The 57,671-nt window shown below is 71.4% G+C and carries 48 protein-coding genes (1 of these 48 running past the window's edge); 24 read left to right on the plus strand and 24 right to left on the minus strand.

All coding sequences use genetic code 11. The features are described 5' to 3' along the window. From ACFZBU_RS34445 to ACFZBU_RS34485, 9 genes are all read left to right on the plus strand, one after another. Nucleotides 1-1,646, plus strand: a 1,646-nt coding sequence (locus ACFZBU_RS34445; protein ID WP_391587648.1) for a peptidase C14, incomplete at its 5' end; no start/stop codon positions are given. Between the two features lie 83 nt (nt 1,647-1,729). Continuing rightward, nucleotides 1,730-3,022, plus strand: a complete 1,293-nt coding sequence (locus tag ACFZBU_RS34450; protein WP_391587649.1) for a Gfo/Idh/MocA family protein — start codon at nt 1,730-1,732, stop codon at nt 3,020-3,022. A gap of 136 nt (nt 3,023-3,158) precedes the next feature. After that, on the plus strand, nt 3,159-4,418 hold the full coding sequence (locus tag ACFZBU_RS34455) for an ABC transporter substrate-binding protein (protein WP_391587650.1): 1,260 nt from the start codon (nt 3,159-3,161) through the stop codon (nt 4,416-4,418). 104 nt (nt 4,419-4,522) lie between these two features. After that, nucleotides 4,523-5,428, plus strand: coding sequence for a carbohydrate ABC transporter permease (locus tag ACFZBU_RS34460; RefSeq protein WP_391587651.1), 906 nt, complete (start codon nt 4,523-4,525; stop codon nt 5,426-5,428). A 2-nt stretch (nt 5,429-5,430) separates the two neighbouring features. Continuing rightward, the gene (locus ACFZBU_RS34465) at nt 5,431-6,390 is read left to right on the plus strand and encodes a carbohydrate ABC transporter permease (protein ID WP_391587652.1); all 960 of its coding nucleotides are present in this window, start codon (nt 5,431-5,433) and stop codon (nt 6,388-6,390) included. Nucleotides 6,391-6,399: 9 nt separating this feature from the next. After that, a complete protein-coding gene (locus tag ACFZBU_RS34470; protein ID WP_391587653.1) occupies nt 6,400-7,461 on the plus strand; it encodes an NAD-dependent epimerase/dehydratase family protein in 1,062 nt (353 codons plus the stop codon). A 48-nt stretch (nt 7,462-7,509) separates the two neighbouring features. After that, nucleotides 7,510-8,604, plus strand: coding sequence for a dihydrodipicolinate synthase family protein (locus ACFZBU_RS34475; protein WP_391587654.1), 1,095 nt, complete (start codon nt 7,510-7,512; stop codon nt 8,602-8,604). Next, on the plus strand, nt 8,588-9,649 hold the full coding sequence (locus tag ACFZBU_RS34480) for a hydroxyacid dehydrogenase (RefSeq protein ID WP_391587655.1): 1,062 nt from the start codon (nt 8,588-8,590) through the stop codon (nt 9,647-9,649). Before ACFZBU_RS34475 ends, ACFZBU_RS34480 begins: the two co-directional genes overlap by 17 nt. A gap of 61 nt (nt 9,650-9,710) precedes the next feature. Then, nucleotides 9,711-10,562 (plus strand): fumarylacetoacetate hydrolase family protein, encoded by an 852-nt coding sequence (locus tag ACFZBU_RS34485; RefSeq protein WP_391587656.1) that lies wholly within the window; start codon nt 9,711-9,713, stop codon nt 10,560-10,562. A gap of 133 nt (nt 10,563-10,695) precedes the next feature. On the opposite strand, the gene ACFZBU_RS34490 is transcribed toward ACFZBU_RS34485, so the two are convergent. From ACFZBU_RS34490 to ACFZBU_RS34510, 5 genes are all read right to left on the minus strand, one after another. Beyond that, on the minus strand, nt 10,696-11,091 hold the full coding sequence (locus ACFZBU_RS34490; protein WP_391587657.1) for a RidA family protein: 396 nt from the start codon (nt 11,089-11,091) through the stop codon (nt 10,696-10,698). Nucleotides 11,092-11,273: 182 nt separating this feature from the next. Continuing rightward, nucleotides 11,274-11,813 carry a TetR/AcrR family transcriptional regulator gene (locus ACFZBU_RS34495; protein WP_391587860.1) on the minus strand — a complete coding sequence of 180 codons (540 nt, stop codon included), beginning with the start codon at nt 11,811-11,813 and terminating at the stop codon, nt 11,274-11,276. 281 nt (nt 11,814-12,094) lie between these two features. After that, on the minus strand, nt 12,095-13,810 hold the full coding sequence (locus tag ACFZBU_RS34500; RefSeq protein ID WP_391587658.1) for a Cys-Gln thioester bond-forming surface protein: 1,716 nt from the start codon (nt 13,808-13,810) through the stop codon (nt 12,095-12,097). A 341-nt stretch (nt 13,811-14,151) separates the two neighbouring features. Then, complete coding sequence (locus ACFZBU_RS34505; RefSeq protein ID WP_391587659.1) at nt 14,152-15,600, minus strand: APC family permease; 1,449 nt, start codon at nt 15,598-15,600, stop codon at nt 14,152-14,154. A gap of 57 nt (nt 15,601-15,657) precedes the next feature. After that, the gene (locus tag ACFZBU_RS34510) at nt 15,658-16,953 is read right to left on the minus strand and encodes a zinc-binding dehydrogenase (protein ID WP_391587660.1); all 1,296 of its coding nucleotides are present in this window, start codon (nt 16,951-16,953) and stop codon (nt 15,658-15,660) included. 187 nt (nt 16,954-17,140) lie between these two features. Here ACFZBU_RS34510 and ACFZBU_RS34515 point away from each other — a divergent pair, with 187 nt between their 5' ends. Both ACFZBU_RS34515 and ACFZBU_RS34520 read left to right on the plus strand, forming a co-directional pair. Continuing rightward, nucleotides 17,141-17,908: a helix-turn-helix domain-containing protein gene (locus ACFZBU_RS34515; RefSeq protein ID WP_391587661.1), complete on the plus strand. Its 768-nt coding sequence runs from the start codon at nt 17,141-17,143 to the stop codon at nt 17,906-17,908. Nucleotides 17,909-18,156: 248 nt separating this feature from the next. Beyond that, a complete protein-coding gene (locus ACFZBU_RS34520) occupies nt 18,157-18,765 on the plus strand; it encodes a hypothetical protein (protein WP_391587662.1) in 609 nt (202 codons plus the stop codon). 85 nt (nt 18,766-18,850) lie between these two features. Here the strand turns inward: ACFZBU_RS34520 and ACFZBU_RS34525 are convergent, their stop codons facing one another. The 6 genes from ACFZBU_RS34525 to ddaH form a co-directional block, all read right to left on the minus strand. Continuing rightward, nucleotides 18,851-19,681 carry an anti-sigma factor family protein gene (locus ACFZBU_RS34525; protein ID WP_391587663.1) on the minus strand — a complete coding sequence of 277 codons (831 nt, stop codon included), beginning with the start codon at nt 19,679-19,681 and terminating at the stop codon, nt 18,851-18,853. Beyond that, nucleotides 19,678-20,238, minus strand: a complete 561-nt coding sequence (locus tag ACFZBU_RS34530; protein WP_391587664.1) for a sigma-70 family RNA polymerase sigma factor — start codon at nt 20,236-20,238, stop codon at nt 19,678-19,680. Before ACFZBU_RS34530 ends, ACFZBU_RS34525 begins: the two co-directional genes overlap by 4 nt. Before the next feature lie 243 nt (nt 20,239-20,481). Further along, nucleotides 20,482-21,273 carry an ABC transporter permease gene (locus ACFZBU_RS34535; protein ID WP_391587665.1) on the minus strand — a complete coding sequence of 264 codons (792 nt, stop codon included), beginning with the start codon at nt 21,271-21,273 and terminating at the stop codon, nt 20,482-20,484. Beyond that, entirely contained in the window at nt 21,270-22,250 is a 981-nt protein-coding gene (locus ACFZBU_RS34540) for an ATP-binding cassette domain-containing protein (protein WP_391587666.1), read from the minus strand. The genes ACFZBU_RS34535 and ACFZBU_RS34540 overlap by 4 nt, the downstream gene beginning before the upstream one ends. A gap of 79 nt (nt 22,251-22,329) precedes the next feature. Beyond that, nucleotides 22,330-22,497 (minus strand): hypothetical protein, encoded by a 168-nt coding sequence (locus ACFZBU_RS34545; RefSeq protein ID WP_391587667.1) that lies wholly within the window; start codon nt 22,495-22,497, stop codon nt 22,330-22,332. Nucleotides 22,498-23,345: 848 nt separating this feature from the next. Then, nucleotides 23,346-24,191 carry a dimethylargininase gene (gene ddaH, locus ACFZBU_RS34550; protein ID WP_391587668.1) on the minus strand — a complete coding sequence of 282 codons (846 nt, stop codon included), beginning with the start codon at nt 24,189-24,191 and terminating at the stop codon, nt 23,346-23,348. 1,765 nt (nt 24,192-25,956) lie between these two features. Here ddaH and ACFZBU_RS34555 point away from each other — a divergent pair. Both ACFZBU_RS34555 and ACFZBU_RS34560 read left to right on the plus strand, forming a co-directional pair. After that, entirely contained in the window at nt 25,957-26,559 is a 603-nt protein-coding gene (locus ACFZBU_RS34555; protein WP_391587669.1) for an LmbU family transcriptional regulator, read from the plus strand. A 611-nt stretch (nt 26,560-27,170) separates the two neighbouring features. Next, entirely contained in the window at nt 27,171-28,523 is a 1,353-nt protein-coding gene (locus ACFZBU_RS34560; RefSeq protein WP_391587670.1) for a lysine N(6)-hydroxylase/L-ornithine N(5)-oxygenase family protein, read from the plus strand. A 64-nt stretch (nt 28,524-28,587) separates the two neighbouring features. Here ACFZBU_RS34560 and ACFZBU_RS34565 read toward each other — a convergent pair whose 3' ends face one another. Both ACFZBU_RS34565 and ACFZBU_RS34570 read right to left on the minus strand, forming a co-directional pair. Next, nucleotides 28,588-29,466, minus strand: a complete 879-nt coding sequence (locus tag ACFZBU_RS34565) for an SAM-dependent methyltransferase (RefSeq protein WP_391587671.1) — start codon at nt 29,464-29,466, stop codon at nt 28,588-28,590. A 205-nt stretch (nt 29,467-29,671) separates the two neighbouring features. Beyond that, nucleotides 29,672-31,450, minus strand: a complete 1,779-nt coding sequence (locus tag ACFZBU_RS34570) for a CDGSH iron-sulfur domain-containing protein (protein WP_391587672.1) — start codon at nt 31,448-31,450, stop codon at nt 29,672-29,674. Between the two features lie 131 nt (nt 31,451-31,581). Here ACFZBU_RS34570 and ACFZBU_RS34575 point away from each other — a divergent pair, with 131 nt between their 5' ends. After that, nucleotides 31,582-32,220: a TetR/AcrR family transcriptional regulator gene (locus ACFZBU_RS34575; RefSeq protein WP_391587673.1), complete on the plus strand. Its 639-nt coding sequence runs from the start codon at nt 31,582-31,584 to the stop codon at nt 32,218-32,220. 41 nt (nt 32,221-32,261) lie between these two features. On the opposite strand, the gene ACFZBU_RS34580 is transcribed toward ACFZBU_RS34575, so the two are convergent. Then, nucleotides 32,262-33,743 (minus strand): MFS transporter, encoded by a 1,482-nt coding sequence (locus ACFZBU_RS34580; protein WP_391587674.1) that lies wholly within the window; start codon nt 33,741-33,743, stop codon nt 32,262-32,264. 132 nt (nt 33,744-33,875) lie between these two features. On the opposite strand from ACFZBU_RS34580, the gene ACFZBU_RS34585 reads away from it, so the two are divergent. After that, on the plus strand, nt 33,876-34,646 hold the full coding sequence (locus ACFZBU_RS34585) for a TetR/AcrR family transcriptional regulator (RefSeq protein WP_391587675.1): 771 nt from the start codon (nt 33,876-33,878) through the stop codon (nt 34,644-34,646). A gap of 148 nt (nt 34,647-34,794) precedes the next feature. On the opposite strand, the gene ACFZBU_RS34590 is transcribed toward ACFZBU_RS34585, so the two are convergent. After that, the gene (locus tag ACFZBU_RS34590) at nt 34,795-35,283 is read right to left on the minus strand and encodes a MarR family winged helix-turn-helix transcriptional regulator (protein WP_391587676.1); all 489 of its coding nucleotides are present in this window, start codon (nt 35,281-35,283) and stop codon (nt 34,795-34,797) included. A gap of 249 nt (nt 35,284-35,532) precedes the next feature. Between ACFZBU_RS34590 and ACFZBU_RS34595 the strand changes: the two genes are divergently transcribed. Together ACFZBU_RS34595 and ACFZBU_RS34600 are read left to right on the plus strand one after the other, a co-directional pair. Beyond that, a complete protein-coding gene (locus ACFZBU_RS34595) occupies nt 35,533-37,077 on the plus strand; it encodes an MFS transporter (RefSeq protein WP_391587677.1) in 1,545 nt (514 codons plus the stop codon). A 153-nt stretch (nt 37,078-37,230) separates the two neighbouring features. Then, nucleotides 37,231-38,250 (plus strand): NADP-dependent oxidoreductase, encoded by a 1,020-nt coding sequence (locus ACFZBU_RS34600; protein ID WP_391587678.1) that lies wholly within the window; start codon nt 37,231-37,233, stop codon nt 38,248-38,250. A gap of 109 nt (nt 38,251-38,359) precedes the next feature. On the opposite strand, the gene ACFZBU_RS34605 is transcribed toward ACFZBU_RS34600, so the two are convergent. The 5 genes from ACFZBU_RS34605 to ACFZBU_RS34625 all read right to left on the minus strand — a co-directional run bounded on the left by ACFZBU_RS34605 (nt 38,360) and on the right by ACFZBU_RS34625 (nt 43,723). Next, nucleotides 38,360-39,823 carry a CHRD domain-containing protein gene (locus ACFZBU_RS34605; RefSeq protein ID WP_391587679.1) on the minus strand — a complete coding sequence of 488 codons (1,464 nt, stop codon included), beginning with the start codon at nt 39,821-39,823 and terminating at the stop codon, nt 38,360-38,362. Nucleotides 39,824-40,086: 263 nt separating this feature from the next. Next, entirely contained in the window at nt 40,087-40,698 is a 612-nt protein-coding gene (locus ACFZBU_RS34610) for a hypothetical protein (protein ID WP_391587680.1), read from the minus strand. 255 nt (nt 40,699-40,953) lie between these two features. Next, the gene (locus ACFZBU_RS34615) at nt 40,954-42,423 is read right to left on the minus strand and encodes an SDR family NAD(P)-dependent oxidoreductase (RefSeq protein WP_391587681.1); all 1,470 of its coding nucleotides are present in this window, start codon (nt 42,421-42,423) and stop codon (nt 40,954-40,956) included. A gap of 275 nt (nt 42,424-42,698) precedes the next feature. Then, entirely contained in the window at nt 42,699-43,112 is a 414-nt protein-coding gene (locus ACFZBU_RS34620) for a PPOX class F420-dependent oxidoreductase (RefSeq protein WP_391587682.1), read from the minus strand. After that, nucleotides 42,998-43,723, minus strand: a complete 726-nt coding sequence (locus ACFZBU_RS34625) for a YitT family protein (RefSeq protein WP_391587683.1) — start codon at nt 43,721-43,723, stop codon at nt 42,998-43,000. Before ACFZBU_RS34625 ends, ACFZBU_RS34620 begins: the two co-directional genes overlap by 115 nt. Before the next feature lie 142 nt (nt 43,724-43,865). On the opposite strand from ACFZBU_RS34625, the gene ACFZBU_RS34630 reads away from it, so the two are divergent. Next, a complete protein-coding gene (locus tag ACFZBU_RS34630; protein ID WP_391587684.1) occupies nt 43,866-44,336 on the plus strand; it encodes a MarR family winged helix-turn-helix transcriptional regulator in 471 nt (156 codons plus the stop codon). Between the two features lie 174 nt (nt 44,337-44,510). Here the strand turns inward: ACFZBU_RS34630 and ACFZBU_RS34635 are convergent, their stop codons facing one another. Together ACFZBU_RS34635 and ACFZBU_RS34640 are read right to left on the minus strand one after the other, a co-directional pair. Next, nucleotides 44,511-44,942 carry a nuclear transport factor 2 family protein gene (locus ACFZBU_RS34635; RefSeq protein WP_391587685.1) on the minus strand — a complete coding sequence of 144 codons (432 nt, stop codon included), beginning with the start codon at nt 44,940-44,942 and terminating at the stop codon, nt 44,511-44,513. A gap of 74 nt (nt 44,943-45,016) precedes the next feature. Beyond that, nucleotides 45,017-45,562 carry a GNAT family N-acetyltransferase gene (locus tag ACFZBU_RS34640; RefSeq protein ID WP_391587686.1) on the minus strand — a complete coding sequence of 182 codons (546 nt, stop codon included), beginning with the start codon at nt 45,560-45,562 and terminating at the stop codon, nt 45,017-45,019. Between the two features lie 149 nt (nt 45,563-45,711). Between ACFZBU_RS34640 and ACFZBU_RS34645 the strand changes: the two genes are divergently transcribed. From ACFZBU_RS34645 to ligD (ACFZBU_RS34660), 4 genes are all read left to right on the plus strand, one after another. Continuing rightward, on the plus strand, nt 45,712-47,211 hold the full coding sequence (locus tag ACFZBU_RS34645) for a pyridoxal phosphate-dependent decarboxylase family protein (RefSeq protein ID WP_391587687.1): 1,500 nt from the start codon (nt 45,712-45,714) through the stop codon (nt 47,209-47,211). Nucleotides 47,212-47,275: 64 nt separating this feature from the next. After that, nucleotides 47,276-47,446 (plus strand): DUF5670 family protein, encoded by a 171-nt coding sequence (locus ACFZBU_RS34650; protein WP_391587688.1) that lies wholly within the window; start codon nt 47,276-47,278, stop codon nt 47,444-47,446. A 258-nt stretch (nt 47,447-47,704) separates the two neighbouring features. Further along, on the plus strand, nt 47,705-47,983 hold the full coding sequence (locus tag ACFZBU_RS34655) for a hypothetical protein (RefSeq protein WP_391587689.1): 279 nt from the start codon (nt 47,705-47,707) through the stop codon (nt 47,981-47,983). A gap of 100 nt (nt 47,984-48,083) precedes the next feature. Then, nucleotides 48,084-48,965 carry a non-homologous end-joining DNA ligase gene (gene ligD, locus ACFZBU_RS34660; protein WP_391587690.1) on the plus strand — a complete coding sequence of 294 codons (882 nt, stop codon included), beginning with the start codon at nt 48,084-48,086 and terminating at the stop codon, nt 48,963-48,965. 137 nt (nt 48,966-49,102) lie between these two features. On the opposite strand, the gene ligD (ACFZBU_RS34665) is transcribed toward ligD (ACFZBU_RS34660), so the two are convergent. Both ligD (ACFZBU_RS34665) and ACFZBU_RS34670 read right to left on the minus strand, forming a co-directional pair. Continuing rightward, nucleotides 49,103-50,053, minus strand: a complete 951-nt coding sequence (gene ligD, locus ACFZBU_RS34665) for a non-homologous end-joining DNA ligase (protein ID WP_391587691.1) — start codon at nt 50,051-50,053, stop codon at nt 49,103-49,105. Between the two features lie 188 nt (nt 50,054-50,241). Beyond that, on the minus strand, nt 50,242-54,903 hold the full coding sequence (locus ACFZBU_RS34670; protein WP_391587692.1) for a hypothetical protein: 4,662 nt from the start codon (nt 54,901-54,903) through the stop codon (nt 50,242-50,244). Between the two features lie 357 nt (nt 54,904-55,260). Here ACFZBU_RS34670 and ACFZBU_RS34675 point away from each other — a divergent pair, with 357 nt between their 5' ends. Both ACFZBU_RS34675 and ACFZBU_RS34680 read left to right on the plus strand, forming a co-directional pair. Next, entirely contained in the window at nt 55,261-56,370 is a 1,110-nt protein-coding gene (locus ACFZBU_RS34675; RefSeq protein WP_391587693.1) for a glutamate--cysteine ligase, read from the plus strand. 89 nt (nt 56,371-56,459) lie between these two features. Then, nucleotides 56,460-57,671 carry the 5' portion of an NAD-binding protein gene (locus ACFZBU_RS34680; protein WP_391587694.1) on the plus strand. The gene runs 618 nt beyond the window's last position, so the window shows 1,212 of its 1,830 coding nt (coding positions 1-1,212); its start codon is at nt 56,460-56,462; the stop codon falls past the right edge of the window.

Here is a 57,671-nt window from a genome sequence, read left to right on the forward strand (position 1 = left end):
ACTTCGGCGGACACACCGTCCGCACCACCGGCATCGAGAAGAACACCCACGACAACCCGTTCGGCGCCGTCCTGTACTTCAAGGGCAAGGTCACCGACACGGTGGTCAAGGCCAGACTGTCCCAGCCGATGCCCGACCTGGCGGACGTCTTCGAGGTGCCGGACAGCGCCGCCTTCAAGGTCGGCGACTGGTGGGCGGTCACCATCGACCCGGAGCCGGGCAAGGGCAAGTACGAGCAGGAGGTGCAGCGCCTGGTCGAGGTCACCCAGCTCGTCGACGCGACGCACATCCGGGTCGGCTACAAGATCGGCTGGGATCTCGCCGCCGGCCGTACCTTCACCTGGACCCGGATCGAGCCGGTGGACCGCGCGCACGTGCGCAACATGGTCTTCCAGGGCATCCAGGACGGCGACCAGTACACCGGCTCGCACCCGATCGCCTACGAGTACACGATCCACTGCGACGTCGAACACGTGGACGCGATCGGCACGTTCTGGCCGGTGGTGATGCGCCGCTGGTGCACCCACTACCGCACCCGCGCGTGCACGCTGAAGAACCCGGCCAGCGTCACGTGGGGCGGCGCCGGCTACCTGACCCAGCAGATCTACTGCCTGTACGGGCACGTCGAGGACTGCCACGTCGCGAACAGCCGGCACCTCAACGACCTGACCGCCTCCGCCTACTGCTACGTGACCAACTGTCACGGCGACGGCGACGACCAGGGCCCGTTCGTGACGCATGGTCAGTTCGAGCACGACCTCGTCTACACCGGCAACTCGGGTCTGATGACCTTCGCCAACTCCGGTGCCGCGTGGGGTTCGGTGGCCAAGCGCATCACGGTGCGCAAGCACGTGTGCTCGTGGTTCGTGGCCCGGGTCAAGATCACCGATCTGACCCTGGAGGACGTGCAGGTGATCGGCAGGCCGGCGCTCGCCGGGTCCGGGATGTTGTGGGTCAACGCCGACGGCGTGCAGATCCGTGGCTGCACCGCGTCCGGACCGCTGGTCGTGTCACAGGCGTCCAACCGTTCGCAGCGCGCCAACGTGATCGCCGACTCGACGTTCACGCTCGGCAAGGACGCCGAGATCACCCAGGCCGGCGTGAGCGGCGAACTGCACCTGCACCGGGTCACCCTCAAGGGCCTGGACAACGCGAGCCTGAAGAACTCCGGTCGGCTCGTGCTCACCGACTGCACGCTCGTGGGCGCGCCGACCGCCGCACCGACCACGGTGACCGGCCCCGCGCTGACCGTCTCCGGCGGCGAACTTCGGGACACCGGGCTGCGGTTCGCGGGCGCCGGCGACCAGAGTGTGACGCTGTCGCGGACCCGGCTCGGCGGCACCAACGCGGCCCGCGCGCTGCTTTCGCGCACCGGCGGCGCCCGCACGGTCTCCTGGCAGCTGGACGGCTGTGTGTCCACCGCGGCCGACCCGGCCACGGCGCACGTCCTGGTCACCGACGGGCCCAACCGCTACCGCGCGGCGGGCGGCACGTTCACCGGCGGTCGGCTCGAACTGACCGGCGCGGCTTTCGGCGGTACCAGCGCGCTGCTGCACAGCGGCTGCGTCGAGGACGGCGTCACCCGTACCGCGCTGCCCGACGAGGGCCCACGGGTCGCGCACACCGCCGGCAACCAGCTGCTCTGACGCACCGTCACCCTCGGCCCGCAGCCCGCTCGGACGCGCGGCCACCGTCGTATCCGCAACACCCTCGCACCACGGGAAGCACCATGACCGCCCCCAGTTTGACCACGAACCCCGGCCGACCGGCCGGCACCGAGCGACCCGTACGGATCGCGCTCGTCGGTGCGGGCAACCGCGGCCTGACCTACACCGATTGGATCCACCGGCACCCCGACCGCGCCGAACTGGTCGCGGTGGCCGACCCGCGCGCCTCCGCCCGGGCCGCGTCCGGCGCGAGCGTGCAGTTCGAGGACTGGCACGCGCTGCTGGACGAACGGATCGCGGACGCGGTGATCGTGGCCACCCAGGACCGCGAGCACGTGGAACCGATCCTGGCGCTGGCCGGGGCCGGCTACGCGATCCTCACCGAGAAGCCGATGGCCGCCACCGAAGCGGACTGCCGGCGGATCATCGAGGGGGTCGCCGAGACCGGCGTCCCGTTCGCGGTGTGCCACGTACTGCGCTACACCCCCTACACCGACCTGGTGAAAGGTGTCCTGGACTCCGGCGTGCTCGGCTCGATCGTCAGTCTGGACCTGCTGGAGCCGGTCGGCTGGTGGCACTACGCACACTCGTACGTGCGCGGTCCGTGGAGCCGCGAGGCGGACTCCTCGCCGATGATCCTGGCCAAGTCCTCGCACGACCTGGACTGGATCGGCTACGTCACCGGCGCCCGGATCGAGACCGTGGCCAGCTTCGGCGGTCTCGCCCACTTCAAGCCGGAGAACGCGCCGGCGGGCTCGGCCCGCAACTGCCTGGACTGCGCGATCGAACCCGACTGCCCGTACTCGGGTCCCAAGCTCTATTTCCCGGCCCTGCGCAAGACCGGCGACGCGTGGCCGATCAACCACGTCACCGACGCCGCGCACGGGCCGCAGGACCGGGCCGAGTTGGTCCGGGCACTGCGCGAAGGCCCGTACGGGCGCTGTGTCTACCACTGCGACAACGACGTGGTGGACCACCAGGTGGTGGCGATGCAGTTGTCCGGCGGGATCACCGCGACCTTCACGATGACCGCGTTCACCGAGCAGACGCACCGTCAGGTGCGGATCTTCGGCAGTCACGGCTGGCTGCGCGGCGACGGCGAGAAGGTCACCGTGCACACCTTCGCCGACGACAAGGTGGTCACCCACGACGCGGGTGCCTCCGGGTCGAACGCGGCGGACGGGCACGGCGGCGGCGACACCGCGCTGATCGACGCGTTCGTCACCGCACTGGCCACCGGCGACCGGGCCCACATCCGTTCCAACGGTGCCGACTCGCTCGGCAGTCACCTCGCCGCGTTCGCCGTCGAACGCTCCCGACACGGCGGCAACACCGAGGTCGTACCCGCGAGTTGAGCATTCCCCGAGTCGGCCCGGCCGCTCGCGCCCTCCCACGATCGCCACTTGCCGGCGCTGGGCGAGCGGCCGGTCCACCGCCTCGGGCCTTGAACTGACACCCCGTCAAACCCCGCTGTCAGGAGACGCAACCCTCATGAGAAGAAGCATCCGTCCGCGTACCGTCCGCGCGATCGCCCTCCCGGTGCTCGCCACCGCCCTGACCGTGAGCCTGGCCGCGTGCGGCGGCTCCTCCGGGCCCGGCTCGGGCGGCAAGACGATCACCACGTGGATGTACCCGGTGATCGCCGACGAGGCGAAGAACAAGGAGTACTGGGCCGGCCTCACCGACGCCTTCGCCAAGGCCAACCCGGGCTACAAGGTCAAGGTCGAGACCTACCCGTGGGCCAACCGCGACACCGCGCTGGCCACCGCGATCGCGGCGAACAAGGGCCCGGACGTGGTCTACCTGGTGCCCGACCAACTGCCCAAGTACCAGCGCAGCCTGGTGCCCGCGGACGAGTACATGCCGGCCGCCGACAAGGCGGACTACCGCAAGGCGGCGCTGGATTCGGTGAGTGTGGACGGCAAGCCGCTGGCGACCCCGCTGCTGACCAGCGCCAACCCGCTGATCTGCGACAAGCGGGTGTTCGCCGCGATCGGCGAGAGCACCTACCCGAGCACCTGGGACGACCTGCTCGCCCTGGCGCCCAGGCTCAAGGAGAAGGGCTTCCAGGCGACCAGCTACAGCGGCGACACACAGCAGACGCTGAACCTGACCTGGTACCCGATGTTGTGGCAGGCGGGCGGCGACGTGTTCGCCGCCGACGGCAAGTCGGTCGCGTTCAACTCCGAGGCCGGCGTCAAGGCGCTGACCTACCTCAAGACCCTGGTGGACAAGGGCTACACCGACAAGGACCAGGTCACCACCACGCCCAAGCTGGAGCAGACGCCGGTGGCCAAGGGCAAGGTCGCCTGCACGTGGCAGAACACCCCGGCCGACGTGGAGAAGTTCTGGGGCAAGGAGAACACCGTGGTGATGCCGCCGCTCAAGGACGTCAAGTCCGCGGGCTACGGCACGGTCGGCTCGTTCGCGATGCTCAAGGGCGCCAACAAGGACGCCGCGGGCAAGTGGATCTCCTTCGTCGCCAAGCCGGAGAACAGCCTCGCGCTGGTCAAGTCCAACGGCTACTTCCCGGCCCGCACCTCGGCTGCCGACCCCTACCCCGGGGACCCGCTCCAGGCAGCCGTGGCCAAGACGCTCGACGTGATGAGCGCCGGCCCGCTCAAGGAGAAGTCGCGCGACGTGATGGGCGTGCTCGCGCCCGAGATCCAGGCCGCGCTGATCGGCAACAAGAGCCCCAAGAACGCGCTCGACGACGCGGCCAAGGCGGCGAACGCGCTGCTCGCGCGCTGACCCGACGGGCGGCCCGGCCCCGTCCGGGCCGCCCACCCGTCCCCACCCTTCCGGTCCCAAGCCTTCCCGTCCCACCATCCGCTCTTCAGCCCAAGGAGGTCCCCGTGGCCGCAGTCGCGGAACAACCCCGCAGGCTCCGCCGACGCGGGCCGCACGCCCGCCGCGAGGCCCGAATCGGGCTGCTGTTCGTCCTGCCCGCCTTCGTGCTGTTCGTGCTGTTCCGATTCGGCCCCAGCATCGCCGGCGTGCTGCTCGGCTTCACCGACTACTCGCTGATGGACTCGCCGAAGTTCACCGGCCTGGACAACTTCACCCGCCTGTGGGACGACCCGGTCTTCTGGTCCTCGCTCAAGGTGACCGTGCTCTACACGGTGATCACCGTGCCCGGTACGATCGTCGCCGCGCTCGGGCTGGCGCTGCTGACCCGGCGCGCGTTCCGCGGTTCGAAGCTGTTCCGCTCGATCTTCTTCCTCCCGGTGGTCACCAGCCTGGTGCTCGCCTCCACCGTGTTCATCTGGATCTTCTCCACCGACGGCCCGTGGTCCACGGTGATGGGTTGGATCGGTGGACACACCGGATCCTGGCTGGCCGACGACGTGTTCGTGGTGCCCGCGCTGGCGATCGTGGGCATCTGGTCGCGCTTCGGCTACGGCATGCTCATCCTGCTGGCCAGTCTGCAGAACGTGCCGCGCGAGTTGGAGGAGGCCGCGCTCACCGACGGCGCCGGCCCCTGGCAGCGTTTTCGCCACATCATCGCGCCGAGCCTGAAGCCCGCGCTGTTCTTCCTCGCCGTGATCGAGACCACCGCCAGTTTCCAGGTCTTCGACGCGGTGTACGTGATGACCGGCGGCGGCCCGGCGAACGCCAGCTACACGCTGGTGTTCCAGCTGTACGACGCCGGCTTCAAGTACTTCGATCTCGGCTACGCCAGCGCGATCGGCCTGGCCCTGTTCGTGTTGACGCTCATCGTGGCGATCATCCAGCGCCTGGTGATCGGGAAGGAGAAGTGACCATGTCCCTCGATACCCACGAGGTCGCCGAGATCACCCCGCCGCCGGTCGTGTCGGCCGCGAGCGAACCCGCGCGCTCGCGCCTGCGGTTGCGCCGGGACCGCTCCGGCGCGGGCCGCGAGCAGGACACCGTGCCGTACGCGCTGCGCGGCACCCGGCGCGGCAAGGTGCTGCGCGGCGTGCTGCTCGGCGTGGTCGCGCTGGCCACGATCTTCCCGTTCTACGCGATGGTCGTGCTGTCCCTGAAGCCGTCCGGCGCGGTCGAGTTCCCGGACAGCCTGCTGCCGTGGAACCTGACCACCAGCGCCTACAGCGACGTCCTCGGTTCGCAGGACGTCCCCCAGTGGCTGATCAACACGCTCATCTACTCGATCGTCGGCGTGCTGGGCACGCTGCTGCTCTCCGCGCTGGCCGGCTACGCGTTCGCCAAGAAGCGCTTCCCCGGCCGCGAGGCGATGTTCTGGTCGTTCCTGTCGATGGTCATGGTCCCGTACCACGTGACGATGATCCCGACGTTCGTCCTGATCGCGAAGATGAACGGCGTCGACACCTACTGGGGTCTGATCCTGCCCTCGCTGGCCAACGCGCAAGCGGTGTTCCTGATGCGGCAGTTCATCCAGGGCCTGCCGGACGAGCTGTTCGAGGCGGCCAAGATCGACGGCGCCTCGGAGTTCCAGATCTTCGTCCGGATCGTGCTGCCGCTGATCAAGCCGATCATGGCCACCCTGGGCACGTTCGTCTTCCTGTGGCACTGGAACGACTTCCTGTGGCCGTTGATCGTCGGCCAGAGCACCGACATGCGCACGCTGACCGTCGGCATCGCCTCCCTGCAACAACAGAACGTGCCGTTGAACGTGGTCCTGGCGGGCTCCGTGGTCGCGTTCGTCCCCATCTTCATGGCCTACCTCGTGGGCCAGCGCTACGTCACCGAAGGCGTGGCGGCAACCGGAATCAAGGGCTGATCACGCGTCATGAATGTTGTAGCTGTAGCGGATGGTGCTCCCGGCCGACTCGCCTTCCCCGAGGGCGAGGCCGCGCTGGAGGAACTCCTCGCGACCCCTTCGGCGGCGCTGATCGCAGACCTGGCCGGCCTGGACGGCGACCTGGTCGTGCTCGGCGCGGGCGGCAAGATGGGCCCGAGCCTGTGCCGGCTGGCCCGGCGCGCGCTGGACGCGCGCGGGCGCACCGACGTCAGCGTGTACGCGGTCTCGCGCTGGTCGGACCGGGCGGCGGCGCGGGCGCTGGAGGCCGACGGCGTGCGTACCGTCGCATTCGACCTGATGACCGGCGACCCGGCCGACCTGCCGGACGCGGGCAACGTGGTGTTCATGGTCGGTGCCAAGTTCGGCTCGGCCGGCGCGCCCGAGCACGCGTGGGCCGTGAACGCCGCGCTGCCGGACCGGATCGCCCGCCGCTACCCGGCCGCGCGGATCGCCGCGTTCTCCACCGGCAACGTGTATCCGCTGGTGGACGCGGGCTCCGGCGGCAGTGTGGAGACCGATGCGGTCGGGCCGGTCGGCGAGTACGCGATGTCCTGCCTGGGCCGCGAACGGGTGTTCACGCACGCCGCGACCACGCGCGGTACCCGGATCGCGCTGATCCGGCTCAACTACGCGGTCGACCTGCGCTACGGCGTGCTCGCCGACATCGCGGCGGCGGTGCACGCGGGCGAACCGGTGGATGTGACGACGGGTCAGGCCAACGTGGTGTGGCAGGGTTACGCCAACGAGGTCGCGCTGCGCTCGCTCGGGCACGCGGGCACACCGTTCACGGTGAACCTCACCGGCCCCGAGACCGCGTCTGTACGGCGCCTCGCGGCGATGTTCGGCACCGAGTTCGGCCGGGAGGCGATCGTGACCGGCGCCGAGTCGGGCAGCGCGTTGTTGTCCGATGCGAGTCTGTGCCACGAGTTGTTCGGCTATCCCGAAGTCCCCCTGCGCACACTCGTGGCCTGGCAGGCGGACTGGATCCGGCGCGGGTATCCGCTGTCCGGCAAGGCCACCAAGTTCCAGGTCCGCGACGGAAAGTTCTGAGGCATCGTGATCAACTCCGCAACGGGTTCCCCGGGTTCGGTCGGTTCGATGGACCCGGTCGACCCGGCCGGTTCGCTCGACCCGGCCGGCTCGACCGGCGCGGCGGTTTCCCCGCTCTCGCCGATCGAGCTGCTGCTCGAGGGCACCGTGATCCCCGCACATCCGCTCGCGCTCGACGCCGAGGGCCGATTCGACGAGCGCCGGCAGCGGGCGCTGACCCGCTACTACCTCGCCTCCGGCGCGGGCGGCCTCGCGGTCGGCGTGCACACCACGCAATTCGAGATCCGAAAGCCCGAGGTCGGGCTGCTGCGGCCGGTGTTGGAACTGGCCGCCGAGACGGTCGCCCGCGAGGCGGGCCGCCCGGTGGTGCGGGTGGCCGGTGCCTGCGGGTACACCGCGCAGGCGGTGGCCGAGGCCGAACTCGCCGCCTCGCTCGGCTACGACGCGGTGCTGCTCAGCCCCGCCGTGCCGGGTGCGGACGAACAGGGCCTGCTGGACCGGGCGCGCGCCGTCGGCGAGGTGTTGCCGGTGATCGGGTTCTACCTCCAGGACGCGGTGGGCGGCCGGTTCCTCACCCCCGAGTTCTGGCGCGCGTTCGCCGACATCCCGAGCGTGGCCGCGATCAAGATCGCCCCCTTCGACCGCTACCGCACCTCGGATGTGCTCGCGGCGGTGGCCGACGCCGACCGAGCCGGCGAGGTCGCGCTGTACACCGGCAACGACGACGCGATCATCACCGACCTGCTGACCCCGTATCGGGCCGGCGCCCGGCCGCGCTGGTTCGCCGGCGGACTGCTCGGCCAGTGGGCGGTGTGGACGTCGACCGCGGTCACGCTGCTCGACCGGGTCCGCCGCGCCCGGGCCGGCGATCACCGCCTGATGGTTGAACTACTCCGTCAGGCACCGGAGTTGACCGATGCGAACTCGGCGGTCTTCGACGTGCGCGGCGGTTTCCGCGGCTGCATCGCGGGCGTGCACGAGGTGCTGCGCCGGCAGGGGCTGCTGGCCGGGACCTGGTGCCTGGACCCGGCGGAGTCGTTGTCGCCGGGACAGGCCGAGGAGATCGAGCGGGTGGCGAAGGCCTATCCGTGGTTGACCGACGACGCGTTCGTGGCGGAGCACCTCGATGCCTGGCTCGCCTAGGTCGCGATCGGCCGCCGGCCGGGACGCTCGCGCCGTGGTCGTACTGGCCGTTCCTCCCGGGCTGCGTGCGGAGTTCTTCGGGATGGCGGATCCGACCGGGCCGGGGGGTGTGGCCGAGCGGCTGCGGGCCGTGGCCGACGTCGTAGCGGTGGACGACCCCGCCGACGTCGATGCGCTGCGGGCGGCCCTGGCCGATGCGGACGTGCTGGTGTCGTCGTGGGGAATGCCGCGGCTGACCGGCGAGTTGCTCGCGGCGGCGCCCCGGGTCGGGCTGCTGGCGCACACCGGTGCGGCGATCACCCCCTACGTGGGCGCGGACGCGTTCGCGCGCGGCGTGCGGGTGACCCAGGCCGGGCAGGGCATGGCCCGTTCGGTGGCCGAGGTCGCCTTGGCCTTCACGCTGGCGCTGTTGCACCGGATCCATCGCTACGACCACGCGTTGCGCGGTGGAGACGACTGGGCGGCCGCCTCGGTCGCGCCCGCCCGGCACGAGGTGCTCGGCGCCCGGATCGGCGTGGTCGGCGCGTCGCGGACCGGGCGGGCGTACATCGAGGTGGTCCGCGCGCTCGGCGCCCGGGTGCAGGTCGCCGATCCCACCCTGAGCGCCGCCGACGCGGCCGAACTCGGGGTCGAACTCGTCGACTTGGACCGGCTCCTGACGAGCAGTCGGATCGTCGCGCTGCACGCGCCCTCGCTGCCGGCGACGCGGCACCTGATCGGCGCCCGCGAACTCGCCCTGCTCGCGGACGGCGCCGGTCTGGTGAACACCGCGCGCTCGTGGCTGGTGGACGAGCGGGCGCTGCTCGCGGAGCTGGCCACCGGACGAATCGACGCCGCGCTGGACGTGTTCGACCGGGAGCCGCTGCCCGTCGACCATGCGTTCCGAGCCTTGCCGAACGTGCTGCTGACGCCGCATCGGGCCGCCGGTACGGTCGAGTGTCGCCGCCGGCAGGGCGACATCGTCCTCGACGAGGTGGAGCGCCACCTGACCGGCCGTGCGCTCGACCACGAGGTCGGCCCCGACGCGCTCACCCGGGTCGGCTGAACGTCCCCTCGCACAGTCCCGTTCCATCATCGACATCCCCCACGTACCTGGAGAGATCACCGTGCGCCTGATGCGCGTAGGCGAAACCGGCAACGAACGCCCCGTACTGTTCGCCGCCGACGGTCGCCACTTCGACCTGAGCCGGCTCACCGCCGACATCGACGCGGCGTTCTTCGCCTCGGACGGCGTCGAGCGGGTCCGCGAGGCCGCGGCGGCGGGCAGCCTGCCGGAGTTCGACGTCGCCGGCCTGCGCGTCGGCGCCCCGGTGGCCGGGCCCGGCGCGATCCTGTGCATCGGGCAGAACTACGCGGCACACGCGGCCGAATCCGGCGCCGAGCCGCCGAGCACGCCGATCCTGTTCTACAAGGCGCCGCACACCGTGGTCGGGCCCTACGACGACGTGCTGATCCCGCGTGGTGCGGTCAAGACCGACTGGGAGGTCGAACTCGCCGTCGTGATCGGCCGTCGGGCCCGCTACCTCGCCTCGCCCGAGGACGCGTTGGCCCATGTCGCGGGCTACACGATCAGCAACGACGTATCCGAGCGGGCGTTCCAGCTCGAACAGTCCGGTGGCCAGTGGTCCAAGGGCAAGAACTGCGAGACGTTCAACCCGCTGGGCCCGTGGCTGGTGACCACGGACGAGGTCACCGACCCGCAGACCCTCGGGCTGCGCTCGTGGGTCGGCGGGGAGAGCCGACAGGACTCGACCACGGCCGACATGATCTTCGGCGTGGCGTACCTGATCCACCACCTGTCGCAGTACCTGGTGCTGGAACCCGGTGACATCGTCAACACCGGTACGCCGCAGGGGGTTGCCCTGTCCGGGCGCTTCCCGTACCTGGTCGAGGGCGACGTGATGGAGCTGGAGATCGATCGGCTGGGGCGGCAGCGGTCGCACCTGGTGCAGGCCTGACGGGTCCGCGGCCGGCACGGGGTGGCCCGTCGATGCCGTGACCGGGAGTGCGCCGGTCACGGCATCCTCAACGGGGCACCCGTGCGGGCCGGCGTGGGACGGTACGGCCGTGCTCCGGGTTGTCGCGCGCGGGTCAGGGGCGTACCGCGACCGCGTCGACCTCGAACAACATCCCGGGCAGGGCCAGGGACGCGACGCCGCTGAGCGTCTGGGTCGGCGGCAGGTCGCCCCAGATCGCGCCGATCGCCTTGCCGAGGATGGCCAGCTTGTCCGAGTCGTGGTCGACGATGTGGGTGCGCAGCTGCACGATGTGACTCGGGTCCAGGCCGACGGCCGCGAGCGCGATGCGCAGGTTGTCGAAGGACTCCTCGACCTGCTCGGCGAAGTCGTCGGTGGTGACGTGGCCGTCGGCGTCCGACGCGTACTGTCCGGCGACGAACACGAGTTCCCCGGACGCCACGGCGACGTGGCTGTAGCCGAAGTGCACCGGGTCGTGCAGGCCGTCGGGGTTGATGATGCGGTGCGACATGGTCGGGGTCCCTCCGAAGCGAACGGTCGTCGAGTACAGGTCGTCGGCGCCCCGGATCATTCCCGACGACGGTGACAATCGCGGACACCGGCACGGCGAACGGGTACACCCCCGGGCGGGATCGCGCTCCATCCGGGTGTGGGGACGTTCGGGCCCGGCCGGGCCGGCCGGGCTTCGTCGGCCTACGAGGGGACGCCCGTCGGTGTACCGGCCTGGCCGGCGAGAGCCCCGGCGAGGGCGGCGGCGGCCTCGTCGGAGAGCGGTCGGTGGTCCAACAGCAAGCGGTACCAGAACAATCCGTACAGCTGATCCACGATCAGGTCGAGGTCGGCGCCCGGCGCGAGTTCGTCCGGACGACGGGCGAGCAGCTCCCGCAGCGCGTCGCGGCGGGACGCGGTGAACGTACGGACCAGGTCTGCGGCATGCGGATCGCGCGCCGCCTCGCGGACCGGTGAGCGCAGCACCGACGCGGTCGATTCGGCCCGCGCGCCGCGGAACGTGGCGGTCACGAACGAGGTCGGGTCGGCGCGCAGGGTCTCGGCTTCGGGAGGTGACACGACGTCACCGGCCAGGCCGGTCAAGGCCTCCAGCAGGACCGCGCCCTTCGAGGGCCACCAGCGGTAGATGGTCCGCTTCCCCACGCCCGCGGCGCGGGCGATCGTGTCGATCGTCACCGGCGCACCGCCGGATCCGGCGAGCAGCGCCAGGACGGCGTCCAGGATCGCGCGCCGGGCGTCCTCGCTGCGGCGCCCGGAGAATACGGCAGGCGCGACGAAGAATTGTCACACTCGTGTCCCGATCCCGCTCTTTCGAATTGTCGAGCCGTCGCGCCGCGCATGTGGGAAATGAATCGTGCTGTCGACAAAACACGGATTGCATTCGCGGGAATACGCATGGGAATCGCGAGTGGAAACGCCAAGGGCCCCGCCGGGTGTCGGCGGGGCCCTTGGCGTCAGTCCGGATCAGGTGGTGACCCGACCCGGTTCAGCGCCGTTGCGGGCGCTCAGACCTGGTGGCGACCACGGCGGCGGTTGAAGTAGATCGCGCCTCCGCCTGCGGCCAGCAGCGCGGCGGCCGCACCGGTGATCATGATCACGGCGGAGTTGTCGCCACCGGTGTTGGCGAGGTCCTTGCCGTTGCCCGCCGGGGCGACCGGCAGCCACGGCACCTCGACCGCGGGGTTGTCCGTACCGGGCTCCACGATCGGCTTGGTCGGCCCCTCGCTACCCGTCGGTTCCGCGCTGCCGGACGGCTTCGTGCCGGTTGCCGGCGCCGACGTGGTGGTGGCCGGGGCGGACGTGGTGGGCGGAGCCGAGGAGGTCGTCGGCGCCGACGTGGTGGGCGGGGCCGAGCTCGTGGCCGGGGCGGACGAGGTCGCCGGGGCCGAGGTGCCCGGCGCCGGCGGGGCCGAGCTGGTCGGCGGTGCCGGCGTGGTGGGCGGCTTGGTGTTCGTCGGCGGCAGCGTCGTCGCCGGCGCGCTGGTCGGCGGCGTGGTCGTCGGCGGGACCGTCGGGGTCTCGACGCAGTCGAGGGTGCCGGTGTAGGTCTGCGAGTAGCCGGCCGGACCGGTCACCGTGACGGTGTAGGCGGTGTCCTCGGCGACCTTGACGAACTGGGTCTTGTTCGAGTTCGGCGGCACGGTCACCTTGGCGCCGTTGAGCTTGAACTCGGCCGGTCCGTCACCGGTGTTCTTCAGCGTGACGGTGACCCCGCCCTGGACGCAGTCCTCCTTGTACGCCGACGAGGGCACCGGGACGGCCTGGTGGCTCCACTTGACCTGGGCCGATGCGCTGACCGAGAACGGCTGCGAGCCCGCCGTGATCAGGGTCTGCGAGTGCTTGCGGTCCTTGGCCAGGAAGACCCGGCCGATGTTGACCCCGGCCTTGGTCGAGGCCGAGATCTTGGCCTCGCCCGGGTTCTGGCTCTTGGGCACCTTCACGTACAGCTCGGTGCCGTTGGCCGCGGTGCCGAGCGGGTTGCCGTCCTTGCCGACCAGCGAGACGCCGGCCGGGACCGTGCCGTCGAGCTTGACCGCGACCGGCTCGGTCGAGGTGGTCTTGACCGTGACCGGACCGACGCCGGGAGTGTCGCCGTCCTTGCCGCTGGTGGTGGTCGGGGCGAGCTCCAGCGAGGCGCCGGGCTCACTGGCCTCACCCTTGTTGGCCTCGCCGGTGAGGTACTTGTACAGCGTCACGACGTCCTTGTCGTTACGCGTCTCGGACGCGTTGACGCCGTTGCTGTAGTGCCAGATCGCGGCCTGGGTGGCCTCGACGGCCTCCTGCGCGTCGAGCTTGCCCTTCTTGTCCGACACCCCGGATGCCTTGGCCAGCGCGTCGAGGTCGTTGATCTTGGGGTACGAGTGGTTCAGCACCCAGTTGATCTTCGCGACCTTGGCGGTGTCCTTGAGCCACGAGTCGGCCCAGGCGCCCTCGCGGTAGTCGACGTCCTCGCGGACGGTCGTCTCCAGGTCGATGCAGTACACCAGGACCTCGGGCGCGCCGGCCTTCTGGGCGCTCAGGATCATCAGCTCGGTCTGCTGCTTCCAGAGGAAGCCCGACAGCGCGACCTCGCCCTCCGTGTGCTTCACATGGCCACGGAACTGGAGGGCGACGCTGTCGGCGTATGCGACGGGCGAGAACCCGATGACCGCGACCGCGGCCAGACCGGTGACGGCACACGCCGATGCCGCGCGGGATATACCCCGCTGGGTCATGAACATGAAAGAAACGACTCCTCGCGAAAAGGCGGCCCCCGCTGCCCGGGTCTGTCACCGGGATCCCCACCCCTGGGCCGCCGAACGCAAGAATCGTGGCATCACGATGGTTAGTCAATTCACGGACGGGGAATCCGCCCGGGAAATCGCGAATTACCCGAAGCCGGCCAATGCCATATCACGGCATTGTGCGTAATTCACCCATTTCCGGGCTGATGCCCCCGATCCGCGCCGCCGCCCCGCACCCGGCGGACGGAGGCTCGCTCGCCGGCCGCCGTCCTCCGCGGGCGGAAGACGGCGGTCGCGGCGGGCCCGGGGCGGCGGCCGGTCGGGGCGACGGACCCGGCCTACGCCGCGTCGTCGGCGAACGTGCCCGCCCGGTCGGCACGTTCCGGGTCGCGGGCGCGCAGGACCGCGTAGCCGGCGATGCCCACCACCAGGGCGCCGACGAACACGTACGGCAGCACGTTGAGCGGGGATTCCGGGACGGGCCACAGGTTGCGGTAGAAGACGTAGACCATCGCCGCCGCGCCGATCAGGCCCAGGGCCCAGGTGATCGCCAGACCCCGGGCGCCGGTCCCGCGCACGAACAGCGGCGCGGCCAGGCAGACCAGCACGTACGACAGCATGTAGCCGAAGACGCCGATCGTGTCGATGTACGTGGTCGCGTCCAGGCCGTTGGTGCCGGCCGATACGACCGCCACCGTCGGGATCGCGACGAACGGGGTGACGGCCCAGATCGCGGCGGACGGGGTCTTGTGGGTCGGATGCGCCCGACCCAGGCGCGCCGGCACCACACCCTCCCTGGCCATGCCGAACAGCAGCCGGGCGGCGACCGTGACGCAGGCCATCACCACGGCCAGGAACGAGGCCGCGAAGCCCGCGTGCAGGAAGAACTTCAGGAAGCCCAGGCCGGAGAGTTCGGCCAACTCGTCCATCGGGTCGGCGCTGGCCACCAGGCCGTCGGGGCCGCCGAAGCCGACCACCTGCGCGTAGGTGGCGAACATGTACAGCAGCCCGGCCAGCAGCGCGCTGCCCATCACCGCCCGCGGGATCGCCTTGTACGGGTCGGTCGCCTCCGCGCCCAGCGAGGCGGCACCCTCGAAGCCGACGAAGCCGAGCACACCCAGCACCACCGCGAACACGATGCCGTCCAGGGTGCTGCCGCTCAGGGTGAGTTGGTCGGTGTCGAACAGGTCGTTGCCGCTCTTGAAGAACACCGCCAGGAGCACGACCACGATCAGCACGATCGAGATCACCTCCAACGTCGCCGCCACCCGCGCGGCGGTGCGCACGCTCGCGATGGTCAACCGGACCGCGATGGCGGCCAGCAGCACGTCGAGCAACACCTGACCGGCCACCCCGGTGAAGGCGCCCACGCCGATCCCGTCCAGTGCCCGGCCGGTGTAGTAGCCGGCGCCCGCGAGCGAGCCGGAGCCGATGCACACCGCGCCGATCAGCAGCGCCCAGCCGGTCACGAACGCGCCGGACGGCCCGAGCGAGAGCCGGGTGAACGCGTACAGCGAGCCGGTGCCCGCCCGGCGGCGGGCGAATACGCAGATGCAGTACGCGATCGCCAGCACCGCGGCCATGGCCAGGAAGAACGAGAACCACGCGCCGTTGCCCGCGGACGCCGCCATGCTCGCGGGCGCGAACGCGATCACCGCGCTGGGCGCGACGTTGGCCACGCTCTGCGCGCCCACCTCGAAGGTGGTCACACTGCGCCGGGCCAGGCCGTCGTCGGGCGCGCCGGCGTGGGCACCGGAGGACGAGGGCGAGGCTGCGGATGTGGGCACGGGTGCTGCCTTTCCGGACTTTCCGGCCGAATTGCCTGGGGTGAGAGTAGTCATCGGTCAGCCCTCGCGCTTGGTGGGGTCGTACGCGGACGGGGTGTGCGTGGCCGAGCCGGAGGCGGATCGCGGCGCGGCGTACGCGGTGTAGGCGTCGTAGGCGGCGGAGTCGGAGCCGGCCACGCCGGTCTCGGCCGGGTCGTGTGGCGCCGGCCGGTAGCCGGTGATCAGCAACTGCCGTAGTGCGCGGCCCTCGTTCAACTCGGCGAGGGCGTCACCGGCCTCCTCCAGCGGACGCCGGGCCGAGATCATCGACTCGACGTCCAGGAAGCCGCCGACCACCAGGTCGACCAGGACCGGGATGTCGCGATGGGGGACCACCGAGCCGTAGTTCGAGCCGAGGATGCGCTGATCGGCCTCGGCCAGCGCGAGCGGGTCGAAGCGGGCCGTGCTGCCGGTCGGCGGGAGGCCGACGATCACCGCGGCGCCGCCCTGACCGAGCGCTGCGATCGCCTGCTCGGTGGTGGCGATCTTGCCGATCGCGTCGAAGACGTAGTCCAGGCCCTCGGGGACCAATGTGCGCAGCGCCGCCACCGGGTCGACCGCGCTCGCGTCGATCGTGTCGGTGGCGCCCAGGGCGCGGGCCAGGTCGAGCTTGTCCGCGACCACGTCCACCGCGACGATCCGGCCCGCGCCGGACAGCCGGGCGCCCTGCACACAGGACAGCCCCACGCCGCCGCAGCCGATCACCGCGACCGTCGCGCCGGCCTCCACGCCCGCGGTGTTGCGGACCGCACCCACGCCGGTGGCGATCGCGCAGCCGACCAGGGCCAGTGCGTCCAGCGGCGCGTCCTTGCGCACCTTGATCGCGCCGGAGACCGGGACCACCACACGGTCGGCGAACGAGGACACGCCGAGGTAGTGGTGCAGTTGCTCGCCGTCGGTCGTGCTCAGCCGGCTGGTGCCGTCGTACAGCACGCCCTTGGGCGCGACCACCTCGGCGACCAGCGAACAGGCGGCGGGCCGGCCGGCGAGGCAGTAGCGGCAGGTGCCGCAGGCCGGCACCCAGGACAGCACCACGTGGTCGCCGACGGCCAGGCCCGAGTCGTCGGTGTCCGGGCCGAGCGCGGTCACCACGCCGGAGCCCTCGTGGCCCAGCACGACCGGCATCGGCACGTCCCATTCGCCGCGCACCACGTGCAGGTCGGAGTGGCACACACCGGCCGCGACCACCGCGACCTCGACCTCGCCGGAGCCGGGCGGGGCCAGTACGAGGTCGGTCATGGCGAGGTCGTTCCCGGGGCGCAGGACCACGCCGCGGACGCGGTCGGCGGGTGCCGGCGAGGGGATGGTGCTCATGGCTGCTCCTGGCTGGACGAGGTCGCGTTTAGTGTCGCTAAACTTTCGTCAAGGTTTTACAGGAGTAAACTCGTGGCGTAAAGACCCCCGAGCGGGGTGAATCCGAATGAATCCGAACCTTTACGGACCGCCCGGCGGTCCCGGAACGGTGCGCTGAAACGACGGGAGGGCGGGTACCGTGTCGCGCGTGCCAGCACATGCCGGAGCAGCCGGCGAAGAACCCAGCGAACCTCCCGGCGTCGCGCCGGAACCCGCGGTCGAGGCCACGAGCGGAACCCGGAGCGGGACCGGGAGCGAGGGCGAAACCGGGGTCGAGACGGAACCCGGAGCCGAGGCCCGAGCCGAACCCGCGCCCGGGGCAGCCGCGGCCAAGGACACCTCCAGCCGGATGTCCCGGGTCGGTCCGCGCCTGCGCGAACTGCGCCTGGCCCAGGGGCTGACCCTGGTCCAGGTGGCCGGCGCCGCCGGGGTGACCAAGGGCTTCCTGAGCCTGGCCGAGCGCGGCAAGGCATCGGTGTCCGTGCCGACCCTGCTGCGCATCTGCGACGCGGTCGGCACCAGCATCGCGGCCCTGTTCGACTACCCCGACCAGGACGTGGTGCGCAGCGGCATCGGCGCGCCGCTGGAGATGGGCGGCATCGGGATCGAGGAGTTCCTGCTGACACCGGCGGACGAGACGCACGTCCAGGTGATGCGCACCGTGCTGAGCCCGGGCGGCGGCTCGGGCGGCGCGTACGCGCTGGAGGCCGAGACGGTGTTCGCGTACATGGTCCGCGGCAGCCTCGAACTGACCGTCGACGGCACCGTGCGCCATCTCGGCGCGGGTGACTCGACCACGTTCTCCGCGCGGCTGGAACACGGATGGACCAATCCGGGCGAGATCGAGGCCGAGGTGTTGTGGTCGATCGCGCCGGCACTGCCGCGCCACGTGACGAAGTTGCGGCCGAACCGGTAATCACCGGTTGTCGATCGATTGCCGACCGGGGTCGACCGGGTGCGGAGCCGGTACGGACCGATCGGCAGCCCGATGTCCGCCGACCGCGGTCCGGTTCGGCGGGTCCATGGCGACGTCGGCGCCACGCCGCCCCCGGGGCTTTCTATGCTTGCCGCGTGACCGACCCCAATGACCTCGATGTCCGACCGGCGTTCTCGCCGTCCGCAGCCGCCTCTGCCCGGGGGGTGATGGCGCTAACCTGCGAGCGTGTGGCCGCGACATTGGCTTCGTACGAGCTGCGGGTACTGCCGTCGACCGTGGCCCAGTGGGAAGCCGGTACGGAACGCCCGAACGAAGCCGAACTGCTCGCCCTCGCCAAGTCCTTGGTCGTCCCCGTGAGCCAACTCATGGGCGGCCGACCGAGCAATCTCCAGGACCACCGGATCGCCGCCGGCCTCACCCGCGCCGAACTCGCCAACCGGGTACGGATGAAGGAGGTCGGCTACGCCCGACTCGAACGTGCGAACAAGTGGCGCGCCGACGAGGAGCGCACCGGCTTCCTGGTCCGCGCGCTGGGCCTGTCGATGCGTGACCTGGCCGAGGTGTCGGGCGTGGGCCCGGAACTGGAAAACCTGCTCGCCGAGGCCGTGGTGGGCCGCTGGAAGACCCAACTGCCGGAGATTACCCGGCTGATCGGGATGCGCCGCAAACGCATCGGCGAGGTGCTGGAAGCGCTGAGCTCGGTCTTTCCGGAAGGCATGGACGTGGCCGACGTGCCGCGGGCCGCGGTGGTCGAGCGGTTCTGGGGCCTGCTCGGCGACCCGGTCGCGGACCCGGGTGCGCCGGGCGTGTGGCTGCTGCAAGGACGCTTCGCGTAAACCGACCCCGAACCCGAACGGTCCTGTCGTCCCGTCGGATCCGACGGGACGACAGGACCGTGCTCTTCGAGCCGCCGGACACGGCCTACACGGACACGCCGACCAACGTCCCGCCGTCGGCGATGCGCACGTCGAAGCGGGCGAGTTGGTCCGCGGGCGTCCAGGTGCCGGTCCGGATGACCAGCGGCGCCTCCGAACCCGGGACGCCGTAGCCCTTCGCCGGCACCGTCCAGCTGGAGACCTGCTGCTCCTTGCCGTCCTTGCCGACCGCGACCAGCGAGCACCGCAACGGGCCGCGCACGTTCCGCAGTTCGAGCGCGAGGTCGGTACCCCACGCCTTGCTCTCCAGGGCGAGCCGGGCGGCCGCGCCGGTGCGCGGATCGGTGGCCTCGACGGTCGTGCCGTTGCCGGCGACGGCCGCGAACGGGTCCACGTTCCGCGCGGACGTGGACGAGTCCTTCCGCAACCAGGTCCGGCCCGTGAGCACCCCCGCGCCCAGGCCGATCACGAGCAGCGCGACGCACGCGGCGACCAGGAGCGCCGGTCGGGATCGGCGTCGGGCGGCCCGCCGCGCGCCGAGTTCGTCCACCGGTCCCGACTCGGCGGCCGGGGTCGGTGCCGCCCCCGATGTCGAAGTCGGTTCCGGCACCGAAGCGAGGACCGGTCCGGGCGTGCGCGTCGGTTCGGCCGGGGATGCGGGCGCTGCGGGCGGCGCCGATACCGACGACTCCGGCAGTTCGTACACCCCCTCGTCCCGCAGCTCGGTCAGCAGCGTGGCCATGCCGGAAAAATCGGCCAGCTCGTCGAGACACCGGTCGCACGTGGCCAGGTGTTCCTCGAACGCGTCCCGGTCGGCCGGCTCCAACAGGCCGAGGGCATATGCGGCGATATCCGCGTGTTCGGGTTGGATGCTCATGCCGACACCCCCCTCTCCTCCAGGACGACCCGCAGGGCGCGCAGTGCGTAGTACACGCGTGACTTCGCCGTACCCGCCGGGATGCCGAGCACGTCGGCCGCCTGATTGACAGTACGGTCGCGGAAGAACGTTTCGATCAAAATTTCCCGGTGCGATGTGGAGAGCGCGTCCAGCGCGTCGCCGACCACCACCGAACGCAGCAGCCGGTCCACCTCGTCGCCGGTGGGCAGCGCGGCCAACGGCTCGTCGCCGACCTCCGGCGGACGGGCCGCGCGGGCCCGCTGTTCGTCGATGACCAGCCGGCGCGCGACGGTGACCAGCCAGGGCAGCAGCGGCGCGGCGGGATCCAGCTTCGCGCGATTGCGCCAGGCCCGGACCAGCACCTCCTGCACGCTGTCCTCGGCGCGTTGCCGATCGCCGCCGTTCAGTCGCGACACGACCGCGAGCAACGGCCGCGAGTACTCGCGATAGAGCATCGTGACGAACTTGGTCTCCTCGTCGGAGCCCGGCGGGCCGGAACCCGGCGGGCCAGACCCCGGTACGTCCACATCGGACATCCCCGACCGGCCTCCTCATCCGTAGCCGAGATCCGCTCCCGGAACAGGCAACACCCTAGGGGTCCCGCCGCCACCGATTCGCCCGGACCCGAGACCGGGTGCGCGTCGTCGCCGGAGCCGCTGCCGCCCGGGCCCGGACTGCGGCGGAGAGCGCCGACGGGGCGGCGAACGCCGACGTGGTGTCGGAGTACGCCGCCCCGGGGCGGGTGTGCTGCGGGAAGCAGGCCGTGCGCTCGTGTCCGTCTACTGCGGGTCGCGGTTGAACGACGCCTTGGACCAGAAGTAGCCCAGCACCGTCAGCCCCACGCACCAGCCGATCGCGAGCCATCCGTCGTTGCCGATCTCGGTGCCGAGGAGCAGCCCACGCAGGGTCTCGATGGCGGGGGTGAACGGCTGGTACTCGGCGATCGGTTGGAACCAGCCCGGCATCGTGTCGGCCGGGATGAAGGCGCTGGAGAAGAGCGGCAGCAGGATCAGCGGCAGTGCGTTGTTGCTGGCCGCCTCGGCGTTGGGGCTGACCAGGCCCATTCCGACCGCTATCCATGTGAGCGCCAGGGCGAAGAGCGCGAGGAGACCGAGCGCCGCCAACCACTCCAGGGCTGTCGCGTCCGTGGATCGGAAGCCGATGGCCACGGCGACCGCGCCGACGAGGATCACACCGACGATCGATTGCAGCACGCTGCCGACGACATGCCCGATGAGCACGGACGGGCGGTGGATCGCCATCGTGCGGAAGCGGGCGATGATGCCTTCGCTCATGTCGGTGGAGACGGACACCGCGGTCCCGACCGTGGCGCCGCCGATGGTCATCATCAGGATGCCCGGGACGATGTAGGCGATGTACTCGGACCGGTCCGCCCCGCCGCCCCCGATGCCGGCGCTCATCACGTCGCCGAAGATGTAGACGAAGAGCAGCAGCAGCATGACCGGCGTGAGCAGCAGATTCAGGGTGAGGGACGGGTAGCGCCGCGCGTGCAGCAGATTGCGCCGCAACATCGTGGACGAGTCGCGCACGGCGAGGGGGAGGGAACTCATCGCACGGCCTCCTTGGCTCGGGTGGTGGTGCCGCTGGTCAGGGCGAAGAACACGTCGTCGAGGTCCGGGGTGTGCACGGTCAGCTCGTCCGCCTCGATGCCGGCCGAGTCCAGCCGGTCGAGGATGGAGCGCAGTTCGCGCTGGCTGCCGTCGCTGGGGATCTGCAACGACAGCGCCTCGTCGTCCCGGGTGATGTCGTGCAGCGCGGAGGCGGCGGACCGGTATGCGGACGGGTCGGAGAAGCGCAGTCGTACGTGGCCGCCGGGGATGAGCCGCTTCAACTCGTCGGCGGTCCCCTCGGCGGCGATCCTGCCGTCGTTGAGCACGGCGATACGGTCGGCGAGTTCGTCGGCCTCGTCCAGGTACTGGGTGGTGAGGAAAACGGTGACGCCGTCGGAGACGAGCTCGCGGATGATCCCCCACATGTTGTGCCGGCTGCGCGGGTCCAGACCGGTGGTCGGCTCGTCCAGGAAGATGATCCGCGGGTTGCCGACCAGGGTCATGGCGATGTCCAGGCGCCGCTTCATGCCGCCGGAGTAGCTCTGCGCGGGCTTCCCGGCGGCTTCGACGAGGTCGAACCGCTCCAGCAACTCGGCGGTGATCCGCCGCCCTTCGCGCTTGGACAGGTGGTGCAGGTCCGCCATCAGGAGCATGTTCTCCTCGCCGGTGATCAACCCGTCGACCGCGGAGAACTGCCCGGTGACGCCGATCGCGGCCCGCACGCCGTCCGGTGACGTGGCCACGTCGTGGCCCGCGACCCGGGACTGCCCGCCGTCCGCGGAGATGAGCGTGGAGAGGATCTTCACGACGGTGGTCTTGCCGGCGCCGTTGGGCCCGAGCAGGGCGAAGACAGAACCGGCCGGGATGTGCAGATCGATGCCGTCCAGGACGGTCTTGTCGCCGTACGACTTGCGCAGACCGACCGTGGAGACGGCGGCCGGGGCCGGGTCCCTGTCGCCCGGCCTGGATGTGGGCATGACAGAAGGCATGGGCCCTCCCGTTCGAAGACTGGAGTGGGTGGGGGAGGCGGGTGAGTCGAGGCCGGTGCCTTCGGGGTCAGGCCCCGGTGCGGCGGGCGCCGATCTCGATGGCGCCGTCGTCGGCGGGCCGCGCCGGCGCGAGGTCGGGGGCGGGCGTGCGCGGCCGCACGTCGACCGAGCCGGGGGCTTCGGGGGCCACCGCGATCTCGGGGCGGAAGGTGTCGACGTACGGCGTGAGGTTCATAGCGCCATCATGGCACCATCGTGGCGACACAGGCAAGTCAGGGTGGCGCCTTATCTGGAATCGGCTCGACTGTGGCCACACTGATCTGCGGAAACGTGAAGGCGACGGGCCGAGTGGCGGTGGTGCCATACGCATTGCTGCGCCGCTGTCCCGGGTGACGCCGGCCGACGCCGGATGGTGCCAAGATGTGCCATCCGGCGTCATCCGATGCCGAGTGCAGCCGCCTCGAATCGCTCGCCGGCCGGACCTGGGGTCCCGGCTCGCCTTCGCGCTCGCCGGGCGAGACCCGGCGCGCCGCGTGGGCGCCGGCGCTCGTGCGGCACGAGCCGAGGGCCGGGCCCGCCACCAGGTGACGGGCCCGGCCCTGGCTTCTCTCGGTCACCCCGGCCGGCCGGACGGGCTTCTCCGGTCGCCCCGAATAACGACGGATTTCTCCGGCCGGCGATATTTCCGGGGCGATTGCCTCGGTGGCCGAGTCGGTGGCCGGCCCGGCCGAAAGAGGAATCGGGCCGCCGTCGAACGGGATTGCGCGAGCAGGGGCGCTTCCCGACGGAAGTCGAGGGGCGGAGACCGATGGTCGGCCTATTCCGGGCGCCGGTACGGGAATTCGGTCGATCCCGCGCGGACCCGATCCGAGCCCCGACCCGGACCTCGATCCGGGTCGGATCCGGTTCTCGATTCGGAATACGGTATCCGTGCTCGGCCGAATCGCCGGCTTTCCACCGTGGGGAATGCGGTGAACGGGCCGGCGGTCGGGCGCGTCGACCCGGACGACTCCGGCGCCCGTGGCGGGCTGTCCCGTCGACGGGACTCGGCCCCGACGAGCGGCCCGCCCGCATCGGGGCCGCTCAGCCTCGCAGTTCGAGCGTGCAGCACTTGGCGTTGCCGCCGGCCTTGAGCAACTCGGTCAGGTCGATCCCGATCGGGACATAGCCGCGCTCGCGCAGTTGCGGACCGACGAGTTCGACGGCCCGCTCCGGCAGCAGCACGTGTCGGCCGTCGGAGAGCGCGTTGAGCCCGAACATGGCGGCGGTGGCTTCGTCGGCCAGGATCGCATCGGGGAAGCGCTCGGCCAGCCGGCGCCGGCTGTCGGGGGAGAACGCCTGCGGGTAGTACATGACCTCGCCGGGACCGAGCACGGAGAGCGCGGTGTCCAGGTGGTAGAACCTGGGATCCACCAGGGTCAGGCTGAGCACCGGGATGCCGAAGAACTCCTGTGCCTCGTGGTGTCCGCGCAGGTCGCTGCGGAAGCCGCAGCCGGCCAGGAGCTCGCCGCCCACGTAGAGGAAGTCACCCTCGCCCTCGTTGAAGCTCTCGGCCTGACGCACCTCGGCCCACCCGGCGGCGCGGAACCAGTCGAGGTAGGCGCGTGATTCGTCGGCGCGCTGATGGTGGCGAAACCGTGCGACGAGCACCTTGCCGTCCACGACGGTCGCGCCGTTGGCCGCGAACACCATGTCCGGAAGGCCGGGCACCGGTTCGATCAGCGCCACGTCGTGCCCGAGGGCCACGTAGGCATCGTGCAGCCCCTTCCACTGGGCCAGGCCGGTGTCCGCCGAGGTGGGCACGTTCGGATCCATCCACGGATTGATCGAATAGGTGACGTCGAAGTAGGTCGGCCGGCACATCAGGAAACGCCGCGGCCGAGCGATGCGGTCGTCGTTCGAAGTCTGTTCGATGGCTGTGTGGGTCACCTTGATTCCCTTGTTCTCCGTGATTGTGTCCGGGGCGAAATCAATGCCGATGCAAAACGGTGGGTTCGACCGGACGGAAACACGACGTGTACCCGATGCGGGTATGCCGGATAAGAGCGGGATCGCCGCGGGCCGAAGCTAGCACGGGGTGCGGGCCGTACTCGTCCCGTTGGCGGGACAAGCGCGGTAAATGGATATTCACGATTTCGACGGGATCGGTTCGGGTAATTCCACCGCGCATTATGCGTTGCGCGGGTGCCGGCGCGTGCCTTCGCGCGACGCGCATGCCCGAATGGACTCGGGCGGTATGTCGACAACTTCGGGTGCGACCTCGCGCCGCCGGTCGGGGCGGGGGCGGGGCAGGGGCGCGGGCGTCCGCGTCGGTCGAACGCCTCGGGGTGCCGCCGATGCCCGCGGGGCTGGTCGACGTCGCCGGAACCCGCGTCGGTCGAACGCCTCGGGTGCCGCCGATGCCCACGGTGCCGCTCGACGTCGCCGGATGTGTCGGCGGCCGTCGACGAACTCGCCGGGCAACCGGTGCCCGGATTCGTGGACTTGCGCGTGGGGGCCGGCGCCCGGGTTCGTGGCGGGCCCGCTCGCGGACCGCGCCTTCGGGTCGGGCCGGCCGTGCGTCGGTGCCGTGCGTCGGTCGAGGTCGCGTGGGTCCTGCGGAACGAGCGCGCATACCGACCCCGCGCGCCGCCCGGCGACCGGACTTGCCCACCCGGATCGGCTTCCGGTCACCCGGGCCCGGAGGCTCTCGACTGCCCGAACCGCCCGATTCGGAAGGCTGTCGATCGACGCACGGATCGTCTGCGCTCCGATCGGCTCTCTCCCGCCCGGCTGCCCCGGAGTGGAAGCGCTCGGCTCCGGTTCGGCGTCGGGCCGGCCGGCTGGATCCGATCGTTCGACGGGCACGATCCGCACGCGAACGGGTCGCCCGGAAATCCGGCCGGATGGCCGAAGTCATTCCCGATGTGGCTCGTTCGTGAATGTGCGATGGCACATGCCTTGCGGCGTCGTCAGGAAGGCGTCAAGAAGGCCCGGGGTTTCGAGCCGCAGCGGGTTGCGCACCTTATAGTGACCGCCCCGCGAACTCGGTCGGTCGCATCATCACGGCCGAAACCGGACACAATCCGGTTGGTCGAAACTTTTTCGCCGTTGCGCGGAATGGGATGATCGACTACCGAGCGGCTGGGGACGGTATCTCTCCGAAACAACCCGTGGTCGGTTCCTTGATTTCCGGGAGTCGCTGAGATCTACTCGGGTGGGCCGTCGAAGAGAACCACATTGAATGTGGATCTTCAGGCGCCGGCAGGGCGTGACGCCGGTAGCCGCAACGCCAACGGGGATCTGTGAAGAGGCGAACGGGGCGAGTCGTTGATGCACGTATTCGTACACATGTCGGCCATTTCCGACCGCGCGGTCTCGCAGACCGCGCGGCACGGTCGTACGCACGTGGAGCCCGGACCGTCGACCATCCGGCCGGGAGCGATCGGAGGGTGTCAATCGCGCCCGGTCGCGCCGGTGGGGTCGACGGTCGGCTGAATACATACCGGATGGGTCCGGTGTACCGCCCATGGCGGGGCTCCCCGTGGCGACGAGCTGCGCAGAGGGGATGATCTGCGCAACATTCGCTTGTTCGAACGTGCACTCACATGGAGGCATGGTGGCGAATCAAACCAGTCAAACCAGAAATCATGAAAACGCGAGAGAGGCGCAGCTTCACTCGGGCCCGGGGGTCGTCCCCCGACCGCGAAGAGGCATGGCGGACCATCCGCATCACGGCCGGTTGCTCACGACGAAAGTGGGTTTGCAAATACCTGCCGACATGACCTTCGAGGACTGGGAGCAGGCCGGGCGCAAACTCTCCGGAATCCTGGATTCTTCGTCGTGGTGGCTCGGCGACTGGTTGGTATACGGGAAAGATCACTATACCGACCTGTACCAGCGTGGGATACGCGCGGCTGGGTTAAGCTACCAGACGCTGAGAAATTATGCATGGGTCTCGCGACGTTTCGAGTTCAATCGTCGGCGATCGGCACTGAGTTTCCAGCATCACGCCGAGTTGGCCTCGCTGCCCATTGCCGAACAGGAACTGTGGCTGGACCGTGCCGAAGAGATGAACTGGACCACCAAGCAGTTACGCGGCGCCATCCGCGACGTGCGGGCGGCGGCCGAGGGGCAGGACGTCCGCCAGGCCGAGGCGACCCGTCGGCTCGCGCTGCCGGGAGACCGTATCCAGTGGTGGTACAAGGCCGCGGAACAATCGGGGATCGACTTCGAGCAGTGGGTGCTCGCGACGCTGGACAATGCCGCGGAGCGGGCCCTGGAGGATGTCGAGGAGCAGGCGAGCGTCAACGCCTGACAGCAGGTGATCGAAAAACACGGGTGATCGAGCCGAACGAACCGTCCGAGGCGGTTCGGCGCAAACGATCCCGGGGGCCCGTGCTCGCGAGCGCGGGCCCCTTCGGTCCGCTCCGGACCGGCCCGGCCGCCGTTCGGCGGGCAGGAGCGCCGGCGGATTACCGCGAAGCGATTCGAACAGCCGTGAACCGTCCGGCTCGCGATACCGCGTGGGAACGATAATCCGGAACTCACCCTCTCTCGATATTCCGGCGCGGCGACGGCCGTGTGCACTACGGCTTCGGCAGAGAAGTCGGCGGTTCGGGGTACGGATGCGAGTGAGTCGTACCGGTGACCGGAGCGTTGTCCTGTCGGCAGGACGGCGCGGGTCGTTTGTATTGCGGGCCGAATCCCTTGAAAGGTTTGCCCGGCCCCTCTAAATTGAAGCCGCGGTGCCCCGCGACGCAATACCGAATGCGTTCCTCTTACGACCGGTCGAGAAACGCGGGAGCATGGGCACGTCGGATGATGTTCATCGTGATCCCCGACCAGGGTCCTCTTCTTGGTTTCCGTGACCGACCCGTCGAAGATACGGAAGTCCCGGTCGCCGCCACGCTAGCGGGAGAGTTTTCTATGGGCACTTTTGCACGCGAAATCTACGACGTGGTGGGCATCGGTTTCGGCCCGTCCAATCTGTCGCTGGCCATTGCGTTGGACGAGTATCGAACCGAGGGTGCCGGCAGCAGTCGGTCGGGGCCGTCGGCGATGTTCTTCGAGCGACAGTCCTCGTTCGGCTGGCACCGAAATATGCTGTTGCCCACGACGACGATGCAGATTTCCTTCATGAAGGATCTGGCCACCTTTCGCAATCCGGTGTCGCCGTTCGGCTTCGTGTCGTATCTGCACGCATCGGGTCGGCTGACGCAGTTCGTCAACAACCAGGACTTCTTTCCGACGCGCCAGGAATTCCACCAGTATCTGGAATGGGCGGCGGCCGGCTTCACCGACCGGGTGCGCTACGGCACCGAGGTCACCGGGATCCGGCTGCCGGCCGCGACCGAGGTCGGAGCGGCCGAGCCGTACGTGGAACTGGAGGTTCGCAGCGGCTCCACGACCCGGGTGGTGGGCGCGCGCAACGTGGCGATCTCGACCGGCCTGGTGCCGCGCATGCCCAAGGGTGTGCAGCGCGACGAACGTGTCTGGCACAGCTCGGAGTTCCTGGACAGGTACAGCCGGAGGAACCCGTCCGAGCTGAACACCGTGGCGGTGGTCGGCGCGGGCCAGAGCGCGGCCGAGATCACCCGTTACCTGTACGACGAACTTCCGCACGCGCAGGTCTACTCGATCATTCCGTCCTATGGCTACTGCGTGGCCGACGACACCCCCTTCGCGAACCAGATCTTCGACCCGGGGGCGGTGGACACCTACTTCTTCGGGACGGATCGTTCCCGGGAGGCGTTCTGGCACTACCACCGGAACACCAACTACTCGGTGGTCGACGACGAGGTGATCCGGGACCTGTACCGGCGCGCGTACGACGAAGAGGTGCGCGGCCTCGACCGGTTGCGCTTCCTCAACCTGTCCAGGGTCGACCAGGTCAAGCGGGCCGGTGACGAGACGCGGGTGTCACTGCTGTCCCTGCCGACCGACGAAACGCGGGAACTGGACGTGGACGCGATCGTGTTCGCCACCGGATACGACGCGATGGAGCCGACCGCACTGCTCGGCGACCTCGACCGGCACTGCCTGCGCGACGAGAGCGGCCGGTACCGGGTCGCCCGCGACTACCGGTTGATCACCGCTCCCGAGCTGAGCTGCGGCATCTACCTCCAGGGCGGCACCGAGCACACCCACGGTCTGACCTCCTCGCTGTTGTCGAACCTGGCCGTCCGCAGCGGCGAGATCGCCGAATCCATCATCGGCCGGCGCGCCGAGCCGGCGGCGGAACCGTTGCTCCGGCCGGTGGTCGCCGGCGAGACCGGGTGATCCCCTCCATCCGGGGCCTACGGCCCGTCGGTATCCCCGGCGGGCCGTACCCGCGCGCGGCGGGTCAGGGTTTGATGCCGACCGCGCCGTAGCCCCAGACGTTCTCGACCGTGTCCAGCGGGTGGTCCGGTTCCGCGTCCGGGTTCCAGTGGGTGCGCAGGCCCGGGTCGACCAGGTCGAAGCCGGCGAACATCGACAGGATGTCGTCGTGGCTGCGCATGGTCATCTCCGCGGAGGCGTTCTTCCATCCGTCGGCGCCGATGCGGCCCTGGCTCGGGTTGGCGTCGAAGGACGCGTGCGAGAGCAGCAGCATGCTGCCGGCGGGAAGCGCGTCGCGGAGCCGGGCGACGATCTCGTGCGGCTTCTCGTCGTCCCGGATGAAGTGCAGTATCGCGACCAGCATCAGCGCGACGGGCTCGCCGAAGTCGATCACCTCCAGCACCTCGGGCGCGGACAGGATGTCCTCGGGCGAGCGCAGATCGGCCTGGGTGAAGGTGGTCCGGCCGGGTCCGGCGTCGGTCATCAGCGCCCGTCCGTGCACGAGCACGATCGGGTCGTTGTCCACGTACGCCACCCGGGCGTCCGGGGCGATCTCGTGTGCCACCTCGTGCGTGTTGCCCGAGGTGGGGATGCCGGTGCCGATGTCCAGGAACTGGCGGATGCCCCGACGGGCGGCGTAGCGCACCGCGCGGCGCAGGAAGAGCCGATTGAGCTGGAGGGTGACCGGCAGGTCGGGGATGGCGGCCACGATGGCGTCCGCCGTCGCGCGGTCGACCGCGAAGTTGTTCTTGCCGCCCAGCAGATAGTCGTAGATCCGGGCGGTGTGCGGAATGCTCGTGTCGATTCGGGCAGGCGACAACCGACTCTCGACCTCGTCGAGACGAGGCAGCCGCCACGCCTTCTCGTCGCCGTCCCCCGCGTCCCGCGCCGGTATGGATGTCACGTTCGCATGCCTCCGCACCACCGATGTCCTACCTTGGCCGAGCGTACTGCGGGCATTCGCGGTTTGGGTTGGCGCGTAACGGCTGTCGAGGAATCGGTACACACCCGAAGTCGCCGGGCAACCAACCGGATCGAGCCGGACACAGCCTAGGTGGGTGCCGGCGGTCGGCCCCCGTGGCGCGGACCGCCGGCCGATGGTGGGTGAGCTACTCGGGCATGCCGTCGTCGACCCAGCGGGCGAACGCGTCGACCCGGTCGGCCGGCCAGGCGCCGTCGCACGGCATGGTGCCCTGGCGCAGCCGGGCCAGGATCGCCTCGGCATGCGTGCTCACGTCGGAGTGCGACCACAGGTCGAACATGAAGCTCATCGACTTGCGGTCCATGTCCCGGAACAGCGGTTTGATGTGTGCGGCGAAGCCGATCGCCTCGTCCGCGGCCGGCAGCGGCGTGTCGGTCGTCTCCTCGTTCGGCGGCGGAGCCAGGGCGGACACCCGGGCGCCGGGAGTGGCACCGCAGACCCACCACCAGCGGGGCACCGGCATGTGGGCGGGTGGGCGGGCGCCGGGCTGCGAGTTCTCCACCGCGATCCGCGAGCCCCACTCGACGTAGCCGGCGAACGCGGCGCGGAACTCGGCGTCCCTGGGCAGACCCGCGTCGTCGGCGGCGAGACTGATCAACTGAGCCCAACGGGCCCGCCATTCCTCCTCGAGCGCCTTGCCGGCGTGCTCGCCGACCATGTGGTCGTAGCCGCCGTAGCGCTCGGTGTAGAGCTTGGGTCCGCCGAACGTCTCGACCAGCCAGGCCGCCACCCGCTCCGGGTGATCGGGCGCCATCCGGGCGAACAGCGGGGCCAGCAAAGGGTCCTGCGGGACGTACTTGTCGTAGAAGATGTGCGTCATCCGGGTCAGCGCGGGCAATCCGCCGGCCCATTCGTAGAGGGTGGGTTCGGCGGAGGGCGGCGGGTCGGCGAAACCGACGTACCAGTGCATGCCGCTACAGAACGGCTTGTTCCGCGAATGGCCGCACCGGCACAGGCTGTAGTGCTCGGTCGGGGCGCCCGGCCCGCGCGGCTCGGGCTCGCCGTCGGCGCCCGCCAGCGGGATCCCGCCGGTGACCCGGTACGGGCCGTCCAGCGACACCTCGATCGCCGGTTCGCGCTGCTGCGGCGGTGGTTGCCGCCCGTCGAGCAGGTAGTCCAGGGCGCCGGACGGGCAGGCCCGGACGGTTCGCACGATCTCGTCCATCCGGCCACCGGACGGCGCCACGAACGGCTCCTCCCGCTGCCGGAAGACCGCGGACAGCCGGTCGGTGCACAGACCCGAGTGTGCGCACAGGCCGCGGTTGTCGGTCACCGTGACCGGATCGCCGGGATGGTGGTGCCGTTCGTCCGGCACCCGGGCCGGATCCTTGGCGCCGCTGAAGCCGATCCGGGCGTGGCTGCCGTCGCACAGCGGCTTGGTGGCGGACTCGCCGCACCGGCACAGCGCGGTCTGCGGCAACACCGGGATCGGCTCGCCGAGCCGGTCGGTGACGTGGGGCGCGTTGGTCACCAGGTACGGGCCGTCCGGCGCGACCCGGATACCGGTGGGCAACTCGGCTTGGAGCGCCGCGAATTCGGCCACCAGTGCGGCCCGGCTCGCGTCGTCGTCGGCGAACAGCCAGGCCAGATGTTGTAGCGCCGCCGCGGCCTCGGGCAGGGCCGGCGGTGGTTCGCCGACGATCTCGGTGCGCAACCGGGTGACGTCCGAGGCGAGTTCGCGGACCGTCGTCGCCGGATCCCGATCGGCGCCGAGGGAGTCGACCGGCTCCGGGCCGGTGGGGTCGCCGCCCAGCGCGAGCAGTGCTTCGGTCAACGGTCGGATCACCGTGTCGCGCAGCGGCTCGGCCGCGTCGGCGTCGGTCATCCGGCCGGTCAGTTCGTCGTCGAGAACCCGGGCCCGACTCAGCACTGCCCGCAGCCGGACCTCGATCGGCGTGCCGGTCATGGCGTGCAACCGATGGGTCGGCTCGACGGGATGATGGGACGGTTGAACACGATGGTCACGCTCGCTACCCCTGTCTTGGTGCGGTGCCGCTTCAAGGCCATCCAGGCAATACAATACAGGAGTGTATTGAAATGGAAAGTGCCAGCCGCGGTTCCGGTCGCGCCCGGGACAGTGCGATCGACGCCCGGATCCTGGCCGTGGCCGGACGCCATCTGGCCCGGGACGGCTACGCCGCGATGTCGCTCGCGGCGGTGGCGCAGGAGGCGGGCACCACCCGGCAGGCGCTGTACCGCCGTTGGCCCGGCAAGGCCGAACTCGCCGCGGCGGTGGTCGCCGCGCTCGGCGAGGAGGAGCCCGCCGACCTCGCCGCGGACAATCCGTTCACCGCGCTGGTGGCCGAGCTGAGCGACTTCCAGCGCGGCGTCTCCAAACCCGGCCGCCTCTCCCTCGTCGGCACGATGCTCCAGGACACCACCGACCCGGACCTGCGCTCCCGCTACCGGTCCCGGGTGATCGCACCGCGCCGGGCGCGCCTGCTGGCCGCCCTGGAGTCGGCCCGTCGCCAGGGCCACCTCGCGCCCGACGCCGACCTGGAGATCGCCCTGCCGATGTGCACCGGCGCCTGGTACGGCCGCGAACTCGCGGGCGCCCCGGTCCCGGCCGACTGGCCGTACCGCACCGCATCGCTGATCTGGCGCGCCCTCGGCGGCACGATCCCGCCCGGGACGCCGCCGACCCCCGAGCCGGGACCGGCGGCGAACGCCGGTTAGCCGACCGCACATCGAGCGTGCGCTCGGTCCGCGCCGCCCGGCTACTCCTGCGCGTCGCGCGTCCGGCGAGGGAGCAGGAACGCGGTGAGCAGGACGACGGCGAGCGCGGCCACGACGACCCACAGGGTCTGCTCCAGTGCATGGGTGTACGCGCCGGCCCGATCCGCGCCGCCCGACGCGGCGGCGTCGAAGAAGAGGGTGCCCAGGACCGCGACGCCCACGGTGGCGCCGAGTTGCTGGTTGGCGTTCAGCACACCGGACGCGGAGCCGGTCTCGTGCTCGTCGACGCTCGCCAGTGCGATGTCGAAGAACGGGGCGAGCACCAGGCCCATGCCGATCCCGACGACCAGCAGGGCCGGCGCGAGTTGCCCGGCGTCGACGCCGGTGCCCACCTGACGCAGCGTCAAGGACAGTGTGGCCACGCCCGCGGCCATCACCACGGCGCCGGCGTGCAGCACGGTGCGGCCGAACCGGGGGACCAGTACCGCGCCCGCGGCCACCGCGCCGAGCACCACGCCGAGGGCGATCGGGGTGCTCGCCAGGCCGGCATGGATGGCCGACCAACCCAGGCCGATCTGGAGGAACAGGCCGAACACCAGGATCAGTCCGTTCATCGCGGCGAAGAACACCAGGCCGACCAGCAGGCTGCCGGAGAACGCACGTTTGGCGAGCAGGCTCGGGACCACCAGCGGTGCCCCGCCCGCCCGCGCGATCCGCCGCTGCCACCACGCGAAGGCCGCCAGGAGCGGCAGGGCGCCTGCCATCGAGGTGAACGTCCAAGCGGGCCACCCCGATTCGCGCCCCTGGACGAGCGGATACACCAGCAGCAGCACCGCGGCCGAGACCAGCGCCATACCGGTCGGGTCGAGCCCGGGCCGCTGCTTCGCCCGCGACTCGGGCACGTAGCGCAGCGCGCCGAGGATGGCCACGATGCCCAGCGGCACGTTGATCAGGAAGATCGCCCGCCATCCGGCGCCCGCGGGATCCGCCTCGATCAGCGCGCCGGCCACGATCGGGCCGCCCACCGAGGCCAGTGCCATCACCGGGCCGAACAGGCCGAAGGCCCTGCCGCGTTCCGCCGGTGCGAAGACCGACACCACCACGGAGTACGTCTGCGGAATGGTCAGAGCGGCGAACAGGCCCTGTACCGCGCGGGCGGCGATCAGCAGCCCGATCGAGGGCGCGCCCGCGCACATCGCGGAGGTCGCGGTGAAGCCGCCGAGTCCGATCAGGAACATCCGGCGGCGGCCGACGATGTCGCCGAGCCGACCGCCGGTGATCAGGCCGACGGCGAAGGTCAGCGTGTACGCCGCGGCGATCCACTGCAGGCCGGTCGAACCGCCGCCCAGATCCGCCCGTACCGACGGCGCGGCCACGCCGACCACGGTCGCGTCGAGCAGATCCATGGTCTCGGCCAGCAGGACCACGGCCAGCGCCGCCCACCGCCGGGGGTCGGGCGTGGCGGTCGCGGGGGCCGGGGCCGGGGTCGGCGGTGCCGCCGACGCGAATGTGTTGACGTCCATGACGCTCCCTCGACGAATGGTGTTCGTGAATAACGATCGACGTTCGGTATAACGATCGTCGTTCGTTCCAGGAGTCAGTGTTCGGGTCAACTACGCTGTTCGCAACCCCCGATCGAAACAGGACGGCAACAGATGGCGAGAACGTCGCGGACCGGGCCCGGCGCCACCCCCGGCCGACCGCCCACCGACGCGGGCGCCGACGTACCGGACCTGCCCACGCCGCCGTGGCGCCGGGGCCGGGCCAAACCGGTGCGCCCGCCGCTGAACCGGGCGTCGATCGTCCGGGCGGCGCTGGCCGTGCTGGACGAGGGCGGGCTCGAAGCGGTGAGCATGCGGCGGGTCGCCGACGAGTTGCACACCGGGCCGGCGTCGTTGTACGTCCACGTGTCGAGCAAGGAGGAACTGCTCGAACTCGTGCTGGACCACGTGCTCGGCGACGTGGTGATCCCGGTGCCGGACCCCGAGCGCTGGCAGGCCCAACTCAAGGAGGTCGTGCTGGGCTTCCGGGCGGTGCTGGCCGCGCACAACGACCTGGGCCGGGCGGTGCTGGCGGCGATCCCCTCCGGGCCCAATGCGCTGCGGATCAGCGAAGGGCTGCTGGCCGTCATGCGCGGCGGCGGTGTCCCCGAGCAGGCCAGCGCGTGGGTGCTGGACGTGCTTCAGCTCTACATCTCGGCCGATGTCTACGAGGCCGCGCTGCACCTGTCCCGGTCCGAGCACGGCGAGGATCCGATGGCGATGGCCCAGGCCTATCTCGGCGAGGTCATCGAGGCGCTACCGCGGGACCGCTTCCCGACCCTGACCGCGCTGAAGCCGCACATGACCAGCGGCGGCCGGATGGCCCGGGTCGAATTCGGCCTGGACGTCTTCATTCGCGGCCTGGCCGACATTCCCCGACCCTGACCCGAACAGCACGCCGCCGACTCGGCGGCCGGCGTCGGTCGGGGTCGGGCAGTGCACGCGGGATCCGGGACGAGAGCCACGCGGACCGGGATCGGGCGAGCGCCGGTCGCCGGCGGCCGGCCGGTGACGACCAAGGCCCGGGCGACGGTCAGGAGTGTGGGGCCTCCATGGCCGGGCGCAGGCGCGCGAGCAGGGTGAACAGGGTCAGGCGCTCGTCGGGGGTGAGGGCGTCGAGTGCGGCGCGCGTGGTCTTCATCTCGCTGCGGATGCGCCGGATCGTGGCGTGGCCCTCGTCGGTGGCCACCACGTTCTTGACCCGGCGGTCCTGGGGGTCGGGCTCGCGGCGGACCAGGCCGCGCGATTCGAGCCGGTCCACGATGCCGGTGACGTTCGAGGCGTCGCACACCAGGCGGTCGGCGAGTCCGCGCATCGGCAGCGGGCGGCGGAGCAGGGAGAGCGTCTTGGCCTGCACCGAGGTGAGGCCGTGCCGGCTGACCACGGCGGCGAAGTCGTGGAAGTACGCCGTCCCCACGGCGGCCATGGCGTCCATGATCTCGGCCGTGCTCGGGGCGGTGGGATCGACGTCGCCTGCCGTGGTGTCGGAGGTGGGGGCGTCGGTGTCCGCGGTGCTGCTCATGGATCCAAGTTAACGCAAAAAGGTTGAGGACTTCAACCTTTGAACTTGACGTAGCAATTTCCGAGTGTCTACGGTCGGATCCGTCGTATTACTTGAAGTCTTCAACCATCGATGCCGGCAAGCTTCACCTCGCCGCCGGAAGCCGCCCGAAGCCGGCCGAAGCCGCCCGAAGCCGGCCGAAGCCGGCCGAGCCGGCCGAAGTCTCCGTCCCGAGCCCCGCTCGAAGTCCCCTCCCAGGAAGAGCACCCCGTGAGCCCCACCCCGCCCGGCAAGGGCATCGGCAGCGGGACCGGCCCTGATTCCGGCCCCGGTTCCGCCACCGCCTCCGCCTCCGCCGACAAGCGACGATCCGGTGCCCCGCTGATCCTCGCCCTGGGTCTGGCCGCCATGGTCGTCGCGATGGCGCAGACCCAGGTCATCCCGATCCTCGGGCTGCTCCAGCAGGAGCTGGGCACCACACCCGCCGGCGTCGGCTGGGTGACCACCGCGACGCTGCTGTCCGCTGCGGTGTTCACCCCGCTGCTCGGCCGCTTCGGCGACCAGCACGGCAAGAAGCCGACGCTGATCGGCGTACTGATCGTGATGATCGCCGGCTCCGTGCTGGCGGCGGTCACGTCCTCGCTGCCGCTGCTGATCCTGGGCCGGGTGCTCCAGGGCGCGGCGACCGCGATCTTCCCGCTCGCGCTGTCGATCATTCGCGAGGAACTCCCGGTGGAGAAGCTGCCCGGTGCGATGTCGCTGATCAGCGGCACGCTCGCGTTCGGCAGCGGGCTCTCGCTGGTGGCCACCGGACTGCTCACCCGCGGCGACGACCCGAACTACCACCTGGTCTTCTGGTTCTCCGCGCTCCTGTCCGCCGTCGCCCTGCTCGCGGTGATCCTGCGGGTGCCGGCCAGTCGCACCAAGGCGGGCGGCCGGATCGACCTGCTCGGCGCGGCCACCCTCGGCCTGTTCCTGGTGCTGCTGCTCCTGGGCATCTCGCAGGGCCACGAATGGGGCTGGGCATCCGGCCGGACCATCGGCGCCTTCGTCGGGGCCGTGCTGATGGCCGGCGTGTGGGTCCAGGTCGAGCGCCGGGTCACCGACCCGCTGGTGGACCTGCGGATGTTCGTACACCGCCCGGTCCTGCTGACCAACCTGGCCGGCCTGTTCGTCGGCTTCGCCGCGTTCAGCCAGTTCATCGGCATCTCCTACCTGGTCCAGATGCCGGAGCGGCCGGCCGGCTACGGATTCACCGCGTCCGTGTTGCGGGCCTCGGTCGAATACCTGCTCCCGGGCGCGCTGATCTCGCTGCTCGCGGCCCCGCTGGGCGGTCTCCTGGTGGGCAGGATCGGTGCCCGGGTGACCCTGGCGATCGGCTCGGTGGTGGGTATCGTCGGCTTCGGGTGGCTCGCCTTCGGCCACGGCGCGTCCGCGTCGGTGATCCTCGCGGGCATGCTCACCGGCATCGCGATCTCCTTCGGATACGCGGCGATGCCCGCGTTGATCGTGGCCAACGTGCCGCACCACCAGACCGGCATCGCCAACGGCATCAACTCCATCTCGCGCAGCGTCGGCAGCTCGATCGCCAGCGCCGTGATCACCTCGCTGCTCGCGTCCGAGTCGGTCCCGGGCCTGCCTGCCGGCGTCCCGCCGATCCCGGCGGAGAGCCGGTTCACGCTGAGCTTCGTGATCGCCGGCGTGATGCTGCTCCTGGTCGTCGGGGTGGCGTTGCCGGGCCTGAAGCGGGTATCCGCCAGGGCCGAACCCGTGGCCGTCCCGGTACCGCAGGACCGGCAGTCCGTGGACGCCTGACGGACGAACCGCCGCACGCCGACGGACAGGCCGTCACCGGGACGGACGGACGAGCCGCCACCCGGATGGACGGACAGCCACACGGACAGACGAACCGCCGCACCGACGCCCCGCCTCCCGACCCACTCCCACCGTCGAGAAAGGCCACCTCCGATGACCCCCACCACCAGCCGCGAATGGCACATCCTGGCCCGTCCCAAGGGCTGGCCGAAGGAGGAGGACTTCGCCCTGCGCGAGGTCGAGATCCCGGAACTCGCCGACGGGCAGATGCTGATCCGCAACCTGTTCCTGTCGGTCGACCCCGCGATGCGCGGCCGGATGAACGACGTCAAGTCGTACACCCCGCCGTTCGAGCTGAACAAGCCCATGGAGGGTGGTGCGGTCGGCCGGGTCGTCGCATCCCGGGCGGCCGGCTTCGAGGTCGGCGACGCGGTGCAGCACTGGCTCGGCTGGCGCGAGTACTCGGTGGTCGACGGCAAGGGGGCGGGCGCGCTCAAGGTCGACCCCGACCTCGCGCCGCTGTCCGCCTACCTGGGCGTCCTGGGCATGCCGGGCATGACCGCGTGGGCGGGCCTGCTCGACGTCGCCTCGTTCCGGCCCGGCGACGCGGTGTTCGTCTCCGGCGCGGCCGGCGCGGTGGGCAGCCAGGTCGGCCAGATCGCCCGGCTCAAAGGCGCCTCGCGTGTGGTCGGCAGCGCCGGTTCGGCGGACAAGGTCGCGCTGCTCGTGGACGAGTACGGCTTCGACGCGGCGTTCAACTACAAGGACGGCCCGGTCGCCGAGCAACTCGGCAAGGCCGCGCCCGACGGCATCGACGTGTACTTCGACAACGTCGGCGGCGAGCACCTGGAGGCCGCGATCGGCGCGCTGCACACGCACGGGCGGGTCGCGATGTGCGGCGCGATCGCGCAGTACAACGCCACCGAGCCGACCCCCGCGCCGCGCAACCTGGCGCTGTCGATCGGGAAGCGGCTGCGGCTCCAGGGCTTCATCGTGATCGACCACTTCGGCAGGCGCGACGAGTTCCTCGCCGAGGTCGGCGGTTGGCTGCGCGAGGGCAGGCTCAAGTACCGCGAGACGGTGGTCGAGGGGATCGAGAACAACCTCGACGCGCTCCTGGGCATGTTGCGCGGGGAGAACACCGGGAAGATGGTCGTCGCCCTGCCGGAGTGATGCCGTGGGCGGATCCGGACCTGCCGAGGGGCCGCGCGTGAGGGTGGACGCGCGGCCCCTCGGGGCCTTTCCGGGGTGGCAACCCGGGACGCCGGGGCGGCAGTTCCGGTCAGCCGAGGAACAGATAGTCGGCCTGGTAGGGCACCTCGGCGGTGGGCCGGCTCGCCGGGTCGCACGTGCCGGCCGGCGCCACGCCGCCCTGTGTGTTCAGCCGCAACACCTGGGTGGTCGCAAAGAGCAGCCCCGGCTTGCCGGTCCGGGTCGCGTTCAGCACCAACTCGGGGATGTTGCCGTCACCGTTGGGCAGCCTGGTTGCCACCGCACCGGTCACCGCGCTGCCGTCCGGAGCGATCCACTGTGGCGGTCCGGCCGTCGGGTTCACGAAGCTGTGCTTGAGGTCGCCCTGAAGCTTGGCGGCCACGTCGAGCTGGGTGAACGCGCTGATGCCGTCCTTGGTCGTGCACCGGTAGATCTGCTTGCCGGCAACCACCGACAGGTTCAGCGCCGGCGACTTCGGGATCACCTTCCGGTCCAGTTGCCCGCGCACCGCGCCGCCCGGGAACTCGGCCGTGTGCAGGTTGGTGTAGTAGTTCGCGGGCGTCGCGTCGATCCGCTCGACCACGGCCGGGTCGATCCCCTCCACGGTGCCCGCCAGGCCGGTGACCGACTGCGGCAACCCGCCCCTCGCGTCGAACAGCGGAGCGACCACGTCGCCGTTGCTGCCGGCCGCCGCCTTGTGCAGGTGGCCCAGCGTGGGTGGGGCCACGCCGGTCCAACTGAACGACCAATCGAGGCAGTTGCCCCACGGGCGCACCGAGGTGTCGGCGCGGCCGTTCGGGTCGCCGGTCTTCTTGCCCTCGGCGTTCCGCACCTCCTGCTTGCCCGTCGCCTCGGCGGGCAGTGTGCCGTTCTTGAGCACGCTGTTCACGTCGACCGGACGGGCGAGCCCGACCAACTGCCCGCGGATCGCGCCGCCGGGGAACTCGCCGGTGTGCACGTTGAAGTACAGGCTCGCCGGGTCGGCCTTGATCTTCTCCAGCAGCGCGGCGTCGGTGACCTTGACGCTCCCGGTGACCGCGTTCGCGGTACCGGGCAGCACCGATGCGAAGAACGACACCTTCACCTCGCCGTTCCCGCCCTTGCCGCCCAGGTGCAGGTGAGCCGCGGTCGGCGCGCCGATGCCCTCCCAGCGGATCCCGAAGGTCACCTGGTCGCCCTTGATCCGGACCAGCGCGGTGCCCTTGCCGTCCTGATCGCCGACCGCCGCATTACCGCCGGGGACCTCGTTCGCGCCGGACAGGCCCGCGGCGAAGAAGGTCTCCTCGCCGGTCGCGGGTTCGGCCGCGCCGGTGGTGGTGCGGTCGGAGGCGGGGACCGCGCCGCCGTGCTCGGTGCCGTGCTCCGAGCCGTGTTCGCCGCCGGGCGAGCCGGGGTCGTTGGCGCCCCTGGCCACGTTGACCGAATCGGTCTTCGTGGTACCGGACTTGGTATCCGAGGACGAGCAACCGGTGACGGATAGCGCGAGACCGGCGGCGAGGGCGATGGTGGGCAGCGTGTACCTGCGTGCGGACATGACGTATCTCCCCGAGGACATGGGTCGGTGAATTCGCGTGCCTGGAAGGGCCGGGCCTCGTCCGCGTCGATGGCGCGGGGGCGCGCGGGCCGGTGGTGGTGCGGTGGCGTGGTGCCGTGGGTTACCGGCGGTGTGGCTCGGCAACTCGGCCGTGCCGCCCGGGGGTCGACCGGGATGGCGAGGCCGGGACGGCGTCTCGATCGACGTGCCCCACGGTCGGGTCGGCATCGACGGCGCGAGCGGGCCGTCGGTGCTCGGGTCGATCAGTTGCCGTAACCGCCGCTGCCGGTCGAGGGCTTGTCGGTCTGCGGCGCCGTGCTCGCCGCGGCGCCGGCCTTCTTGCCGTCGGGGGTCACCGCGAACCAAGTGCCGTTCACACCCTGGCCCTTGGTGTCACCGGGCTTGGCGTCGGCCGCGAACCGGTAGACCGGCCAGCCGCCGATGGTGACCTGGGTGCTGCCGTCGCCGCGGGTGACGCTGCCGACCGCGGACTGCTCGATGCCGTTGACCGTCACACCGCCGGTGGTGGTGACCGCGGGCCACTTCACGAGGCAGTCGCCGTCGCAGTTCGACTTGGCCGGCTTGGCGGTGTCCTTGTCGAAGCGGTACAGAGTGAAGCCGGCGTCGTCGGTGACGATCGCACCGAGCTTGGCGTCGGTGCCCGCCTTCAACACGGCCTTGCCCGCCGTGCCGTTCGCGCTCTGGCCGGGTGCGGCGGGTGTGCCGGGCGTGGTCTGCGCGGGCCGGGACTGCTGCGTGGTGGTGTCGGCGGCCTTGTCGTCGTCCTTCGAGTCGCCGCCACAGGCGGACAGACCCAGGCCGAGTGCGCCGGCGACGGCGACGGCGACGATGCTGCGGGTGCTGAAAACAGGCATGGTGAACCCCCGGGAGATGATCGATGGTTTTGACGAACGGCGGTACGGGAGACGGGTTTCGGGTTCCGTTCCCGAGTCGGCCGGCGCTGGTGCCGGTCGCTGCGCGAGCCTCGTTGCGCGTCGACATCCAGCAGTACGGGGGAGGGGTCGAAGAGGGTTCAACGTCGCCGAAAGTTTTTTTCGAGGATTGCCGACCGAACCCGAACCGGCCCCGGCGAAAACCTTCGCCGGGGCCGGAACGTGCAGGTGGGCGGCCTACCAGGCGGCCGGTGCGTAGTCCTTGAGGAAGCAGCCGTACAGGTCCTCGCCGGCCTCGCCGCGCACGATCGGGTCGTACACCCGCGCGGCGCCGTCGACCAGGTCGAGCGGCGCGTGGAAGCCCTCGTCGGCGAGCCGCATCTTCTGCGGGTGCGGGCGCTCGTCGGTGATCCAGCCGGTGTCCACGGCCGTCATCAGGATGCCGTCGGAGAGCATCTCCTCGGCGCTGGTGCGGGTCAGCATGTTCAGCGCGGCCTTGGCCATGTTGGTGTGCGGGTGGCCCGGGCCCTTGTAGCCGCGGCTGAACTGGCCCTCCATCGCGGACACGTTGACCACGTACTTGCGGCGGGCCTTGGCCGCGGCCATCGCCGGGCGCAGCCGGCTGACCAGGACGAACGGCGCGGTCACGTTGCACAGTTGCACTTCGAGCAGTTCTACCGGGTCCACCTCGTGCACCCGCTGCGTCCAGCTGTTCACCGGGTCCAGGTCGGGCACCAGGCCGCCCGCGTCGATCGCGGTGCCGGTCTCGATCCGGGCCGGCGAGGCCGAGCCGCTGGTCAGCGCGAGCGCGGTGAGCGCCTGCGGGGTCAGCGCTTGGTCCTCCGAGCGGGACTGGCCGGGCAGCAACACGTGGCCACTGCCGCCGATGTGGCCGAACGAGACCATCTCCGGCAACTCGCCGGCCGGCAGCGGCGCGGCCTCGGCGGCGGCCAACGCGGCGTACGCCTGCGGGGTCCGGCGGACCGTCTGGGCGGCGTTGTTGATCAGGATGTCCAACGGACCGGCCTCGGCCACCGAGTCGGCCAGGGCGACCACCTGGGCCGGGTCGCGCAGGTCTATCCCGGCGATCTTGAGCCGGTGCAGCCAGTCCGCGCTGTCCGGCATCGCGGCGAATCGGCGGATCGCGTCGTTGGGAAAGCGGGTGGTGATCGTGGTGTGCGCGCCGTCGCGGAGCAGCCGCAGCGCGATGTACATGCCGATCTTGGCCCGGCCGCCGGTGAGCAGGGCGCGGCGGCCGGTCAGGTCGGTGCGCTGGTCGCGGCGGGCCCGGTTCTCGGCGGCGCACTCGGGACACAGCTGGTGGTAGAAGGCGTCCACCTCGCGGTAGCGCTTCTTGCAGATGTAGCAGGCCCGGGCGCGTTCGAGCACGCCGGCGATCTCGGTCGTGGTGACCGTGGTCAGGGCGATGCCCAGCGTCTCGTCGTCGATCCGCCCCGGCGCGCCCGTCGCGGTGGCGGCGGTGACCGCCTCGTCGTTGGCGATCACCCGGTCCCGGCGCTCCTTGCGCCGCCGCTCCTTGACGCTCTTGTAGATGGCGGCGGTGGCCCGCCGGATCCGCACCGCGTCCGGGTGCTCGACGTCCAGGTCCTCGACCTCGGCGAGCACGCTCAGGCACAGCTCCATACGCGCGGGGTCGATCCCCTCCGCCACGCTCGTGTCCGCCTGAATCTCGCTACTCGCTGTCATCGCCGTTGCCGTTTCCTGTGTTCGCCGCCACCACAAAACCCCGGCGAAACTCTACGTCGTGCCGGGACCTGGACCAATTCCCGCGCCCGCGGGCCCGGGTGGGCCGGCGTTCGGGCACTTGCGCGTCACGCACCGCCACGGCGCCGGTGCGGGCGGCGCGCGCCACGGCCCGCCGGCCCCGCGGTGCCGGGGCGTCGGCGCGGCCCCCTCGACCGCGCGGGTCGCGCCCCCGGACCCCCCGTGCGGCCCGGGGGCGCGACGTTCTCCGGCGTGGCTCAGGTGCGGGACCAGCCGTAGGTGCGCTCGACGGTGACGCGGATGACGACGCGGTGCTCCGCGGCCATCACGGCGCGGTACTCGGTCCAGTCCGGGTGCTCGCCGACGATCCGGCGGTAGACCTCGACCAGTTCGTCGGCCGTCGGATCGTCGGGGGAGCGGCATTCGGCGCCGATCTCGGCGAGGCCTTCGGCGACCAGGTAGCCGGCGTAGTCGGGAGCGGTGACCAGGAAGCTCGCGCGCGGGTCGCGGGCCAGGTTGCGGGTCTTGGCCCGGTCCGCGGTGGCCGAGATGCGGATCAACCGGCGGTCCGGCTCCCAGAGGTAGGAGACCGGGGAGAGCTGGGGGCGGCCGTCCCGCTTGAGGGTGGTGAGGACCCCGCGTCGGTCGGTGCCGAGGAGTTCCGTGTCCATGGGTGCGGGCTCGCCTTCGTTACGGGCCTCAGCGTCAGCCGGGGCAGGAACCAGTGGGCCAGTGGCCCGATGGAGAGGGTGAACACGACCGTGCCGATGCCGACCGTCCCGCCCAGCAGCACACCCGCCAGCAGGACGCTCGCCTCGATCACGGTGCGGCCCACCCGGATCGAGTGACCGCGGGCGGCCCACCCGGTCATCAGCCCGTCGCGCGGGCCCGGGCCCAGGCCGGCGCCGATGTACAACCCGGTGGCGAGCGCGGTCACCACGACACCGGCGACCAGCAGGACCGCCCGCACCGGCAGGTTCTCCGGCGCCGGCAGCAGCCCCAGCAGCGCGTCCACCACCAGACCGACCACCACGACGTTGGCGATCGTGCCGATCCCGGGTCGTTGCCGCAGCGGGATCCACAACAGCAGCACCAGGACGGCGGTGCCGATCACGATCCGCCCGAACGGCAGCCCGGTGCGCTCCGCGACGCCTTCGTGCAGCACGTTCCAGGCGTCCAGGCCCAGCCGTGCCCGCACCATCAGCGCGATGCCGACGCCGAACAGGGTCAGGCCGAGAAACAGCCGGACCAACCGATTCGGCAGGCGATCGAGTGTGCGCACGGAGCATCCGGCCTTCCTGGGCACACCGTCGGCGCCGACGTCACGGACATCGCGGACGTCGAGTCGGCGGAAGTAGTTGATGTGTCATGTAGATCGTCCGGGCAAGTACATGACATGTCAAGTAGCTGCTAGATTGGCAGCCATGGCCCGTATCGAGGAGACGCCCTGGCTCGACCCGGGGCAGCAGCGCGCGTGGCGGGGATATCGCCGATTGCGGCTGCTCGTGGACACCCGGGTGGCTCGTGATCTGGCCGTCGACTCGGGTCTGTCCGATCCCGACTACGACGTGCTGTCCGAACTCTCCGAGGCGGCCGGACATCGGCGCAGGCTGGGCGAGTTGGCCGAGCGCATGTTGTGGTCGCAGAGCCGGATGTCGCACCACGTCAAGCGCATGCAGCAGCGCGGCCTGGTCCGCCGCGAGGAGTGCGCGCGGGACGGGCGCGGCGCCGAGGTCGTGCTGACCGCCGAGGGGCTGCGGGTGATCGAGGAGGCCGCGCCGCGGCACGTCGCCTCGGTCCGACGGAACCTGATCGACCTGCTCAGCGCGGAGCAGATCGCGATGCTGGAGCAGATCGCGGACACCGTGGTCGAGCGCATCGAATCCCGCACCTGACCCGCGGCCCGGACGCCCGCGGGCACCCGGGACGCCCACCCGCCGCCCGCATGGGCGCGAGCCGCCCGCGACCGAGGGCGTGGGCGGCTCGCGGGAGACGGCCTCCGCCCGGGAATGCCTCGGCGGTGACCGTGCTGCCGCGCGACCCGACCTCCCCGGCGCGGGCGACGCCCGTCAGGCGCCCTGCGCGTAGCCCTTGGCGACGTGTTCGAGCCACCACTGCGGCGCGGCGTTCATCAGCGTGCCGAAGTCCCAGTAGTCGTGCCAGCGCACGATCTTCCCGTCCCGGAACTCGTGGATCGAGACGAACGGCAGGACCACCTGCTCGCCGCTCTCCCAGTGCCACTCCTCCGCGTGTTCGGTGACCACCAGATCGCCTTCCGCGACGGTGCTCCTGTGGTGATGGATGTAGCCGGTGAGCATCTCCAGGCCCAGCCGCAACCGGGCCTCGACGGCGGCCGGCCCGGTCGCGCCGGGCCCGGGCGCGGCGACGTCCGTGTAGTGGCCGTCGTCGGCGAAAAAGGCCGCGACCTTGGCGAAGTCGCGGGCGTACAGGTCCTGCCAGAACTGCTCGATCAGCCGCTTGTTCGCGGTCGCGTCACTCATGGCGCGCACCCTACGCACGGGCGCCGAAACTAAACAGAGGCAAGCTTCTCGGCGGCAGACTTCTCGGCGCGGGGTCAGCTCCGGTCGAGCAGCAGCGCGGTGAGCAGCGGCGCGTCCGGCCAGGCCGGACACAGATCGCCGAGCACCCGGTAACCCCACCGCTCGTAGAGCGCGAGGACCCTCGGGTGGGTCGGATCCACCAGCAGGGTCACCCGCTGCTCGGTCCGGGCCGCCAGCAGCGTGTCGTGAATGGTGCGGGCCGCGCCCGATCCGCGCCACGGTTCGCGGACCATCAGCTCGTTGAGCGCGAACGTGCGCCGACCGTCCTCCTCGATGTCCACCGCGGGTACCGGATCGGTCAGTCCGATCCACCAGCGCGCACCGGCCTGGAGCGTGTAGCCGAACGCGTAGCCGACCGGGACGTCCCGGCTCCAGCCCACGACACACTCGAAGCCCGGCGCGGCGGCGTAGCCGGCCAACCGCTCCGCGAAGCTGTGCACCGAGTGGAAGGGGCGGTCCAGATCGGCCGCGTACACCTCCGCGTAGACGTCGAGCAGCACCTGCCGGATCTCGTCGAGGTCGCCGCCTCGGTGATGGGTCCGCTCGATCTCGGTAGCCACGTTTCCTCCAGGTAGAGGTCATCGGCCCCCGGGCGGATCTTCCCCCGCCCCGCGCACGCCCACGCTCCGACGCCCTGATGAACCGTCAACGACCTTGCCCAGTACGGAAATACTCGACGCGGACCGGGTTCGCATGATCCCCTGCCGGTATGGCTGACCCCCTCCACGAACGCGACCTCGCCCGGCCCGCCCTCGACCTGGTGGCCAGGGCCGCCGGGCCCTATCTGGAGGCGCTTCCCGAGCTGCCGGTCCGGGATGCGGCCGCCGACGTGCTCTTCGACCGGCTGGGTGGACCGCTGCCCGAGCGCGGCGACGGCACGCTGGCCGGCGTCGAGGAACTGCTCGACATCGGCACCCGCGCCGCGATGCAGTCCTCGGGGCCCCGGTTCTTCCACTTCGTCGTCGGCGGCGCCACGCCCGCCGCCCAGGCCGGCGACTGGATCACCGCACTGCTGGACCAGGCGGGCGGGCTGTGGGCCGCGTCGCCGCTCGCGACCGAGGCCGAGACGGTGGTGCTCGGCTGGCTCAAGGACCTGTTCGGGCTGCCCGACGCGTACGGCGGCGTGCTCACCCCGAGCGCCACCCTCGCCAATCTCACCGCGCTCACCTGCGCGCGCCACTGGTGGGCCGGGCAGCACGGCGTCGACGTGAGCGCCGACGGGCTCGCCGGACTGCCGACCATGCCGGTGCTGGCGAGCGGATACGTGCATCCCAGCAACCGCAAGGCCTTGCAGATCCTGGGCTGCGGGCGGGACACGCTGCGGGTGTGCGCGCGTGATGCCGCGGGCCGGGTGGACATCGACGCGATGGAGCGAGCGCTGATCGAGATCGACGGACCCGCGGTGCTGATCGCCACCGCGGGCGAAGTCGACACCGGCGACTTCGACCCGATCGACGCGCTCGCCGATCTGGCCCGGCGCTACGGCGCGTGGCTGCACGTGGACGGCGCGTTCGGCCTGTTCGCCGGCGTCTCGCCACGGCTGCGCCACCTGGTCCGCGGCGTCGAGCGGGCGCACTCGGTGGCCTCCGACGGGCACAAGTGGCTCAATGTGCCGTACGAGAGCGGCTTCGCCTTCGTGCGCGACGCCGAGCTGATGGGCAGGGCGTTCGGCGCGTGGAACGCCCCGTACCTGCCCGGCGCCGGCGACACGCACCTCAACTACGCCGCACTCGGGCCGGAATCCTCGCGCCGGGCCCGGGCGTTGCCGATCTGGGCCACGCTGCGCGCGTACGGCAGGTCCGGATACCGGGCGATGATCGAGCGGCACCACGACCTGGCGACCCACCTCGGCACGCTGGTCGAGCAGGCCCCGGATCTGGAACTGCTGGCTCCGGTCCGGCTGTGCGTGGTGTGCCTGCGCTACCGCCCGGACGCGGCGCTCGGCGAGGCCGAACTCGACGAGCTGAACCGCCGGCTCGGCGCCGAACTCAACGAGGACGGTCGGGTGTACGCCGGCACCACCGTGTACGAGGGCCGGGTCGCGCTGCGACCAGCGATCGTGAACTGGCGAACCACCGCGGCGGACGTCGAACTGTTCGCGCACGTGGTCCGGGAGATCGGTGCGCGGGTGACGGCGGACCTGCGTGCGGGTGTGCCGGCGCGTGCCGAGGAGCCGGAGTCGAGCGGCGACGCAGGCGCCCTCGAATAACTTTGCGACCGCACCGCGTGAACCAAGACTTCCGGGGCAGACGTCCGGGCGGAGGTGGTTCAAGATGATTCCGCTGCTTGTAGTGCTTTTGCTCGCTTTGATCCTGTTCGGTGCAGGATTCGCCCTCAAGGCTCTCTGGTGGATCGCCATCATCGTATTGGTGCTGTGGGCCCTCGGGTTCGTCTTCCGCAGCGCCGGCGCGGGTGGTCGTCGCGGGCGTTGGTACCGCTGGTAGCCGACGCGTCGCCGAACCACCGGAGACGGGGCCCGTCCAGGTGACGGGCCCCGTCGCCGCGCCCGGAATCGGTCGATGCGTCTCGTGCCCGATCGGGCACGACGTGCCGTCGAAACGATTTTGCGCAGGGGTCTGGACGGCGGAACGGTAGGAGTACTTTGGGGAGACCGAGGGCACCTCGTATGCCGTCATCCATGGCGGCGTCGTCTGCGGCGATCCGGACATCCGCGCACCAGACCGACCAGAGGATTCGAACCCATGTACTCACAGCACTCGATCGCGGGACACCGCCGAAGCGCTCGACCGGAGACCACGGTCGAGATGACCTACGGCCTGGCCTGCACGATGTGCGGCCGCGACCTGCGGGCCACGGCGGAGCGACCCGCGCACGACGCGGTGCCGGTCGGACACGTGGAGGGGCGGCAGACCTTCGCGTGCCGAGGGGTGTGTGCCCGGTTCGCGAGCGGTTCGGCGGACGGGATCGCCGAGGAACCGGTGCCCCTGGACGAGCGGGTGGCGGCCTTCCCGGCCGAGTGAGGTCCGCGAGGCCGACCCGGCGATCGCCCGATCCCGTGCGGCGAATCGGCGATCGGTCGACCCGATGCATCGAAACACGGCATCGGGGGACCTTTCCGATATGCCGGACCGCATCGCCACGACAGTCGAGGGACGCTCGCTGACGCTCACCCACCTGGACAAGGTGTGGTGGCCCCAGACCGGATACACCAAGGGCCAGGCGCTGGACTACTACGCCCGGCTCGCCCCGGTCCTGCTCCCGCACGTCACCGGACGCCCGGCCACGTTCATCCGCTTTCCGCACGGCGTGGACGGCGGCGGCCGCTTCTACAACAAGAACGTGCCGGCGGGCGCGCCCGACTGGGTGCGCACGATCGAGGTGATCGGCCGGGACGAGAACAGGCGGCACGTCGACGTCGACTCGCTGCCCACCCTGATGTGGGTGGCCAATCTGTCCGCGATCGAGCTCCACGTGCCGCAGTGGGGTGTCGACCCGGACGGCCACGACCGGCTCGTGCTCGATCTGGACCCCGGGCCCGGCGCGGGTCTGCCCGAGTGCCGCCGGGTCGCGCTGCTGGCCCGCGACCTGCTCGCGGCGGACGGGCTGACCTGCGTGGTCAAGACCTCGGGCAGCAAGGGGCTGCACCTGTACGCGGCCCTGGAACCGACACCGGAGGCGGCGGTCGGCGCGTACGCCAAGGCGCTCGCGGTGCGCCTGGAGCGGGAGCATCCCGAACTGGTCGTGCATCGGATGGCCAAGAACCTGCGCACGAACCACGTGTTCGTGGACTGGAGTCAGAACGCGAGCGCGAAGACCACCGCCGCGCCGTACACGCTGCGCGCGCAGCCCGAACCGACCGTGTCCACGCCGGTGTCCTGGGCCGAGATCGAGTCGGACGCGGACCTGGTGTTCGGCCCGGCGCAGGTGCTGGAGCGGGTGGAGCGGGACGGCGACGGATTCGCGCCGCTGCTCGCCGCGGAGACGACCGGCCGGCTGCCGTAGGCGTCACCGGGCGCAGGGTTCGCGGCGGAGGGGCGTCCGCGGGCACCCACGGGGCTTCTCCGGGGCTTCCACCGGGCAAGCGGCGCGCGGGCCCCGGTACGCCGGGTGCGGGGCCCGCTCGGCCGGTCGGGTGCGATTCAGTCCTCGGCCAGGTCCGGGCGCAGGCGGTGCCAGGAGGGATGGCGCAACAGGCCCGCGCGGGTGCGCATCGCGTACCGGACCTCGCCGACCAGCCGCGGCAACACCCAGTGCGCGCCGACCACCGGCGGGCGCGGCGTGAACGGACACGTGTCGGTCGCGGACACCCGCAGGAACTCGCCGAGCACCTCCCGGTCCCGATCGCCGAAGCCGGTGCCCACCGCGCCGACGTAGCGCAACAGCCCCTCCTCGCGCACCCCTACCAGCAGCGCGCCGGGCAACCCGGTGAGCCGACCGCGCCCGGGCAGCCAGCCGCCCACGATCACGTCCAGGGTCTGCACGTGCCGGATCTTCACCCAGTTCGGCGAGCGCCGGCCGGGTGTGTACACCGAGTCCAGGCGCTTGCAGACCAGCCCCTCCAGGCCCTCCGCCCGGGTCGCCGCGAGCGCGGTTTCGCCGTGGCCGACCAGCGCGGCCGGCGTCGACCAGTGCGGGCCGCGTAGATCGAGCCCTTCGAGCGCCCGGCGCCGATCGGCGTACGAGCGGTGGATCAGCGACCTGCCGGCCAGGAACAACACGTCGAACAGCAGCAGCCGCACGGGTACCCGAGCGCGCATCCGAGCGGCCTCGGCCGGATGATCGACCAGTGCCATCCGGGGCTGTAGGCGTTCGAAGTCGCTGTGTCCGCGCTCGTCCAAGGCGACCACCTCGCCGTCCAGCACGGCCGAGCGGGTACCGAGCACCGTGCGCAGTGCGTGCAACTCGGGATAGGCCGCGGTGATGTCCGCTCCCGAGCGCGACCGCAACACCACCGTGCCGTCCCCCGGGAGGTAGCCGACACACCGTTGACCGTCCAACTTCGTCTCGTACGCCCAGCGATCGTCCTCGGCGGCCGGCGGCAGCGCGCCCGTGGTGGCGAGCATGGGCGGATACACCGGCAGATCGGCCATGGGGTGAACGTGGTCGGCACGGCCGCCCGGTACACGCCGGGTCCCCCGAACGGTCCAGGTCCCGCCCGACGGGGTTCGCCGGACGGACCGCGGACCGCGCGGGCCGGGCCGGACCCGGACCCTGTGGGGACCCGCACCCGAACCCGGTCCGCGCTCGGCCGCCCTCGGCGGATCGGCGGGTCGATGGGTCAGCGGGTCAACAGGGCCTCGATGGTGGAGCCCGGGGTTTCCGGGGACCAGGTGGGGTCGCAGCCGGCGAGGGCGGCGAATATTCGGGTCCATCGGGTCGGGTCGGTGCCCGGGTGGGCTTCGAGCAGTGCGGCGATCTCCGCGCGGGCCTCGTCCGCGGCGGCGCGGATGGCGGGTTCGACGCCGATGCGGTGGCCGGCCTCGGCGATCCAGCGCAGCACCGAGCCGGCGGCGCGGGCGACATGGACCAGGTCGTGGCCGGTCAGCAGACCGGCCGTGACCAGGTCGTCCAGGTGGGTGTACCAGGTGGCGTCGCCCGGGTCGCTGCCCCCGAAGGCCACCGAGGCACGTGCCTGCTCCGGGGCCAGCGTCGCGGCGCTGCGGGCCACCTGGTAGTGCACCGGGCCCAGTTCCATCAGTCGCGCGGGCGAGTCCGGCTGGAGCACGAGGCGGTTCAGCACCGCCGCCGGAAACGGCTCGCGCTCGTGCTCGGCGACGATCAGGCCCCAGTCGCGCAGGTACGGCAGGTCGAGCACCTCGTTGGTCTCGGCTGCCCCGAAGCACCTGCGCAGCTTGGCCACCAGTTTGTCGCCGGCCCGCTCGCGGTCGATCCGCTCGGTGAGCGCCGCGTCCGGATCGGCCGTCGCGAGTGCCTTGAGCACCACCCGGCCGGCGGTCGCGCCGAGCACGCCCTGCTCCACCAGGTCGCCGATCCGGTCCGTGCCGCCGTACCTCAACAGGCCTCGCAGGCCCAGGAGTCGGTCCAGCAGCGACGCCTTCTTGCCCAACTGGCGCAGCGCGTGCTCGATCAGCTCCGGGTCGGCCGCCTCGACCTTGATCCGCAGCGCCGGCAGCACCGACGCGGTGGGCCGATGGTCGGCCGACAACCGCTCGCGCAACGCCGGATCCAGCGGGAGCAGATCCGTGGGCCCGTTCGCGGGCCGACCCTGCGGCACCCGGGACAACACCGCGCGGCGCACCGCGACGTCCTCGCGCACCAGCGGTGACCCGTACAGGTCCGCGTTCAACTGCGGGTCGTCCAGCCGCAACAGCCGGTTCCGCACCACCGGATCGCGGTGCCGGGCCGCCAGGATCCGCAGCCCGGCCCGGTCGTTCGCCAGGAACGGGTACTCGTCCAGCGCGGGCGCATGGTGCTCGACGTGGCGTGCGTACGCCGACAGCGTGGGATAGGCGTGCTCGCCGAAGCGGGGCAGCAGCACCGCGAGCGCCTCGGGTGACGCGCGCAGCAGCAGGTCGCCCGCCGGCCACCGCCAACCGCGCCAGATCCGCCAGGAGTTCTCGTGGGCCGCGGTGAACTCGATGGTGATCGGCGACCGGACCGGCTGCCAATCGCCGGCCCCGTCGCCACCGTCGGCCGCCGACTTCACGGCCGCGTCCAGGAGTTCGGGCAACGAGCGGTCGCCGGCCGAACCCATCGCGGTCAGCGCGGCCAGCCAGCGGTCCGGGTCCACGCCCAGCCGCTCGGCGACCAGCGCATCGACAGCCCGGTTCAGCGGACCCGCCAGGACCCGCGATTGCCACCTCCTGGGCAGCGGGGTCAGGGTCCGCGCGGGCAGCACGCCGAGCAGCTCGATCGGCCCGACGATGCCGTGCCGGTAGACACCCTCGGCCAGGAAGTCGCCGCCGCCACGCTTTGCTTCGTAGTACTCGCCGATCCAACTCAGAAACGAAGCGGGCTCGGCCGGGCCCGGCCAGGTGTCCCTCGTCGGGTACTGCTCCGGGCGTTCGGCGGGGGTGCCGGCCAGGATCGAGGCGATGCGATCCCTCGTCGGCTCCTCCAGGTCCTTGTTCTCGGCCATCGCGGCCAACACCTCGGGCTCGCCGAGGTCGATCAGGTCGTTGGCCACCGACTCGTCGAACACCCGGCGCCCCAGGGCCACCCGCGGCTCCACCGAATCGCTGCCGAAGCACGCCTCGTAGAGCCAACTCGGGTATTCGAAGCCCGGCGCGTCGATGATCCGCACCGACGCCAGCGCCGCGAGCACGCTCGGATCCGCCGGCACCGGAATCGACTCCGGCCCCGATTCCGGCCCCGAACCGGCACCCGCCGCCATCGTGCGCAGCAGATGCACCGCCACCAGCCGGGACGTGCGATCCTGCTCGACGGCCCGGACCGCACGGCGGCGGACCGTCGGCTCCGGCGCGGACACCGGCTCGTCGCTCGCGGTCTCGGCCGCCTCGCGCCGCGCGATCTCCAGCGCGACGGCGTCCGCACGAGCCAGTTCCTCGGCCCCGGGACGCGGACCCGCGGCCTGGCCGGCCAGCACGATCAGCTCGGCGAGCGACCCGGCGAACCCGTCGACCATGGCGACCGCGACGGCCAACGCGTCGGTGTGGCCCGCGAGATGCTCCCGGCTCAGCTCGGCCAGTCGGGCCCGCAGCGGAGCCAGCACGGTCTCCGGGTTCAGCCCGTGCGCGGACGACACCACCGCCTGCGCCGGGTGGGCCACGTCGACCAGCCGGACCGGATCCAGCAGACCGTGCTCCACCGCCTCGTTCACCCAGCGCTCGTCCCGGTCGAAGGGCTCGGTGCGCAACCACTCCAGTGGCGGGGTGTCGATCGCCCGGCGCACGTGCGTGCGCAGGGCGTTGACCATCGCCAGGCGCAGGTACGCCCGATCCTCGTCGGTGGCGTGCTCGTGTCGGATCAGGTCGTCGATCGCTTCGTAGGCGAACGGCTGCTCGCGGTTGGCCGCCATCAGCAGCGGGAAATCGTGTGCGTACGGCTCGTGCACCAGGTCGCGGACCGTGGTGCGACTGGTCCGGGTCTGGAAGCGGTGCGGCAACGTGGCCGGATCCTCGTAGGGTTCGCCGCTCGCGCGCAGGTCGGCCAGGCCGTCCTCGGCCTTGAGCGCGGCCTCCACCCGCTTGCGGATCTGCGCCGCGGTGCCGGTCCCGGTGGTGTCCAGGAGCGTGCGTACGCCGTCCGGGCCGTGGCGCTCCCACACCTTGATGTAGGCGTACTGCTGGGCGACCTTGCGGCAGCCGAACCCCAGTGCCCGCGCGGCCAGTTCCGGTTCGCCGCAGGCCACCAGCGGGAGCAGGGTGCGCCGGTCGCCGTGCGCGAGCAGATCGCCGCGCAGGCCCGGGTCCAGCGGTGTGCGTCGGGCGATGGCGCGGCGCAACGACGGGGTCGAGCGCATGCCGAGATACGCGGCGGCGTCCACGGCCGGGACCCGCTTGGCGACCAGGCGGTCGAGTTCGCGGATGTCCAGGCCGATATTGCGGGCCAGCGCCTCCCACGCGCGCGGGTCGGTCGAGGTGATCGCCGCCTCGCGCACGGGCTGTGGGAGCACACCGCTGGAGAGCAGGTCGCGCACCAGGCCGTCGGCCAGGTCGGGCAACAACGCGCGCAGGTCGTCCGGGTCGGCCGAGACGAGCAGGTGCCGAAACGGCTTGGTCAGCGTCGGGGGCGGGCCGCCGACCTGCTCCGGCGGCCCGGTGACGGTACCTGCCGCGATGCCCGCGAGCAGGGTCGGCAGCGCGTCGCGGTGCCGGGGCAACACCGCACGCAGGGTGTTCCAGCGGTCCGCGCGGGTGCCCAGGTGCCGGCGCAACAACTCGCGCAATTCGGCGCAGTCCGGGAGTTCGGCCAGCGTGGCGACGGCCGTCCGGGCGGGGCTCACCTCGTTCAGCACCCGGGCCACGTCGGCGGGCTCGGCCAGGTCGCGGGTGAGCGCGGCGATCCGGGTCAGCGCGGGGTGCCGGGGAGTGCCGATCGCCGCCCGCAGCACCGCGAGCGTCGGCCGGGCCACCGGGCCCACCGCCGTCGGATGCGCGGTGTACAGCGCGACGAGCAGGTCGTCGGGGCAGTCCGGGTCGGCGGCCAGGAGTGCGGCGGTGGCCTCCGGCAGCGGCTCGCGCCGGTGCTCGTTCCGCAGCGCGGCCCAGTCGATCTCCCGACGCCAGGGCGACGGATGAACCCCGGCGCGCAATTCGGCGATCAGCCCGGCGGGACCCTCGGCCTCGGCCACCGCGGCGGCAAGCCGGGCGACCCGCGCCTCGGCTGTGCCGTCGGCGGCCTCGGTCGTCTCGGCCGGCCGGCCGGCGAGCGCGGCCACCTCGGGCCGCACGTGGCGCAGCGCCTCGGGCAGCAGGTCGGCGCCGCCGTATCGGCTCAGCGACAACAGGCCGCGCAGTTCCTCGGCGGCGGTCAGGGTGCCGGCGCACGCGCGCAGCGCGTGCGCGACCAGATCGGGTCGTTCGGCGACCACGGCCGCGGCCGGCCCGCGCGGCGGCTCCCCCGCCGCGGACTGCGCGAGCAACTCCTCGTGTAGTGCGGTCAGCGGATGCGGGGTCTCGGTGTAGCGGCCGGGGGCGAGCACGGCCCGGCGCATCCAGCCGGTGGCCTCGGGATGTGCGTAGACGATCCGGTCGACCACCGGGTCCGGTTGCTCCAGGAGCGCGGCCAGGTCTGCCGGGGTGAGCAACCCGCCGTTGCGCGCGAGACTGCGGCGGACCCACGGGTCGGGGTCACGGGCGGCGAGCGCCCGCACGCCCGGTGTCGGCCGGTCGCCCAGGAGTGCGCCGATCACGTCGTCGCCGACGCGATGGCGGATCCGGCCGAGGTCGCCGACGGCGGCGCCCTCGAACAGCAGTCCGATCAGAAGGGCCTTGTTCGCGACCTGTACCCGTGACACCACTCACCCCGTACTCGCCCGTTCCGCTTGCGGGTTACACCCCATCACAGCGTCCGGACATCGGGCGCGCCGGCCCCGCCGCGTGGCCGCCCGGCCCGGACGCGGACCCGGGTCGACGTGTCGACCTGCGGTGGTTACGGGTACAACCGATCGAGTCCTCCCGAGTAGTACGGCCTGTCCGGATCTTGGTCGAGCACGTACTGCGTCGCGATCCGCCCTGCCTGGTGGGGTTCCGGGGCATTCCCGGGGCCGCCGGGTGGCAGGGCACGGTCGGGGCGCATTGCCGGCCGCGGACGGGTCATGTCCAGGCGGAGGCCATGCCCGGCGGGTTCGCCCGCTCGAAAGGACGGTTCGGTGATGACCACCCTGGGTGTCGAGGAGGAGTACCTGCTCGTGGACCCGGTCAGCGGGCTGCCGGTACCGGCGGCCGAGCGGGTCCGGGCCGAGGTGGGTCTGCGGCCCGGGTTCGACCTCGGCGACGTGCAGCCCGAGTTACTGAAGGCGCAGTTGGAGGTGGCGACACCGGTGTGCTCCTCGCTCGACGAGATCGGCGGGCACCTGTACCGGATGCGGCACGAACTGTCGGCGGCGGCCGAGCGGATCGGTTGTCGGATGGTCGCCTGCGGTACCGCGCCCGCGGGCAACGGGAAGCCGATGGAGATCAGCGAGCATCCGCGCTATCTCGCGATCGCGGAGAACGCCCGGCGCCTGGCCGACGTGCAACTCATCCACGGGATGCATGTGCATGTGGCGGTGCCGGACCGGGAGACGGGGGTTCAGGTCGTCAACCGGATCCGGCCGTGGTTGCCGCTGCTGGTCGCGATGGGCGCCAACTCGCCGCTCTGGCAGGGGGTGGACACCGGTTTCGCGAGTTGGCGCACGATCCACTACGCACGCTGGCCGGTCGAGGGGCAACCCCCGGTGTTCGTGGATCTGGAGGAGTACGAACGCAGGGTGGACGCCCTGCTCGCGGTGGGGGTGATGCTGGACCGCGGTCAGGTGTACTGGCAGGTGCGGCTGTCCGAACGTTTTCCCACCATCGAGATCCGCTGCCCGGACGTGCAGTTGCGGGCGGACGATGCGGTGATGCTGGCCGGACTGGTCCGGGCGCTGGTGGTCACCGCACTGCACCAGCACCACGAGAAGGCGCCGTACGCCGCACCCGACCAGGAACTGCTGCGCGCCGCCTGCTGGTTGGCGGCCCGGGACGGACTGGACGGGGATCTGTTCGGGCCGGTGGGGCCGGCGGGAGCGGCCCGGCGGATGCAGGCCGGTGATCTGGTCGGCGAACTGCTCGCGCACGTCACCCCGGTGCTGGACGAATTCGGGGACACCACGCGGGTGTTCGCCCTGGTGGATCGGATGATCGTGCAGGGTACGGGGGCCGATCGGCAGCGTGAGGCGTTCGTGGCCGGGGGGTTGCCGAGCGTGCTGGACCTGCTGATTTCGGACACTTCGGCGAGGTAGGCGACGGTCGGCGGTGACGGGGTGCCTGTTCGGGGAGGACGGGCGGACAGGGGCTGACGGGGGGAGGGCCCGGCAGGCAGGGTGGGGGTGTGTCGACACTTCCGCATCACCCGACTCCTCCGCCTCGGGCCGGCCACCTCGTGGTGTGCGGCGACGATGCGCTCGCCCAGCGGCTGTCGTACGAACTCGCGCACGTCTACGGGGAACATGTGACCGTGCTGCTGCCCTCGGTGCACCGCAACCACGGTCCACAGATCGATGACCTGGCGCGCGGCGGCGGACTTTCGGTGTCCGTGGTCGAGGCCGCCGAGCCGACCGACGACGCGCTGCGCTCGGCGGGCGTATCGGGCGCGTCGGCGCTCGCGCTGGTCTATCGCGACGACCGGGCCAACATCCACGCGGCGCTGCGGGCCCGGCGGATCAACCCGCGGATCCGGCTCGTGGTGCGGCTGTACAACCGCAAGCTCGGTCGGCATCTGCAGGAACTGCTCGACCGGGCGGTGGCGGCCCGGGTCGGCGACGGCTCGGCCGGCGAGGTGACCACGACCGTGCTCTCCGACGCGGACACCGCCACCCCGGCCCTGGTCGCCGCCGCGATCGCCGGTGCGGGCAAGGTCGTTCAGGCCGACGGGCTGCTGCTGCGCGCGGCCGAGCGACCCGCCGACGAGCGCGACCCCGCGCCGTACCTGTACACGCTCGCGCTGGCCTCGGACGAGCCGGGCGGCAGCCCGGAGTTGTTGCCCGACGACGCCGCGGCTGCCGCCGGCCGGGCCACCCGGGGCCGTACCGTCCTGGAGACGATCAGCCTGGAGGAGAGCCCCGCGACGCCGGTCAACCGGCCCCGATTGCCGCCGGGACTGCCGGTGGCCACGCTGTTCCCGCGGCGGTTGCGCTACGCGATCCTCGGCCTGATCGCGCTGCTCTTCGTCTTCGCCGGGCTGACCTGGTGGGTCACCGGGGACCCACCGCTGCGGGCCGCCTATCGCTCGATCCTGGACGTCTTCGGGATGGGCGAACCGGCGCTCGGCGAGGGCACCGGGCGCCAGATCGTCCAGGTGTTGTCCGGACTCGCCGGACTGGCCCTGCTGCCGGTGCTGTTCGCGGTGGTGCTGGAGAGCCTGGGCACCTTCCGGACCGCGACCACCCAGCGTCCGCCGCCGCGGGCGATCGCCGACCACGTGGTGCTGCTGGGTCTGGGCAAGATCGGCACGCGCGTGCTGGATCGACTGTGCGACCTGGGCGTTCGGGTCGTGTGCGTGGAACGCGACCCACAGGCGCTGGGCATCACCACCGCGCATGCG

The sequence above is a fragment of the Embleya sp. NPDC008237 genome (genome assembly GCF_042956465.1).
Taxonomy (GTDB): Bacteria; Actinomycetota; Actinomycetes; order Streptomycetales; family Streptomycetaceae; genus Embleya.

Coding starts and splice junctions, on each gene's coding strand:
- ACFZBU_RS34450 (WP_391587649.1), top strand. CDS start 1,730: ATGACCGCCCCCAGTTTGACCACGAACCCCGGCCGACCGGCCGGCACC.
- ACFZBU_RS34455 (WP_391587650.1), top strand. CDS start 3,159: ATGAGAAGAAGCATCCGTCCGCGTACCGTCCGCGCGATCGCCCTCCCG.
- ACFZBU_RS34465 (WP_391587652.1), top strand. CDS start 5,431: ATGTCCCTCGATACCCACGAGGTCGCCGAGATCACCCCGCCGCCGGTC.
- ACFZBU_RS34470 (WP_391587653.1), top strand. CDS start 6,400: ATGAATGTTGTAGCTGTAGCGGATGGTGCTCCCGGCCGACTCGCCTTC.
- ACFZBU_RS34475 (WP_391587654.1), top strand. CDS start 7,510: ATGGACCCGGTCGACCCGGCCGGTTCGCTCGACCCGGCCGGCTCGACC.
- ACFZBU_RS34480 (WP_391587655.1), top strand. CDS start 8,588: ATGCCTGGCTCGCCTAGGTCGCGATCGGCCGCCGGCCGGGACGCTCGC.
- ACFZBU_RS34490 (WP_391587657.1), bottom strand. CDS start 11,091: ATGTCGCACCGCATCATCAACCCCGACGGCCTGCACGACCCGGTGCAC.
- ACFZBU_RS34500 (WP_391587658.1), bottom strand. CDS start 13,810: ATGTTCATGACCCAGCGGGGTATATCCCGCGCGGCATCGGCGTGTGCC.
- ACFZBU_RS34510 (WP_391587660.1), bottom strand. CDS start 16,953: ATGAGCACCATCCCCTCGCCGGCACCCGCCGACCGCGTCCGCGGCGTG.
- ACFZBU_RS34525 (WP_391587663.1), bottom strand. CDS start 19,681: ATGAGCATCCAACCCGAACACGCGGATATCGCCGCATATGCCCTCGGC.
- ACFZBU_RS34530 (WP_391587664.1), bottom strand. CDS start 20,238: ATGTCCGATGTGGACGTACCGGGGTCTGGCCCGCCGGGTTCCGGCCCG.
- ACFZBU_RS34535 (WP_391587665.1), bottom strand. CDS start 21,273: ATGAGTTCCCTCCCCCTCGCCGTGCGCGACTCGTCCACGATGTTGCGG.
- ACFZBU_RS34540 (WP_391587666.1), bottom strand. CDS start 22,250: ATGCCCACATCCAGGCCGGGCGACAGGGACCCGGCCCCGGCCGCCGTC.
- ACFZBU_RS34545 (WP_391587667.1), bottom strand. CDS start 22,497: ATGAACCTCACGCCGTACGTCGACACCTTCCGCCCCGAGATCGCGGTG.
- ACFZBU_RS34555 (WP_391587669.1), top strand. CDS start 25,957: ATGGCGGACCATCCGCATCACGGCCGGTTGCTCACGACGAAAGTGGGT.
- ACFZBU_RS34560 (WP_391587670.1), top strand. CDS start 27,171: ATGGGCACTTTTGCACGCGAAATCTACGACGTGGTGGGCATCGGTTTC.
- ACFZBU_RS34570 (WP_391587672.1), bottom strand. CDS start 31,450: ATGACCGGCACGCCGATCGAGGTCCGGCTGCGGGCAGTGCTGAGTCGG.
- ACFZBU_RS34575 (WP_391587673.1), top strand. CDS start 31,582: ATGGAAAGTGCCAGCCGCGGTTCCGGTCGCGCCCGGGACAGTGCGATC.
- ACFZBU_RS34580 (WP_391587674.1), bottom strand. CDS start 33,743: ATGGACGTCAACACATTCGCGTCGGCGGCACCGCCGACCCCGGCCCCG.
- ACFZBU_RS34585 (WP_391587675.1), top strand. CDS start 33,876: ATGGCGAGAACGTCGCGGACCGGGCCCGGCGCCACCCCCGGCCGACCG.
- ACFZBU_RS34590 (WP_391587676.1), bottom strand. CDS start 35,283: ATGAGCAGCACCGCGGACACCGACGCCCCCACCTCCGACACCACGGCA.
- ACFZBU_RS34600 (WP_391587678.1), top strand. CDS start 37,231: ATGACCCCCACCACCAGCCGCGAATGGCACATCCTGGCCCGTCCCAAG.
- ACFZBU_RS34605 (WP_391587679.1), bottom strand. CDS start 39,823: ATGTCCGCACGCAGGTACACGCTGCCCACCATCGCCCTCGCCGCCGGT.
- ACFZBU_RS34610 (WP_391587680.1), bottom strand. CDS start 40,698: ATGCCTGTTTTCAGCACCCGCAGCATCGTCGCCGTCGCCGTCGCCGGC.
- ACFZBU_RS34615 (WP_391587681.1), bottom strand. CDS start 42,423: ATGACAGCGAGTAGCGAGATTCAGGCGGACACGAGCGTGGCGGAGGGG.
- ACFZBU_RS34620 (WP_391587682.1), bottom strand. CDS start 43,112: ATGGACACGGAACTCCTCGGCACCGACCGACGCGGGGTCCTCACCACC.
- ACFZBU_RS34630 (WP_391587684.1), top strand. CDS start 43,866: ATGGCCCGTATCGAGGAGACGCCCTGGCTCGACCCGGGGCAGCAGCGC.
- ACFZBU_RS34635 (WP_391587685.1), bottom strand. CDS start 44,942: ATGAGTGACGCGACCGCGAACAAGCGGCTGATCGAGCAGTTCTGGCAG.
- ACFZBU_RS34645 (WP_391587687.1), top strand. CDS start 45,712: ATGGCTGACCCCCTCCACGAACGCGACCTCGCCCGGCCCGCCCTCGAC.
- ACFZBU_RS34650 (WP_391587688.1), top strand. CDS start 47,276: ATGATTCCGCTGCTTGTAGTGCTTTTGCTCGCTTTGATCCTGTTCGGT.
- ACFZBU_RS34655 (WP_391587689.1), top strand. CDS start 47,705: ATGTACTCACAGCACTCGATCGCGGGACACCGCCGAAGCGCTCGACCG.
- ligD (WP_391587690.1), top strand. CDS start 48,084: ATGCCGGACCGCATCGCCACGACAGTCGAGGGACGCTCGCTGACGCTC.
- ligD (WP_391587691.1), bottom strand. CDS start 50,053: ATGGCCGATCTGCCGGTGTATCCGCCCATGCTCGCCACCACGGGCGCG.
- ACFZBU_RS34675 (WP_391587693.1), top strand. CDS start 55,261: ATGACCACCCTGGGTGTCGAGGAGGAGTACCTGCTCGTGGACCCGGTC.